General features: G+C 61.5%; 56 protein-coding genes and 2 tRNA genes (2 of these 58 cut by a window edge). 24 read left to right on the top strand and 34 right to left on the bottom strand.

The window, feature by feature from the left end:
• The 10 genes from speB to ACR0J1_RS17850 all read right to left on the bottom strand — a co-directional run.
• Window positions 1–578, bottom strand: partial view of an agmatinase gene (gene speB / locus ACR0J1_RS17895; RefSeq protein ID WP_480734053.1) — the 5' portion only. Its footprint begins 265 nt before the window's first position; 578 of the gene's 843 nt are visible here — the first part of the coding sequence; its start codon is at window positions 576–578; the stop codon falls past the left edge of the window.
• Entirely contained in the window at window positions 575–1,744 is a 1,170-nt protein-coding gene (gene nspC / locus ACR0J1_RS17890) for a carboxynorspermidine decarboxylase (protein WP_480734052.1), read from the bottom strand. The genes speB and nspC overlap by 4 nt, the downstream gene beginning before the upstream one ends.
• An 84-nt stretch (window positions 1,745–1,828) precedes the next feature.
• Window positions 1,829–3,040, bottom strand: coding sequence for a saccharopine dehydrogenase family protein (locus tag ACR0J1_RS17885; protein WP_480734051.1), 1,212 nt, complete (start codon window positions 3,038–3,040; stop codon window positions 1,829–1,831).
• A gap of 14 nt (window positions 3,041–3,054) precedes the next feature.
• Window positions 3,055–4,944, bottom strand: coding sequence for a biosynthetic arginine decarboxylase (speA, locus tag ACR0J1_RS17880; RefSeq protein ID WP_480734050.1), 1,890 nt, complete (start codon window positions 4,942–4,944; stop codon window positions 3,055–3,057).
• A gap of 102 nt (window positions 4,945–5,046) precedes the next feature.
• Window positions 5,047–6,129: a DUF1513 domain-containing protein gene (locus ACR0J1_RS17875; RefSeq protein ID WP_480734049.1), complete on the bottom strand. Its 1,083-nt coding sequence runs from the start codon at window positions 6,127–6,129 to the stop codon at window positions 5,047–5,049.
• 3 nt (window positions 6,130–6,132) lie between these two features.
• Window positions 6,133–7,143, bottom strand: coding sequence for an imelysin family protein (locus tag ACR0J1_RS17870; protein WP_480734048.1), 1,011 nt, complete (start codon window positions 7,141–7,143; stop codon window positions 6,133–6,135).
• Entirely contained in the window at window positions 7,143–8,633 is a 1,491-nt protein-coding gene (locus ACR0J1_RS17865; protein WP_480734059.1) for a di-heme oxidoreductase family protein, read from the bottom strand. The genes ACR0J1_RS17870 and ACR0J1_RS17865 overlap by 1 nt, the downstream gene beginning before the upstream one ends.
• Before the next feature lie 13 nt (window positions 8,634–8,646).
• Window positions 8,647–9,132: a bacterioferritin gene (bfr, locus tag ACR0J1_RS17860; protein WP_008756985.1), complete on the bottom strand. Its 486-nt coding sequence runs from the start codon at window positions 9,130–9,132 to the stop codon at window positions 8,647–8,649.
• Window positions 9,080–9,373 carry a (2Fe-2S)-binding protein gene (locus ACR0J1_RS17855; protein ID WP_480734047.1) on the bottom strand — a complete coding sequence of 98 codons (294 nt, stop codon included), beginning with the start codon at window positions 9,371–9,373 and terminating at the stop codon, window positions 9,080–9,082. Before ACR0J1_RS17855 ends, bfr begins: the two co-directional genes overlap by 53 nt.
• Before the next feature lie 153 nt (window positions 9,374–9,526).
• Window positions 9,527–10,795, bottom strand: coding sequence for an imelysin family protein (locus ACR0J1_RS17850; protein WP_480734046.1), 1,269 nt, complete (start codon window positions 10,793–10,795; stop codon window positions 9,527–9,529).
• 230 nt (window positions 10,796–11,025) lie between these two features.
• Between ACR0J1_RS17850 and ACR0J1_RS17845 the strand changes: the two genes are divergently transcribed.
• A complete protein-coding gene (locus ACR0J1_RS17845) occupies window positions 11,026–11,559 on the top strand; it encodes a ZrgA family zinc uptake protein (RefSeq protein ID WP_480734045.1) in 534 nt (177 codons plus the stop codon).
• A gap of 16 nt (window positions 11,560–11,575) precedes the next feature.
• Here ACR0J1_RS17845 and ACR0J1_RS17840 read toward each other — a convergent pair whose 3' ends face one another.
• Together ACR0J1_RS17840 and ACR0J1_RS17835 are read right to left on the bottom strand one after the other, a co-directional pair.
• Window positions 11,576–12,880, bottom strand: a complete 1,305-nt coding sequence (locus tag ACR0J1_RS17840) for a GH1 family beta-glucosidase (RefSeq protein WP_480734044.1) — start codon at window positions 12,878–12,880, stop codon at window positions 11,576–11,578.
• A 1-nt stretch (window position 12,881) separates the two neighbouring features.
• Window positions 12,882–13,913, bottom strand: a complete 1,032-nt coding sequence (locus tag ACR0J1_RS17835; RefSeq protein WP_480734043.1) for a LacI family DNA-binding transcriptional regulator — start codon at window positions 13,911–13,913, stop codon at window positions 12,882–12,884.
• Window positions 13,914–14,131: 218 nt separating this feature from the next.
• On the opposite strand from ACR0J1_RS17835, the gene ACR0J1_RS17830 reads away from it, so the two are divergent.
• From ACR0J1_RS17830 to ACR0J1_RS17810, 5 genes are all read left to right on the top strand, one after another.
• Window positions 14,132–15,400, top strand: coding sequence for an ABC transporter substrate-binding protein (locus ACR0J1_RS17830; protein ID WP_480734042.1), 1,269 nt, complete (start codon window positions 14,132–14,134; stop codon window positions 15,398–15,400).
• 66 nt (window positions 15,401–15,466) lie between these two features.
• Entirely contained in the window at window positions 15,467–16,474 is a 1,008-nt protein-coding gene (locus tag ACR0J1_RS17825; RefSeq protein ID WP_480532834.1) for a carbohydrate ABC transporter permease, read from the top strand.
• Between the two features lie 9 nt (window positions 16,475–16,483).
• Window positions 16,484–17,632 carry a carbohydrate ABC transporter permease gene (locus ACR0J1_RS17820; RefSeq protein ID WP_480734041.1) on the top strand — a complete coding sequence of 383 codons (1,149 nt, stop codon included), beginning with the start codon at window positions 16,484–16,486 and terminating at the stop codon, window positions 17,630–17,632.
• 9 nt (window positions 17,633–17,641) lie between these two features.
• Window positions 17,642–19,291, top strand: coding sequence for an alpha-amylase family glycosyl hydrolase (locus ACR0J1_RS17815; protein ID WP_480734040.1), 1,650 nt, complete (start codon window positions 17,642–17,644; stop codon window positions 19,289–19,291).
• 3 nt (window positions 19,292–19,294) lie between these two features.
• The gene (locus ACR0J1_RS17810) at window positions 19,295–20,377 is read left to right on the top strand and encodes an ABC transporter ATP-binding protein (protein ID WP_480734039.1); all 1,083 of its coding nucleotides are present in this window, start codon (window positions 19,295–19,297) and stop codon (window positions 20,375–20,377) included.
• Here the strand turns inward: ACR0J1_RS17810 and ACR0J1_RS17805 are convergent.
• From ACR0J1_RS17805 to ACR0J1_RS17780, 6 genes are all read right to left on the bottom strand, one after another.
• A complete protein-coding gene (locus ACR0J1_RS17805; protein ID WP_480734038.1) occupies window positions 20,374–21,495 on the bottom strand; it encodes an aminotransferase in 1,122 nt (373 codons plus the stop codon). The genes ACR0J1_RS17810 and ACR0J1_RS17805 overlap by 4 nt on opposite strands.
• Window positions 21,496–21,563: 68 nt before the next feature.
• Window positions 21,564–22,841, bottom strand: coding sequence for an aspartate aminotransferase family protein (locus ACR0J1_RS17800; RefSeq protein WP_480734037.1), 1,278 nt, complete (start codon window positions 22,839–22,841; stop codon window positions 21,564–21,566).
• Window positions 22,842–22,844: 3 nt separating this feature from the next.
• On the bottom strand, window positions 22,845–23,948 hold the full coding sequence (locus ACR0J1_RS17795; protein ID WP_480734036.1) for a mandelate racemase/muconate lactonizing enzyme family protein: 1,104 nt from the start codon (window positions 23,946–23,948) through the stop codon (window positions 22,845–22,847).
• Between the two features lie 109 nt (window positions 23,949–24,057).
• The gene (locus ACR0J1_RS17790; RefSeq protein WP_480734035.1) at window positions 24,058–25,170 is read right to left on the bottom strand and encodes a mandelate racemase/muconate lactonizing enzyme family protein; all 1,113 of its coding nucleotides are present in this window, start codon (window positions 25,168–25,170) and stop codon (window positions 24,058–24,060) included.
• Window positions 25,167–26,249: an alcohol dehydrogenase family protein gene (locus ACR0J1_RS17785; RefSeq protein ID WP_480734034.1), complete on the bottom strand. Its 1,083-nt coding sequence runs from the start codon at window positions 26,247–26,249 to the stop codon at window positions 25,167–25,169. The genes ACR0J1_RS17790 and ACR0J1_RS17785 overlap by 4 nt, the downstream gene beginning before the upstream one ends.
• A complete protein-coding gene (locus ACR0J1_RS17780; protein WP_480734033.1) occupies window positions 26,246–28,705 on the bottom strand; it encodes an FAD-dependent oxidoreductase in 2,460 nt (819 codons plus the stop codon). Before ACR0J1_RS17780 ends, ACR0J1_RS17785 begins: the two co-directional genes overlap by 4 nt.
• A gap of 65 nt (window positions 28,706–28,770) precedes the next feature.
• On the opposite strand from ACR0J1_RS17780, the gene ACR0J1_RS17775 reads away from it, so the two are divergent.
• The 4 genes from ACR0J1_RS17775 to ACR0J1_RS17760 all read left to right on the top strand — a co-directional run bounded on the left by ACR0J1_RS17775 (window position 28,771) and on the right by ACR0J1_RS17760 (window position 31,694).
• Window positions 28,771–29,658, top strand: coding sequence for a MurR/RpiR family transcriptional regulator (locus tag ACR0J1_RS17775; protein ID WP_480734032.1), 888 nt, complete (start codon window positions 28,771–28,773; stop codon window positions 29,656–29,658).
• On the top strand, window positions 29,655–30,755 hold the full coding sequence (locus ACR0J1_RS17770) for an aromatic ring-hydroxylating oxygenase subunit alpha (protein ID WP_480734031.1): 1,101 nt from the start codon (window positions 29,655–29,657) through the stop codon (window positions 30,753–30,755). The genes ACR0J1_RS17775 and ACR0J1_RS17770 overlap by 4 nt, the downstream gene beginning before the upstream one ends.
• Window positions 30,752–31,141 (top strand): carboxymuconolactone decarboxylase family protein, encoded by a 390-nt coding sequence (locus ACR0J1_RS17765; protein ID WP_480734030.1) that lies wholly within the window; start codon window positions 30,752–30,754, stop codon window positions 31,139–31,141. The genes ACR0J1_RS17770 and ACR0J1_RS17765 overlap by 4 nt, the downstream gene beginning before the upstream one ends.
• Before the next feature lie 85 nt (window positions 31,142–31,226).
• Window positions 31,227–31,694 carry a hypothetical protein gene (locus ACR0J1_RS17760; RefSeq protein ID WP_480734029.1) on the top strand — a complete coding sequence of 156 codons (468 nt, stop codon included), beginning with the start codon at window positions 31,227–31,229 and terminating at the stop codon, window positions 31,692–31,694.
• Between the two features lie 190 nt (window positions 31,695–31,884).
• On the opposite strand, the gene ACR0J1_RS17755 is transcribed toward ACR0J1_RS17760, so the two are convergent.
• From ACR0J1_RS17755 to pyk, 6 genes are all read right to left on the bottom strand, one after another.
• A complete protein-coding gene (locus ACR0J1_RS17755) occupies window positions 31,885–32,826 on the bottom strand; it encodes a hypothetical protein (protein ID WP_480734027.1) in 942 nt (313 codons plus the stop codon).
• Window positions 32,827–33,120: 294 nt separating this feature from the next.
• Window positions 33,121–33,486, bottom strand: coding sequence for a 50S ribosomal protein L20 (rplT, locus tag ACR0J1_RS17750; protein WP_170658380.1), 366 nt, complete (start codon window positions 33,484–33,486; stop codon window positions 33,121–33,123).
• Window positions 33,487–33,500: 14 nt separating this feature from the next.
• On the bottom strand, window positions 33,501–33,701 hold the full coding sequence (gene rpmI, locus ACR0J1_RS17745; RefSeq protein ID WP_010443552.1) for a 50S ribosomal protein L35: 201 nt from the start codon (window positions 33,699–33,701) through the stop codon (window positions 33,501–33,503).
• Between the two features lie 181 nt (window positions 33,702–33,882).
• Window positions 33,883–35,433: an alanine/glycine:cation symporter family protein gene (locus ACR0J1_RS17740; protein ID WP_480532804.1), complete on the bottom strand. Its 1,551-nt coding sequence runs from the start codon at window positions 35,431–35,433 to the stop codon at window positions 33,883–33,885.
• Window positions 35,434–35,447: 14 nt separating this feature from the next.
• On the bottom strand, window positions 35,448–35,885 hold the full coding sequence (locus tag ACR0J1_RS17735; RefSeq protein WP_480734026.1) for a universal stress protein: 438 nt from the start codon (window positions 35,883–35,885) through the stop codon (window positions 35,448–35,450).
• A gap of 246 nt (window positions 35,886–36,131) precedes the next feature.
• Window positions 36,132–37,577 (bottom strand): pyruvate kinase, encoded by a 1,446-nt coding sequence (gene pyk / locus ACR0J1_RS17730; protein WP_480734025.1) that lies wholly within the window; start codon window positions 37,575–37,577, stop codon window positions 36,132–36,134.
• 117 nt (window positions 37,578–37,694) lie between these two features.
• Here pyk and ACR0J1_RS17725 point away from each other — a divergent pair, with 117 nt between their 5' ends.
• The 4 genes from ACR0J1_RS17725 to ACR0J1_RS17710 all read left to right on the top strand — a co-directional run bounded on the left by ACR0J1_RS17725 (window position 37,695) and on the right by ACR0J1_RS17710 (window position 40,396).
• Window positions 37,695–38,432, top strand: a complete 738-nt coding sequence (locus ACR0J1_RS17725) for an N-formylglutamate amidohydrolase (protein ID WP_480734024.1) — start codon at window positions 37,695–37,697, stop codon at window positions 38,430–38,432.
• 87 nt (window positions 38,433–38,519) lie between these two features.
• Window positions 38,520–38,759, top strand: coding sequence for a DUF6868 family protein (locus ACR0J1_RS17720; protein WP_480734023.1), 240 nt, complete (start codon window positions 38,520–38,522; stop codon window positions 38,757–38,759).
• A gap of 112 nt (window positions 38,760–38,871) precedes the next feature.
• A complete protein-coding gene (locus tag ACR0J1_RS17715; protein ID WP_480532796.1) occupies window positions 38,872–39,186 on the top strand; it encodes a DUF1244 domain-containing protein in 315 nt (104 codons plus the stop codon).
• A 91-nt stretch (window positions 39,187–39,277) separates the two neighbouring features.
• A complete protein-coding gene (locus ACR0J1_RS17710) occupies window positions 39,278–40,396 on the top strand; it encodes an ATP-binding protein (RefSeq protein ID WP_480734022.1) in 1,119 nt (372 codons plus the stop codon).
• Here the strand turns inward: ACR0J1_RS17710 and ACR0J1_RS17705 are convergent.
• The 3 genes from ACR0J1_RS17705 to dgcN all read right to left on the bottom strand — a co-directional run bounded on the left by ACR0J1_RS17705 (window position 40,393) and on the right by dgcN (window position 43,319).
• The gene (locus ACR0J1_RS17705) at window positions 40,393–41,253 is read right to left on the bottom strand and encodes a D-amino-acid transaminase (protein WP_480734021.1); all 861 of its coding nucleotides are present in this window, start codon (window positions 41,251–41,253) and stop codon (window positions 40,393–40,395) included. The genes ACR0J1_RS17710 and ACR0J1_RS17705 overlap by 4 nt on opposite strands.
• Before the next feature lie 10 nt (window positions 41,254–41,263).
• Window positions 41,264–42,229, bottom strand: coding sequence for an N-acetyl-D-Glu racemase DgcA (dgcA, locus tag ACR0J1_RS17700; protein ID WP_480734020.1), 966 nt, complete (start codon window positions 42,227–42,229; stop codon window positions 41,264–41,266).
• Window positions 42,230–42,317: 88 nt separating this feature from the next.
• The gene (gene dgcN, locus ACR0J1_RS17695) at window positions 42,318–43,319 is read right to left on the bottom strand and encodes an N-acetyltransferase DgcN (RefSeq protein WP_480734019.1); all 1,002 of its coding nucleotides are present in this window, start codon (window positions 43,317–43,319) and stop codon (window positions 42,318–42,320) included.
• A 294-nt stretch (window positions 43,320–43,613) separates the two neighbouring features.
• Here dgcN and ACR0J1_RS17690 point away from each other — a divergent pair, with 294 nt between their 5' ends.
• Window positions 43,614–44,576: an L-malyl-CoA/beta-methylmalyl-CoA lyase gene (locus ACR0J1_RS17690; protein ID WP_480734018.1), complete on the top strand. Its 963-nt coding sequence runs from the start codon at window positions 43,614–43,616 to the stop codon at window positions 44,574–44,576.
• A gap of 49 nt (window positions 44,577–44,625) precedes the next feature.
• Here the strand turns inward: ACR0J1_RS17690 and ACR0J1_RS17685 are convergent, their stop codons facing one another.
• Both ACR0J1_RS17685 and ACR0J1_RS17680 read right to left on the bottom strand, forming a co-directional pair.
• Window positions 44,626–45,204, bottom strand: a complete 579-nt coding sequence (locus ACR0J1_RS17685; protein WP_480734017.1) for a PA14 domain-containing protein — start codon at window positions 45,202–45,204, stop codon at window positions 44,626–44,628.
• Between the two features lie 109 nt (window positions 45,205–45,313).
• Entirely contained in the window at window positions 45,314–45,766 is a 453-nt protein-coding gene (locus ACR0J1_RS17680; RefSeq protein WP_480734016.1) for an Lrp/AsnC family transcriptional regulator, read from the bottom strand.
• A 72-nt stretch (window positions 45,767–45,838) separates the two neighbouring features.
• Here ACR0J1_RS17680 and ACR0J1_RS17675 point away from each other — a divergent pair, with 72 nt between their 5' ends.
• Window positions 45,839–46,432 (top strand): LysE family translocator, encoded by a 594-nt coding sequence (locus ACR0J1_RS17675; protein ID WP_480734015.1) that lies wholly within the window; start codon window positions 45,839–45,841, stop codon window positions 46,430–46,432.
• A 1-nt stretch (window position 46,433) separates the two neighbouring features.
• On the opposite strand, the gene ACR0J1_RS17670 is transcribed toward ACR0J1_RS17675, so the two are convergent.
• A complete protein-coding gene (locus ACR0J1_RS17670) occupies window positions 46,434–47,267 on the bottom strand; it encodes an AraC family transcriptional regulator (RefSeq protein ID WP_480734014.1) in 834 nt (277 codons plus the stop codon).
• A 123-nt stretch (window positions 47,268–47,390) separates the two neighbouring features.
• On the opposite strand from ACR0J1_RS17670, the gene ACR0J1_RS17665 reads away from it, so the two are divergent.
• The gene (locus ACR0J1_RS17665) at window positions 47,391–48,353 is read left to right on the top strand and encodes an acetyl-CoA carboxylase carboxyltransferase subunit alpha (protein WP_480734013.1); all 963 of its coding nucleotides are present in this window, start codon (window positions 47,391–47,393) and stop codon (window positions 48,351–48,353) included.
• Between the two features lie 4 nt (window positions 48,354–48,357).
• On the opposite strand, the gene ACR0J1_RS17660 is transcribed toward ACR0J1_RS17665, so the two are convergent.
• The 3 genes from ACR0J1_RS17660 to ACR0J1_RS17650 form a co-directional block, all read right to left on the bottom strand.
• Complete coding sequence (locus tag ACR0J1_RS17660; protein WP_480734012.1) at window positions 48,358–49,488, bottom strand: lytic murein transglycosylase; 1,131 nt, start codon at window positions 49,486–49,488, stop codon at window positions 48,358–48,360.
• A 112-nt stretch (window positions 49,489–49,600) separates the two neighbouring features.
• On the bottom strand, window positions 49,601–50,248 hold the full coding sequence (locus ACR0J1_RS17655) for a GntR family transcriptional regulator (RefSeq protein WP_480734011.1): 648 nt from the start codon (window positions 50,246–50,248) through the stop codon (window positions 49,601–49,603).
• Between the two features lie 30 nt (window positions 50,249–50,278).
• Window positions 50,279–50,971 (bottom strand): M48 family metallopeptidase, encoded by a 693-nt coding sequence (locus tag ACR0J1_RS17650; RefSeq protein WP_480734010.1) that lies wholly within the window; start codon window positions 50,969–50,971, stop codon window positions 50,279–50,281.
• Window positions 50,972–51,071: 100 nt separating this feature from the next.
• Here ACR0J1_RS17650 and ACR0J1_RS17645 point away from each other — a divergent pair, with 100 nt between their 5' ends.
• On the top strand, window positions 51,072–51,398 hold the full coding sequence (locus tag ACR0J1_RS17645) for a TIGR02300 family protein (RefSeq protein ID WP_480734009.1): 327 nt from the start codon (window positions 51,072–51,074) through the stop codon (window positions 51,396–51,398).
• 138 nt (window positions 51,399–51,536) lie between these two features.
• Window positions 51,537–51,612: transfer RNA gene (locus ACR0J1_RS17640), tRNA-Ala, on the top strand.
• A gap of 368 nt (window positions 51,613–51,980) precedes the next feature.
• Here ACR0J1_RS17640 and ACR0J1_RS17635 read toward each other — a convergent pair.
• A tRNA-Thr gene (locus ACR0J1_RS17635) sits at window positions 51,981–52,055 on the bottom strand.
• An 83-nt stretch (window positions 52,056–52,138) separates the two neighbouring features.
• Between ACR0J1_RS17635 and ACR0J1_RS17630 the strand changes: the two genes are divergently transcribed.
• The 5 genes in view from ACR0J1_RS17630 to hisD are tightly spaced (at most 60 nt apart) and all read left to right on the top strand, a layout consistent with a single transcriptional unit that may run on beyond the window.
• Window positions 52,139–52,288: a hypothetical protein gene (locus ACR0J1_RS17630; RefSeq protein WP_480734008.1), complete on the top strand. Its 150-nt coding sequence runs from the start codon at window positions 52,139–52,141 to the stop codon at window positions 52,286–52,288.
• Between the two features lie 6 nt (window positions 52,289–52,294).
• A complete protein-coding gene (gene murA / locus ACR0J1_RS17625; protein ID WP_480734007.1) occupies window positions 52,295–53,563 on the top strand; it encodes a UDP-N-acetylglucosamine 1-carboxyvinyltransferase in 1,269 nt (422 codons plus the stop codon).
• A complete protein-coding gene (locus tag ACR0J1_RS17620) occupies window positions 53,560–54,036 on the top strand; it encodes a DUF2948 family protein (RefSeq protein WP_480734005.1) in 477 nt (158 codons plus the stop codon). Before murA ends, ACR0J1_RS17620 begins: the two co-directional genes overlap by 4 nt.
• A complete protein-coding gene (locus tag ACR0J1_RS17615) occupies window positions 54,033–54,554 on the top strand; it encodes a GNAT family N-acetyltransferase (protein ID WP_480734004.1) in 522 nt (173 codons plus the stop codon). Before ACR0J1_RS17620 ends, ACR0J1_RS17615 begins: the two co-directional genes overlap by 4 nt.
• Window positions 54,555–54,614: 60 nt before the next feature.
• A protein-coding gene (gene hisD, locus ACR0J1_RS17610) for a histidinol dehydrogenase (protein WP_480734002.1) crosses the window boundary here: on the top strand, window positions 54,615–55,061 show its beginning. Its footprint extends 855 nt past the window's final position; only the first 447 of its 1,302 coding nucleotides appear in the window; the start codon lies at window positions 54,615–54,617; its stop codon lies off the right edge, out of view.

The following is a 55,061-nucleotide window of genomic DNA, read 5'->3' as shown; positions in this document are numbered from 1 at the left end:
AGGCCACCGGTGACCAGTTCCTCGGCATCCACGTGGAAGACATGGTTTTTCAGGCGGCTTTGGGCCTCTTCGGTGGAAAAGGCGCGGACCCCGAACTGGGCCAGACGGATGCCTTCCTCGGCCAGCAGATGCATGACCGAGGCGTGAGAGTGTTTCTCGCCCTGATAGGCGTTGCGCAGATCGGCATGGGCATCGATCTGAACAATGCCCAGCGGCTGGTTCAGCGCGCGGGCCACGCCCGTCACGGCGCCGTAGCTCAGCGAGTGTTCACCGCCCAGCGTTACCGGCACCTTGCCTGCGCGGATTGCGTCCTCGGTGCGTTGGGCCAGCCGTTCCATCATCTCGGGCAGTGGGCCGTCGCACGCCAGCGGGGCTTCGGTGAATATCCCCTCGGCGCAGGGTTCTGCATGGCCGGTGATACGTTCCAACTCGTTACTGGCTTCGATGATGGCACCGGGACCTTTGGCCGTGCCCGAACCATAAGAAACGGTGCGTTCCAGCGGCACCGGGATAACGCGGAAGCGGGCGGATTCGCTGCGTTCCGCGGCGCTGAGTTCGCTGTCGAGGAAGATGCTCATGAGAGTCTTTCTTTGAAGTCGTCGTAGCCGAATTGCCGGATGATTTTCAGGTCGTCCGTTTCGCTGTTCCAAAGGGCGATGGTGGGTAGGGGCACGCCGTTGAATGTGTTGGTTTTGACCATCGAATAATGCGCTTGGTCGAGGAAGGCAAAGCGCTGGCCGATTTCCAGCGGGTTGTCCCACGTGTAGTCGCCGATCACGTCGCCCGCGAGGCATGAGGGGCCACCCAGACGGTAGGTATGGCCCGCCTCTGCCTCGTCCATCAGGGCGGGGCGATAGGGGGCTTCGATCACGTCGGGCATGTGGCATGTGGCCGAGATATCGGTGATCGCCAGATCCATGCCATTGGTCGGCAGGTCGAGGATTTCTCCGACCAGAATGCCCGCATCCAGGGCGACGGCCTCGCCGGGTTCGAGGTAGATATCGATGTCATGTGCGGCGCGGATGGCTTTGATGAAACCCACCAGCCCGTCGCGGTCATAGTCGTCTCGGGTGATGTGATGGCCGCCGCCGAAGTTCAGCCATCTGAGTTGGCGGAGGTAGGGTTTGAGCTTTGGTTCGACTGCAACCCATGTGCGTTGCAGCGGTTCGAACCCCTGTTCGCAGAGCGTGTGCATATGCAGGCCGTCTACGCCGGTCAGGGTTTCGGCGGTCAGTTGACTAACCGGTGTCCCAAGGCGCGAGCAGGGGGCGCAGGGATCGTATTTTGGTATCTCCCCTTCGGAATGTTCGGGGTTGATGCGCAGGCCGACCTGAACATTTGCAGCCTTTGCCTTGGCAAGAAACCGGTTCTTTTGCGCCGGGGAGTTGAAAATGATGTGGTCGGACAGTGACAGGATTTCGTCGATATCGGCGTTCTTGTAACCCGCGCAGAAGGTCGCGACCTCGCCGCCGTATTCCTCGCGGCCCAGACGGGCCTCGTAGATGCCGCTGGCGCAGGTGCCGCCGAGATGCTGACGCACCAGCGGGGCCAGCGAGAACATTGAAAACGCCTTGAGTGCGCTGAGGACGTGGGCGCCGGACCGCGTGCCGATATCGGAGAGGATTGTCAGGTTTCGTTCGATCGCTTTTTTGTCGATCACGAAGCAGGGGGTGGGAACGCGGGCAAGGTCGAACTTGCGGAAAGCTCCGGCGTCGCCCGCTTGGGTGGTCATCATGTCGGACATAACCGGCGTCTCCGATTGTGGAGAGGCCGGGGGGCCAGCCCCCCGGACCCCCCGGGATATTTTTGGCCAGATGAAGTTCTGGATCTAGAATTCTACGGGGCCGTCGAGTTCGTGGACCTGCCATGGCAGGCCGTGATTGTTCAGCATGTCCATGAAATCATCCGGGTCGAGCTGTTCCATGTTCCACACGCCGGGCTGGGTCCAGTTGCCTTTCAGAACCTGCGCCGCACCGATCATTGCGGGTACACCCGTCGTGTAGCTGACGGCCTGGCTGCCGACCTCGGCGTAGCATTCCTCGTGGTCGCAGATGTTGTAGATGTAGTAGGTTTTCTCGCCCGAGCCGTCTTTGGCCTGACCCGTGGCGATGTCGCCGATGCAGGCTTTGCCCTTGGTTTCCGCGCCCAGATCACCGGGATCGGGCAGCAGGGTTTTCAGGAACTGGATCGGGATGATTTCCTTGCCGTCATGCATCACCGGGTCGATGCGGGTCATGCCGACGTTTTCCAGCACCTTGGCGTGAGTGATGTAGGCGTCGCCGAAGGTCATCCAGAAGCGGGCGCGCTCGATCTCGGGGAAGTGGGTGCTAAGCGACTCCAGTTCCTCGTGATACATCAAGTACATATTCTTTGGCCCGATGGCGGGGAAGTCGAACTCGACCTTGTGGGTCATGGCCGGGCTATGCTGCCATGCGCCGTTTTCCCAGTGGCGCACTTCAGCCAGCACTTCGCGCAGGTTGATCTCGGGATTGAAGTTGGTTGCGAATTCTTGATCGTTGCTGCCGCCATTGGCGTCCAGCACATCGATCTGGCGGATCGTGTCCAGTTTGTGTTTCTTAAGCCATGTGGCGAAGACTGAGGTAACACCCGGATCAAAACCCGAGCCGAGGATGGCGGTCAGACCCGCTTCTTTGAACCGTTCCTGATAGGCCCATTGCCAGTGGTATTCGAACTTGGCCTCATCCTCGGGTTCATAGTTCGCGGTGTCGAGGTAGTGGATACCTGCCTCAAGGCAAGCGTCCATCAACACCAGATCCTGATAGGGCAGGGCGAGGTTTACGAGGATTTCGGCACCGGTTTCGCGGATCAGCTTGACCGTGTCTTCGACCTTGTAGGCGTCCAGTTCAGCGGTTTTGATCTCGACCCCGACGCGATCCTTGACGGCTGCCGCGATGGCATCACATTTCGATTTCGTGCGGCTGGCCAGAGTGATCTCGGTAAAAATATCCGAGTTCATCGCCATCTTGTGCACGGCTGCGTGGGATACGCCGCCCGCGCCGACAACCAGTGTTTTGCCCATGGTCTGTCTCCTTCTTATTCGTAATAGGTGTAGCCGTTGATCGAGTCGCGATAAGCGCTCATCAGGGTTTTGCGGTCCTTGGCTTGCAGAGTACCGGTCGAAATCGCCTCGTCCACCATCTTGCGGAACGCGGCGACGCAGTCGGCGGGGTCGAACTCGACGTAAGACAGGACCTGACTGATCGTGTCGCCCTCTTGTTCATCCAGCAGGTCAAAGCCGCCATCGGCGCGCAGGTCGATGGTGACGACGTTGGTGTCGCCAAAGAGGTTGTGCAGATCGCCCAGCGTTTCCTGATAGGCACCGACGAAGAAGACGCCCATGAAATACTCGCCCTCATCGGGAAGGGAATGCACCGGCAGGCTGGGCGAGACACCATCGGTCAGGATGAACCGGTCGATCTTGCCGTCGCTGTCGCAGGTGATGTCGGACAGGACCGCGCGGCGGTCGGGCAGGTCGTTCAGGCCCTGCAGGGGCACGATCGGGTGTAGCTGGTCGATAGCCCAGACATCGGGCAGCGACTGGAACAGCGAGAAATTGCAGTGGTAGATGTCGGCCACCTTCTCAAGCTGTTCGTCCAGATCGGTGCCCAGATCATCGCGCGCCGCCAGCGCCTTGAGGCGGGCCACCAGCGACAGGTAGATGCGCTCGCCGCGAGCCATCTGGCGCAGGTCGACATAGCCGCGGCGGAACAGGGCGCGCAGTTCGTTGCGATAGAAGGTGGCGTCGTTCCAGCATTCCTGCAGCCGGTCGCTGGACAGGTAACCATGGACCGCCGCAAGGTCCGCGATCATGTGGTGATCGTCGGGTTCGACCTCGGGGCCGCTGGGCGCGTCATAGAGCGTGCTTTCCAGCACATTGAACACCAGCATCGAGGACGTCGCCACCACCGCGCGCCCGCTTTCGGTGACCAGCGTCGGATGCGTAATTTCGGCCTCGTCCATCGCATAGGCCACGGTTTCCACCACGTTGGCGCAATACTCGTCGACCGTGTAGTTGATCGAGTTCTCGGCGGCCCTCTTTTCGCCGGTATAGTCGACGCCCATGCCGCCCCCGAGGTCCAGATGGGTCAGCGGGACACCTTCGCGCGTGAGTTCGGTGTAATACCGGCAGGCCTCGCCCACGGCGCGGCGCACATCGTTGACGTCCTGCACCTGAGACCCCAGATGCGAATGCTGCAGCTTGAGGCAATGCAGCAGGCCCGCATCGCGCAGCTTGTCCACGGCGGCGACCAGTTGATCGGTGTTCATGCCAAAGGCCGACCGGTCGCCCGAGCTTTCCTCCCACTTGCCGCTGATCTGATTGGTCAGTTTGACTCGCACACCCAGCAGCGGTTCGATGCCCAGTTCCTCATAGACCCGGATCACCGTGTCGGCCTCTTTCGGGCTTTCCAGCACGATCACGGTGTTGAACCCGATTTTGCGGCTGAGCGTGGCCAGCTGGATGAACTCGGTATCCTTGACGCCGTTGCAGACGATCAGCGCCTCGCGGGCCAGACGATGGGCCAACGCGATGACCAGTTCCGGTTTCGATCCGGCCTCGAGCCCATAGTTGTATTTCTTGCCGCACTGGACAATGCGTTCGATCACCTGCGCCTGCTGGTTCACCTTGATCGGGAACACGCCGCGATAGCTGCCCTGATAACCGGTGCGCGCAATCGCTTCGGCAAAGCATTCGTTCAGCTTGGCAATCTCGCTTTCAAGATAAGAGCTGATGCGCAGCAGCATCGGCGCCTTGATGCCGCGTTCGTCCAGATCGCTGAGGATGCCCGGCAGGCTGATCGCGGCGGTATCGGGGGCCATCGGGTTGCACAGGCCGATCTCACCCTGCTCAGTCACCTCGATGAGGCCTTTGCCCCATTTCTCAACCCCGTAGATGGAATGCGGTGCGTCGGGCGTCTGTTTCAATCAAGTCAGTCCTTAACTCAAGGGGTGCCGGTTTCGCGCCCGCCAATACGGCAGCAGTTCGATTCGTCCAAGTGTAAACTATGTGACGGCGATTTCCGAGGTTCACCCGAAAGAACGGATAGGGATCAGGTGGTTGTCCCACTGGCAATCGGGGCGTGCCGTGATCGACGGCGCATCGCGCAGGGTTCCAAACGCGCCGGTGCCGGTTGAAAACACCAGACCTTCGGGTCCGGTTCCCAGACCGCACACATCCTGCAGCGCATAAGCTCCGGTCAGTGCGCCGCTGGCCACATCGAACCGATGCAGGGCGTTGCCGCGCGGGCAGGTGATGGCGACCGTCTGGCCGTCGGCGGAAAAGGCGATACTACCGGCATAACCCTGTAGGGTGCTCTGTTCGGTCTCTGGCGCGGACAGCAGGCGCGGGGCAGTGCCCTGCCGATGCAGGCCCAGCAGCGGGGGGTGTTGCGTCAGACCGCCCTGCCATTGCATCGCAAAGCCCACCAGCCCATCGCTGCGGACCGCCAAATGGCGGATCGAATTCTTATGCAGTGCGCGCGGCAGTTCCACCTGTTCCTGCACCACGCCCGACAGATCGGCATAGGTCAGGTTCGGCTGCATCACCGGCAGGTTCAGCTTGGTGCGGCCCGTGTCCGGGTGGGTTTCGATGCCGCCATTGGCGATGACCAGCGTTTGGCCATCCGGCATCAGCCGCATGTCATGAGGGCCGACCCCGCCCGAAGGGAACTCGTCCAGCCGGGCAAAGCTGTCGGCATCCCAGACGCCGATCACGCCCTGGGCGGCGTCATAGTTATTCTCGGTGGTCAGGAACCTGCGGCCGTCGCGCGTATAGGTGCCGTGGCCATAGAAATGGCGGCCTGCCGGGGCGTCGAGCCGCTTGATCACAGCGCCCGAGCTACAGTCGATCACAAGGGCAAACCGGCCCGGGCGGCGGGCGAAGGCGACGGCCTGCGCCCGGTGCGGGTGGGCGGCGGCGGCGTGGCCCCGCGCGGGCAGGGGCAGAGAGAACAGGATCGCCCCCTGCCCATCCAGGCCGGCCAGCCGATACGATCCATCGGGAAACAGCCCCGCCGCCAGAAAGTCGGGCGTACCGACTGAGGCCCAGCCGCGGACCGGCGCAAGACTGGTGGCGGCCAGACCGGCCAAAAAGCGGCGGCGCGAGGTCATGGTCTAATCCCCGTCCAGCGAGTTGAAACCGGCGCTGATGCCCAGCGTCGGGCCAAGCTGGGTCGCTGTGATCGCGCGGATGTCGTCGATGGACTGCTGCAGGGCCTCGACCCGGAAACGACCCTGCGGATCGGCGACCCCGGCAAAGGCCGGATCCTCCAGCGCCTGCGCCCGGTCGATGGCCCGGGCAAATGACGCGTCCAGATCGGCGGCAATCTCGGGGTGATCAATGGCCAGCCGCGCCGCGAGATCGCGCAGGGCAATCAGCGACAGTTCTACATGGCGCAGGGATCGGTCGGATCGGCGCGCCTCGGCCCGGGTCGGGCGGGGGCGGTCGTAGCTGCCCAGCGGACGGCCAAGCCGCGTGTCGCTGGTGAATTGCAGGCCGGTGGTCAGCGCCTTGAACAGCTCTTGCATCGCCTCAGCCCCCGACCGATAGGGGCTGTTGCCGCCCGGCTGTGTCAGGGCGGGGGCATAGCTCTGCCAGTCGGTGCGGATCGCGGCGGCGTTGCGGTTGATATCGGTTGTGATGGCGCGGGTCAGCGCACAGCGATAGGCGTCGCTGCCCTGTTCGGCCATCGCAGGATCATAGAGCATCCGTTCCAGCGCAAAGAACCCGCGCCCCGCGATCGAGGTTTCGGCAAAGGCGTCGGGGTTTTCGACTGCCGCATCCTCGGCGGTGATCAGACCCGACAGCGCCTTGGGCGTGAACCCCTTGGTGTCGGGCCAGAAGGCCAGTGCAAAGGCGCGGTCCCCGACCTCGGTCGGGCCAAAGCGCAGGTGGCTGGCGGAGATCCAGTCGTCGAAAGCGGCGTTATAGGCAGCGCGCAGATCAGCAGAATCTGCCGTGCAATCGGCCTGCGCCGTGGCTGACAGGACCCCGGTCGCCCCGGCCAGATCGGCAAAGCGCGGCAGGACGTGGTTTTCGGTCACATCCATCAGGATCGGCGCGCGGTCCTGCGCGGCCGCTGACAAAGGCAGCATCAGGGCGGTCACAAAAGCAAGGGTGCGCATCACAGGCTCTCCAGAAAGCGGATCAGGGCGTTGCGGTCGGCTTTGGGCATCGAGACTACCGTATCACGGGCCGCCTCTGCCTCGCCACCGTGCCACAGGATCGCCTCCAGCAGCGACCGTGCGCGCCCGTCATGCAGGAACTGGGTGTGGCCCGACACGCGTTCGGTCAGACCCACGCCCCACAGTGGCGGCGTGCGCCATTCGCGGCCCGTCGCGCGCGCCTCGGGGCGGTTGTCGGCCAAGCCTTCGCCCATATCGTGCAGCAGCAGGTCAGTATAGGGCCAAATCAGCTGAAAACTCTGTTCGGGCCGGTCGGGCATCCGGTGAGTGACATAGGCGGGTGTATGGCACGAGACGCAACCGGTGGTGTGAAACACCTCTTTGCCGCGCAGCACCTGCGGGTCATCGGTATTGCGTCGCGCAGGCACTCCCAGATTGCGGCTGTAGAAAGCCACAAGGTCCATGCCGGTCTGGTCGATCTCGAACTCGCGCACATCCCCGTCGCCATGCGGGGCATCGGTGCAATTGACCTGCGCCGCCGTGCAATCACCATGGGGGGCGGGGAACAGTGGGCTTGAGATGCCGATATCCCCGGCAAAAGCCCCGGCGGATTGCTCCATCACAGTGGGCATTCCGGCTTTGTGACCGAAGCGGCCCATCATGGGCTGATCGAACTCGGTCGACCAGACGATATTGGGCCGGCCCGAGATGCCATCGCCGTCTGCGTCATCGGGATCGGCCTTGGCCAGAAGATCCTCGACGGGAATCGACTCAAGCAAGCCCAGGCCGATCATCTGCGGCGCAACGCGCGGGCTGAGCATCGCATCGGGGTGCAGCGGGCCGTAACCCAGATCGGCGGCCTCATAGGTGGGGTGGCGCAATGATGCGGTCTCGCCCTCGGACAACTCCACCGGGATCTCTTCATAGGTGATGTCCAGCCGGTATTCCGCCGGATGGCCCGCCAGCGCGAAGTCCTGCATCTGGCCGCCATAATTCGGCTCGGGCAAGGTGGCGAGATAGTCCTCGATCCCCGCGGGCGCATCCTCGGGCGTTCCGGGGATCGAGATGCGCAGGAACATCGACACCGCGTTGTCATCGGCCCCGTTCGGCGTATGGCCGCGCCCGTCCTTGATGTGGCAGCGCTGACACGAGCGCGCATTGTAAAGCGGCCCCAGCCCGTCCGAGGCCAGCGTCGACGATGGCGATGACACCCAGATTTTCTTGAACAGCCCGTTGCCGACCCGGAAATCCAGTTCTTGTTCAAAGCTCAGATTGCCCGAGGGCTGCGAGAACGCATCCGCGTCGGTGCGCACCCGCACGGTGGCAGCCCCGGCGGACAGGTCCTCGAACCGCTGCGGCGCGCTGAAATCGTCAGGCGCAGCGGTCACGGCCTGAATGCGAGCCTGTTCGTCGGCGGTTCTGGGCAGGAAGTTCAGATGGCTGTCCCGCAGGTCAGCGGGCAGGGCGGGGGTGGCCGCAAGCACGGCCACCGGCAAAAGAAGGCTACTCGCCCTCATCCATTGTTGACGCGTTGAGTTGCGCATAGTTGGCTTCGCCAATCCTTTCGTGCAGGTCGAGCTGCGTTTCCAAGAAGTCGATATGGCCCTCTTCATCGGCCATCAATTCTTCGAACAGCGCCATCGAGACATAGTCGCCGACGCTCTGACAATGTTCGCGGGCTTCCTTGTAAAGTGCCCGTGCATCGATCTCGGCGGCAAGGTCGCATTCCAGCGTTTCCTTGGGCGTCTGCCCGATCCGCAGCGGGTCCAGCTTTTGCAGATTGGGATGGCCTTCCAGGAACAGAATCCGTTCGATCAGCTTGTCCGCGTGCTGCATCTCTTCGATGCTTTCCTCGCGGCTTTTCTTGGCCATACCGCTCAGGCCCCAATCGTCCTGCAGGCGGTAATGCAGCCAATACTGGCTGACCGCCGTCAGCTCATGCCGCAGGGATTTGTTGAGGTATTCTATGACCTTGGGATCGCCCTTCATGTACACTCTCCTGTCTGGCCCCGGCGCGAAGTGCGCGGAGCTGCAATGGGACTTCCAGATTATCGCTCGCGCGCATCGTGTCTAGGAAAAGCGGCATACAGCCACCGCAATCGGCCGATTTCCCAAGGGCATGGTAGATCTTGCCGGGCGTGATAATGGCCTGCGAATCCGACGCGCGCATCCAGTCGATCGCGGCGCGAATGTCGTGGTCCGAGATGTTGGTACAGTGGCAGACAATCATGGCGGCTCGAGTCCGTTTGGCTATTTCCTAGTTAATTAGTGGGTTATTATTTCCGGGTCCAGTCACAAGTCTCTGATGTGCATCAATACAGGCTGACCGTATTGTCGCAGACAGCAAAGGACCGGACATTGGATGCCCGGCCCCCTGATTGTGTTACTGGAAGACCGCGTTGGGGTTATCCAGGCTGTCGGACCCTTCAAAGTCGATTTGGTCCAGCTCCAGCGTGGTCACGATACGCTCGATGGTCTTGGTCTGATCGACCAGACCGTTCACGCCGCCCATGATCAGCGCCTCGCCGCCTGCATTGCCCGCTTCCAGCATCTGGTCATAGGCAAACCCGGCCTCGGCGGTGGACTTGATGCGACCCAGCGCCAGCATGGTATTGGCCAGCTTGGCTTTCATCTCGGTGTCCAGCGCCGGATCGGTGGCGGTGACCAGATCGGACAGCGACGCGCCCGAGACCGGAGTGCCGTCGATGCGAGTGTAGCTGCCCAGATAGACGTTCTGGATGCCCAGCCCATCATAGTAATGGCTGTTATGGGTGTTGTCGGCAAAGCAATCATGCTCTTCCTCGGGGTCGTTCAGCATCAGGCCAAGACGCATGCGTTCACCGGCCTGTTCGCCATAAGACAGCGAGCCCATGCCGGTCAGGATGGCGCTGACGCCAGCGGCTTCGTCCGCTGCCAGAGCGGCGCGGGCGTCGCCCCCTTCGGCCCATTGGGCGGTCATCCATTCCAGATCGCTGATCAGCAGGTCGGTCGCGGCGCTCAGATATTGCGCGCGGCGGTCGCAATTGCCACCGGTGCAGCCGTCACCCTGAACGTAGTCAGTGTAGGGGCGGTTGCCCGCACCTGCGCCATGACCGTTCAGGTCCTGGCCCCACAGCAGGAATTCGATGGCGTGATAGCCGGTGGCGACGTTCGCCTCGATCCCGTCCGCCTCATGCAGGGTGTCCGATAGCAGTTCGGGCGTGATCTGGCTGGCGTCGATGGTTTCACCCGACAGATCAAAGCTGGGGTTGGCGATGACGTTCAGCACCGCGAACTCGTTCTCATCGCTGGGGCCGCCATAGGCGGCGTCGACATAGTCGATCAGGCCTTCATCCAGAGGCCATGCGTTCACCTTGCCTTCCCAATCATCGACGATGGCGTTGCCAAAGCGATAGACCTCGGTCTGCTGATAGGGCACGCGGGCGGCGATCCACGCGGCGCGGGCGGCGTTCAGCGTGGCGTCCGACGGATCGGCGATCAGCGCGTTCACGGCGGTCTGCAGCGCTTTGGCGGCGATCAGGCTGTCGTCATATTTGGCCTCGGCGATGTTGGCATAGGTGCTCAGAACGTCCGATTTGGACGGGGCATCGGCGACGGCGGCGCTGGCGATGCACAGGGCCAGCGCGCTGGTTGCGGCGAACAATCTGGTCATTTCAGTTACTCTTTCCTGCTGTAACGGAGTATTTGGTCACCGCTGCAGCGCGATGACGGACAGGGCGTTTTCTGAGAGAATTAGTCAACAAAGTCAACCTGAGTTTTTTTATCAGACAATTTGCCTCACCACTGACCCGCTATAAATGGGGGGGATCGAAGGGCGTTCTGGTGGTTGCAGGGGGTTGTAAATTAACTAAAATGATCAATGTATTTTAGATGGTGATTGTAATGAAATACGCGGCAATTCCACTGTTTCTTCTGCCGGTCGCGTTGATGGCTCAGGGTGCACATTCATCTGGTGCCCATGCGCATGGGGTCGGGCATTTGGGTGTTACGCTGTCCGACGGCGCGGTTGCGCTGGTGCTTGAGGTACCCGGCCACGATATCGTGGGCTTTGAACATCCGGCCGAGAACGAACAGGATCGTGCCCGTGTTGCGGATGCGATCTCGGACCTGTCCGAGCCGCTGACCCTGTTCGAACTGCCGCCCGAGGCGGGCTGCATCACCGCATCGGCCAATGTGGCGCTGGTCGGCGACGCCTTCGGTCAGGATGAGGCGGCAGAGAGCGGCGGTACCGCGCATAATGAATTTCACGCCGATTACCTGCTTCAGTGCGAGGATATCGCGGCGATGAATATGATCCGGTTCACTTATTTCGACCGCTTCACGAAAGCGCGGAGGCTGAGCGTTCAGCTGACCTCACCCACCGGTACGCAGGACGTGGTGGTCCAGCGTGAAACGCCCCTGCTGACCTTGCCGTAAGGCGCGCGGCCTGATCTTACGTCAACGCCTTTTGCATCGCGTAATACGAGGCCTTGGGCCGCCGCTCCAGCGTTTCGAAATCCACATCGACCAGTCCGAACCGCTTTTCATACCCCAGCGCCCATTCGTAATTGTCCAGCAGGGACCAGACGAAATACCCCTTGACCGGCACGTCATGATCCAGCGCCACCCGTACCTCGGCCAGATGCTGATCCAAATAGTCGATCCGGTCAGAGTCCTGCTGACGCTCGGGGCTCGCCATCCCGTTCTCGGTGACATAGATCGGCAGATCGCCGGTGTGATCGCGCGCGGTGCGGATCAGAAAGCGGGACAGGGCGGCGGGATCGATCTCCCAGCCCATCTGGGTCTTGGGCAGCGGGCCGGGCATCTCTTGCAGCGATGGCCAGGGCGTGTCGGCGGGGGCGATCAGCTTGCGGGTATAGTAGTTCAGGCCGCACCAGTCGACCGGGGCACCGATCGTGTCGAAATCGTCCTGCCAGCCCTTGGGGAGATGCGGCGCGAGTCCTTCCAGAACGTTCTCCGGATAGGCCTTGTTGAAGACCCCGCCCAGAAAGAAGCGGTTGTAGATCCCGTCATAAAGCGCCGCCGCAGCCTGCGCCCCGGCACTGTCATCCGCCGGTTCGGCCCATTCCAGATTGAACACCGCACCCAGATTGGACATGCCCAGCCCGCGCATGGTTTCGATGGCGCGGCCGTGGGCCAGCAGCACGTGATGCATCGCGCGGGCGGTGGCGCGGATGTCGCGCAGACCGGGGGCGTGGTGGCCGTCGAAATGGCTCAGCCAGCTGACGCACCACGGTTCATTGATCGGCGCGACGCTGTGCATCCGGTCGCCGATCCGCCCCATGATGACCTGTGTGAAATCCGCAAACCACCCGGCGATATCGCGATTACGCCAGCCGCCCAGATCGGCCAGCGGCGAGGGTAATTCCCAGTGATAGAGCGTGGCACAAGGTTTGATGCCACGTTCCAGCAGCGCATCTGCAAGGCGGTCATAATAATCCAACCCCGCTTGGTTCACCGCCCCGCGCCCTTCGGGCAGCACGCGGGCCCAGCTGGTGGAGAATCGGTAACAGTCGAAACCGGCATCGCGGATCAGGTCGAAATCGCCGGGAAACCGGGTGTAGTGATCGCAAGCCACATCGCCGTTCTCGGCCCTGACCACATTGCCCGGCGTGGCGGCGAAATTATCCCAATGGGTTGTCCCCGCACCACCCTGCGCGTGGCCTTCGATCTGATAGGCCGAAGTTGCGACACCAAACTGGAAATCTTGCGGAAAATCTGCGCGTTTATGTTTCATATCAAGCCCTTTGCGGCGCCGGCCCGGTCGAGCTGCCAACAACCAGCTCAGCCTCCAGCAGGCATGTTTTCGGGGGGTCATCTGGCGCGTTGATCCGTGCGATCAGCATTTCCGCCGCCAGCTCTCCGGCATGTCGAACGGATGAGCGTGTTGCGGTGAAGATCGGCACATCCTGCCCGTTACGCATATAGGACAGCTCATCATCATGGGCGATGACCGAGATATCGCGGCCCATCCTCAGCCCGTTCTCTTCAAGCGCACGCCGGACGCCAACCGCCGAGATGATCGACGAGGCCAGAATGGCCGTCGGCGGATCGGCCAGTTTCAGCATGTCGCAGGCGGTCTGATGGCCGTAGATCTCGGTCATCTCGGCGCTGCGCAGCAAGTCCGGGTCGGGCGTGATCCCGGCCTCGGCAAGGGCGGCCACATAGCCGTTCCGGCGGCGCTGGGCGAAATCCATGTCCTCCAGCCCGTTGATCAGCGCGATCCGGCGATGCCCCAGATCAAGCAGGAACCGCGTTGCCCGCTCAAACGAGCGCTGATTGTTCACGTCGATCCAGTCATAGGGTTCTTCGGCCCCGGTCGACCGGCCATGCACGATGAACGGCACCCCCATGCGTGACAGCACAGCAATCCGCGGTTCATGCACCTTGGGGCCCTGCAGCACAACGCCGTCCACGACGCCCCGGTTGAACAGGCTGCGATACGACGCTTCGACCGAGGTGTCCGGCGCGTGGGTGAACATCATGTCATAGTTGTTCGCCGCATAGGTCCGCGCGGCGCCGGCGACGAAATCGCCGAAGATCGGGTTCACCATTTCATGCTGCGATGAGGTTGGAATCACGTGCCCGATTACCATCGACCGCCCCGTCGCCAGCCCCTTGGCGCGGCTGTTGGGGCGGTATCCATGCTTGTCCGCCGCCGCCCGCACCCGGATGCGGGTATCCTCGTTCACCTCGGGGTAACCGTTCAACGCGCGGCTGACGGTTGTCTGCGAAAGACCGAGAATTTCCGAGAGTTTCTTAAGGTTCATGGCATTCAAAGCGCCTTCAAATCTGGCCCTGCATTGTTGTGTTGTGAATTTCCCTCTGCGTCAACCTGTTTTGCGTTTGAAGCTGGAATGGCCGGATATATGGGTCTTGGATAACGAAATATTGACAGAGAGCAAATGTTAGCGGATAAACTCGGGCATTCAAAGCGCTTTGAAAATCGAATCTCGAATGCGCTGAACACAGTTGGGAGGAAGTATTCATGAAACACTCGCTTTACGCAGGCGCGGCCACGTTCGCCCTGATGGCGGGCGCGGCCCAGGCCGACAAAGTGACCGTGTTCGGGCCCTGGCTGGGGCCGGATCAGGAGAATGTCGAAAAGGTTCTGGATGGATTTGCCGCCGCGACGGGTCATGAATATGCCTATGTCGGCTCGGACAGTTTTGAACAGCAGATCAGAATCGATGCCGAGGCCGGATCGGCCCCGAACGTGGCCGTCTTCCCGCAGCCCGGTCTGGCGGCGGATATGGCCAAGTCGGGCTTTCTGACCCCGCTGGGTGACGGCACCGCCGATTGGATTCGGGACAACTATGCTGCCGGCCAGTCCTGGGTCGATCTTGGAACTTACGCCGGATCGGATGGGCAGGATCATCTGTACGGCTTCTTCTACAAGGTCGATGTGAAATCGCTGGTCTGGTACGTGCCCGAGAATTTCGAGGATGCGGGCTATGATGTGCCGACCACGATGGAGGAGCTCAAGGCGCTGACCGACCAGATCGTCGCCGACGGAGAGACGCCGTGGTGCATCGGTCTGGGGTCCGGCGGCGCGACCGGCTGGCCCGCGACCGACTGGGTCGAGGACATGATGCTACGCACCCAATCGCCCGAGGATTACGACGCCTGGGTCGCCAACGAAATGAAGTTCAACGACCCCAAAGTGATCGAAGCCATCGAAGAATTCGGAGCTTTCGCCCGCAATGACGACTATGTTGCTGGCGGCGCGGGCGCGGTGGCGACCACTGATTTCCGCGACAGCCCCAAGGGCATGTTCAGCTCACCTCCGCAATGCTATCTGCATCGTCAGGCCTCGTTCATTCCGGCCTTCTTCCCCGAAGGCACCATTGTGGGTGAGGATGCCGACTTCTTCTACTTCCCAGCCTATGAAAGCAAGGATCTGGGCAGCCCGGTTCTGGGTGCCGGGACACTCTGGGCGATCACCAATGACAGCCCCGCGGCGCATGATCTGATTGCCTATCTGCAAACGCCCGAAGCGCATGAGATCTGGATGCAGCTGACCGGCTTCCTGACCCCGCATAAAGGCGTCGACACGTCGCTGTTCTCGGACCCGACGCTGGCGAAGATGAACGACATCCTGCTGGGCGCGACCACATTCCGGTTTGACGGGTCCGACCTGATGCCGGGCGGTGTGGGTGCGGGCACCTTCTGGACCGGCATGGTCGATTACGCCGGCGGCAAGCCCGCGCAAGAGGTGGCCGACGAAATCCAATCCTCCTGGGATGCGCTGGACTAAGCGCGTCTGACAGCGGGCGGTCCGCGCGACGGGCCGCCCAATCCCCCTTTGGCAACGGAGAGCGTCATGCATCCGGCACTTCAGGGCCTGCTGACCATCGCCATCGGCGTGTCGGGCTGTGTGGGCTATTTCTACCTGTCGAACCAGTTTCTGGACAAGATTCTATTCCCGGCGCGCGGGCCGAATGCAGGTCGCAATATCAACCGTGCCAACATGATCCGGCCCTGGCTGTTTCTGTTTCCCGCGCTGCTGGCGCTGGGTCTCTATCTTGCCTATCCGGTGGTCGAGACGCTGCGCCTGTCGCTGACAGATCGCATCCCCGGCGGCGGTTACGAATGGGTCGGGCTGGACAATTATCGCCAGATGGCCGCCGAGCCGAAATTCTGGGAGGCCATGCGCAACAACATGCTGTGGCTGATCGTGGTTCCGGCGATGTCGACCGCGTTCGGGCTGCTGGTGGCGCAGCTGACCGACCGTATCCGCTGGGGCAACGTGGCCAAGGCGCTGATCTTCATGCCGATGGCGATCTCGTTCGTAGGGGCCTCGGTGATCTGGAAGCTGGTCTATGACACACGGCCCGCGGAACAGGATCAGATCGGCATCCTGAACGCGCTTTATATCTTCTTTGGCGGAACCGAGCCGCAGACATGGCTGACGATCCCGTTCTGGAACAGCTTTTTCCTGATGATCGTTCTGGTCTGGATTCAGACCGGCTTTGCCATGGTCATCCTGTCCGCCGCGCTGCGCGGCATCCCCGAGGAAACCATCGAGGCCGCCATTCTGGACGGTGCCAACCCGTTCCAGATTTTCTTCAAGATCAAGGTGCCGCAGATCAAGACCACGATTCTGGTGGTGTGGACGACGATCACCATCACCGTGCTCAAGGTCTTCGACATAGTCTTCGCCATGACCAACGGGCAATGGGAAACGCAGGTTCTGGCCAATTATATGTTCGACAAGCTGTTCCGCGCCAATGACTGGGGCGTGGGGTCGGCCTCGGCCATGGTGATCATGCTGCTGGTGACGCCGATCCTTGTCTGGAACGTGCGCAATGCGCGCAAGGAAATGGAATAGGGGGTCGGCATGAACGATATTGCAGGAACCAAACCGGCCCTCAGATGGGTGGTCCATGCCTCGGTCCTGTTTCTGGTGGTTCTGTGGGTGTTTCCGACGCTGGGTCTGCTGATCTCGTCCTTCCGGACGGCGGATCAGATCGCGACCAGCGGCTGGTGGCGCTCGCTGTTCCCGTCCGAGCAGAACCTGACCCTGCGCAGCGCCGCGCCCGAGACGCAGGTGCTGCAGAACGGGCTTTATGTGATCGAGGGCAATCTGTTTGATGCAGGTGTCACGGCGAAGATTTCGAAATGGGGCGTCAGTTCCCGCGCGGTCGATGCGTTCACACCGGGCGAAACCGCCGAGCTGCGCCGGGGTGGCACGATCACCGTCGATGCCGATGGCAATTACCGGATGGAAAACCCCGAGGAATTCTCGGGCAGCCGGGGCGCGCGTGTCTTTGTGACGGCCGAGTTGCCGCCCGAATTCACGCTCGACAACTATCATAAGGTGCTCTTGGCCGAAGACAGCACCGACAGCATGGGCAAGGCCTTTTTCAACACGCTCACTGTGACGATCCCGGCAACGATCATCCCGATCCTTGTCGCCGCCTTTGCGGCCTATGCGCTGGCATGGATGGATTTCCCGGGCCGCGCCCTGCTGATTGCAGCGGTGGTCGGTTTGCTGGTTGTTCCCTTGCAACTGGCGCTGATCCCGCTGCTGAAACTTCACCTGAATATCGGTATTCCTAAAGGTTATCTGGGCGTCTGGCTGGCGCATACCGGGTTCGGGATGCCGCTGGCGATCTACCTTTTGCGCAACTACATGGCCGGGCTGCCCCGCGATCTGATCGAAAATGCCCGGGTCGATGGCGCGACCGAGTTCCAGATTTTCACCAAGCTGATCCTGCCGCTCAGCTTCCCGGCGCTCGCCTCGTTCGCAATCTTCCAGTTCCTGTGGACGTGGAACGATCTGCTGGTTGCCAAGGTGTTCCTGATCGATGCCACCGGCCAGACCACGGTGATGACCAACCGTATTGTCGAGCTGTTGGGCACCCGTGGCGGCAACTGGGAAATCCTTGCCACGGCGGCGTTTGTCTCGATCGCGGTGCCGCTGGTGGTCTTCTTTGCAATGCAAAAATATCTGGTCCGTGGCCTGCTGGCCGGGTCCGTAAAATAAGGGCGTGTTATGAACGTGCAAACCACAGCATTCAAAACAACCGAAACAAAGTCCGACTGGTGGCGCGGCGGCGTGATCTATCAGATCTATCCGCGCAGCTTTCAGGACAGCAATGGCGACGGGATCGGAGACCTCAGGGGCATCACCCAGCGGCTGGGCTACATCGCCTCGCTGGGCGTCGATGCGATCTGGATTTCGCCATTCTTCAAGTCTCCGATGAAGGATTTCGGATACGATGTCAGCGATTACCGCGATGTCGATCCGATGTTCGGCACCATGGCGGATTTCAAGGAATTGCTGGATCAGGCCCATGCGCATGGGCTGAAGGTGATGATCGACCTCGTGCTGTCGCACACCTCGGACCAGCACCCGTGGTTCAGCGAAAGCCGCGCCGACCGCGAGAATGCGAAATCCGATTGGTATGTCTGGGCTGATCCCAAACCCGACGGGACGCCGCCGAACAACTGGCTGTCGATCTTTGGCGGCTCGGCCTGGCAGTGGGATGCGCGGCGGCTGCAGTATTACCTGCACAACTTCCTGACCTCGCAGCCGGACCTGAACTTCCATTGTCCCGAGGTGCAGGATGCGCTGCTGGATGTGGCCCGGTTCTGGCTGGATCTGGGGGTCGACGGGTTCCGTCTGGACACGATCAACTTCTATTTCCACGACGCGCAGCTGCGCGACAATCCCGGCCTGCCGATGGATCAGCGCAATGCCTCGATCGCGCCAATGGTGAACCCCTATAACCATCAGGATCACCTCTATTCCAAAAGCCAGCCCGAGAATATTGCCTTCCTCGAACGCCTTCGCGCCCTGACCGACGAATACGAGGGCCGCGCCTGTCTGGGTGAGGTCGGCGATGCGCAGCGCGGGCTTGAGATCATGGGCGAATACACCACCGGCGATAAGCGGATGCATATGTGTTACGCGTTCGAATTCCTCGAAAAGCGCGCCCTGACTGCGGCCTACGCCAAGCAGGTCTTTGATCAGCTTGAGGATAAGGCGGGCGACGCATGGCCCTGCTGGGCGTTCTCGAACCATGACGTGCAGCGCCATGCCTCGCGCTGGGGTCTGGACGATGCGTCGATCCGGCAGCACGCGGTTCTGATGATGTGCCTGCGCGGGTCCGCTTGCCTCTATCAGGGTGAAGAACTGGGCCTGCCCGAGGCCGACGTGGCGTTCGAGGATCTGCAGGACCCTTATGGCATTGAATTCTGGCCCGAGTTCAAGGGCCGCGACGGATGCCGCACGCCGATGGTCTGGGCCGCGCAGGACGAACAATCCGGGTTCAGCACAGGCCGCCCGTGGTTGCCGGTCAGCTCGCCTCAGGCCGAGCGGGCGGTGGATCGGCTGGAACAGGACCCGGCGTCGATGCTGCACCACTACCGTCGCGCCATCGCGCTGCGTCATGCGCATTCGGCGCTGATGTCCGGGGCGCAGTCGGGGATGGCGCAGTCCGGATCGGTGCTGACTTTCACCCGCGAGGATGCAGCGCAACAGGTGTTCTGCGCCTTCAATCTGGGATCAGACCCCGCCGAGGTGACCCTGCCCGGCGGTGACTGGCACGTGATCGGGGAGGAGTTGGGCGGCGTTCAGGGCGCAGATACGGTAACGCTGGACGCCGCTCAATTCTGTCTGCTGGCCCGGGAAAAGAGGTAAACCATGTCGGAACTCAAGCTCACGGATGTGGCCAAATCTTATGGCCCGGTCGATGTCCTGAAACATATCGACCTCGAGATCGAGCAGGGCGAACTGATCGTGTTCGTCGGTCCCTCGGGCTGCGGCAAATCCACCTTGCTGCGGATGATCGCGGGCCTTGAAAAGATCACCGGCGGCACGCTCGAGATCGAGGGGCTGGTGGTCAACGATGTGCCGCCCGCGCAGCGGGGCATCGCGATGGTGTTCCAGTCTTACGCGCTTTATCCGCATATGACGGTGCGCGAAAACATGGCCTTCGCGCTCAAGATCGCCAAGATGCCAAGCGCCGAGGTTGACGCGGCCGTGGAACGTGCCGCCCAGATCCTGCAGCTTGAACCGCTGCTGGATCGCCTGCCCAAGGCGCTGTCGGGCGGACAGCGTCAGCGGGTCGCCATTGGCCGCGCCATCGTGCGCGACCCCAAGGTCTATCTGTTCGACGAGCCGCTCTCGAACCTTGATGCCGCCCTGCGCGTGGCCACCCGGATCGAAATCGCGCGCCTGAAAGAGGCAATGCCCGACAGCACGATGATCTATGTCACCCATGATCAGGTCGAGGCGATGACACTGGCCAGCCGCATCGTCGTTCTGGCCAACAAGGGCATCGCGCAGGTCGGCACGCCACTGGAACTGTATGAAACCCCCGACAATGAATTCGTGGCCCAGTTCATCGGCTCGCCTGCCATGAACCTGCTGCCGGGCACCATCACCGCGACCGGAGACACCACCACCGTCACGCTCGAGGGCGGAGGCGTAGCGGTCTCGTCAATCCCCACCGAGGCCGCGGATGAAGGCAAGACCGTCAATATCGGTGTCCGGCCCGAGGATCTGGTGCTGACCGACGATGCCCCGATCTATGCCGGCGTGGTGGATTTCACCGAAGCACTGGGCGAGGTCACACTGCTGTATTTCGCAGCGCCCGAAGGCCGAGAGGCGGTGATCGCCAAGCTGCCGGGCATTCAGCGCAATCTGCGGGGACAAAGCGTCTCGGTCACGGCCGCACCCGACAAGGTGCATCTGTTCCACAACGGTCAGTCGATGCGGCGCTAGCCCAGTTTTGCCAGAAAGCCCGAGACCTTCCCAAGGCCCTCGCGGATGATCGACGGTGTGTTGGCATAGCCGATCCGCACGTATCCTTCGAGGCCAAGCGCCGAGCCCGGTGTGAACATCACCCCGGTCTCTTGCAGCAGTTTCACGCAGAATTCGCGCGACGGCATGTCGAAATCATAGTGCAACAGCGCCGTTGTGCCCGCGCTGGGTCTGATCCAGCTGATGCGCGGTTCGCCGTTGACCCAGTCTTCCAGTATCGCAAGGTTGCCGCGTGTGATCGCCTGACTGCGGGCCAGTACCTTGTCGCGGTTTTCCAGTGCAAGGGCGGCAAAATGGTCGTTGATCATGCCGACCGAGATCGTGTCATAGTCGCGGTGAACCGACACCGCCTCGATCAGATCAGGTGGCCCGGCGATCCAGCCCAGCCGCAGCCCCGCCAACGAGAACGCCTTGGACATGCCCGCCGTCGAAATCCCTTTCTCATAAAGATCCGCCACCGCCTCGGTCATCCCCGAACCGTCCTGCCCGGTGCCGCGATACACCTCGTCGCACAGCAGCCAGGCCCCGGCGGCGCGGGCGATCTCGGCGATCTCAAGCAGGAAGGCCCGGTCCATCACCGCGCCCGTCGGGTTGTTGGGGTTGTTGATGGCAATCAGCCGGGTTTCGGGCGTCGCGGCAGCGCGCAGCTCGTCCAGATCGGGCAGATAGCCGTTTTCAGCGCGCAGATGGACCTGCGACACCTCGGCCCCGATGCTGGCCGGGATCGAGTAATGCTGTTGATAGGTCGGCACCACCGCCACCACCTTGTCGCCGCGTTCAACCAGCGTCTTGTGGACCAGCATATTGGCCCCGATCGTGCCATGGGTGACGATGATATTCTCGCGCTTTTGCTGGTCATACAGCCCACAGATCGCATCGCGCAGCCGGTCCGACCCCCGGATCGCGCCATAGGTCATCTTCATCCCCAGCAACTCGGACAGATCATCCGAGTTCCGACCCGCCAGTTGCAGCAACTCGGCAATGCTCAGGCTCTCGACGCAAGTTTCGGCCAGGTTATAGGCGCAGCGGGTTTCCCACTCGTCCATCCAGATTTCGACGCCAAAGGGTTCGATCTTCATTGCGCTATCCTGTCTGACCAAGCCACCGCGCATGGTTCCCATGACGCGCGGACAAGGTCAACCGCGCCCTAGCCCGACTGGATCGCCGCAACCGCCGCATGCACTGCCGCGTGCGTCAGCTCCAGATCGGCCTGCGTCACCGCCATCGACGGGTAGAGCTTGCCGGGGGCCTTGAACACGCCCCTCTCGCGCAGCGCTGCGTTATAGCGGGCATTCCGGCTGGGATCGTCATGGGCGGCGCTGCGATAGTCGCGGCAGGGCTGGCCGGTGAAATAGATGTCGAACAGGGTTTCATCGCCGCAAATCCGGTGCGCGATTCCGGCTTCGGTCAAGGCATCGGACTGCATCGCCTGCAGCTTGCGCCCGATATCACGCAGGTGATCATAGGCCCCGTCACGGGCCAGAACCTCCATCGTTTTCAAGCCCGCTGCGGCGGCAACCGGGTTGCCCGACAGGGTGCCGAGCTGCATCAGCCAGCCATCCGCGCCGACCTTGTCCTTGTCGAAATGCTGCATGATCTCGGCACTCGCCCCTAGGGCGGCCAGCGGAAACCCTCCGCCGATGATCTTGCCCAAGGTGCAGATATCAGGCGTCACGCCGTATCTCTCTTGCGCGCCGCCATAGGCGAGGCGGAACCCGGTGACAATCTCGTCAAAGATCAGCAAAACGCTGTGTTTGTCGCACAGATCGCGCAGCCCCTGTAGATAGCCGGGCTCGGGCGGAACGATCCGTTGCAGGGGCTCGACGATGATCGCGGCCACGTCGTCATGTTCCGCCAGCAGCGCCGCCACCGCTTCAAGGTCATTGAACGGCGCGATCAGCATCTGATCAGCCACGCCCTGCGGGATACCGGCACTGTCGGGCACGGCTTGCGGGAAGTTCACCCGTTTCGCGGGGGCAAGGCTCATCTGTGCCTCGGCGCTCATGCCGTGATAGCCGCCTTCAAATTTCAGGATCTTGTCCTTGCCCGTATAGGCGCGCGCCAGTCGTATCGCGTACATATCCGCCTCACCGCCCGAGGCGACAAAGCGCACCTGTTCACAGCACGGCACGGCGTTGACGATGGCCTCGGCCAGTTCGACACCTTTGGAGTTATTGGCAAAGAAGGTCATGCCGAGGGGCAGCTGTTCCAGTACTGCCTCCATCACCTCGGGGTGACCATGGCCCAGTAGCATCGGGCCAGAGCCGATCAGATAGTCAACATACTCGTTGCCATCCTCGTCCCAGACGCGGCTGCCTTCACCGCGCGCGATCAGGATACCGGGGTCGAAATTGCCGAAGCCTCCGGCGGGCAGAACCGCTTGCGCGCGGGCGATCCATTCGGATTGAGTGTGAGTTTTGAGCATTTGTTAAGCCATTTCCAAAATCGGTGTTCCAAGAAGGTCCGGGTCGGGCGTCACGCCCAGCCCCGGGCCATCGGGCGGCGCGATCCGACCATCCGCGCGCACCGGAGCATCCGGGCAGAGGCGCGGTGAGACGTAAGAGGACAGATCACAGGTGTTCATCAGTGAACCATGCGGCGTTGAGGCGGCAAAATGCAATGCGGCGGCGGTCACGATATCGGAACCCCAAGTGCATTCGGCACAAATCTCGGCCCCCAGATGAATGGTTAGGTCGCGTGCGCGTCGCATCGCCGACAGGCCACTGAATTTCGACAGCTTCAACGCAACCGCGTCCATGCAGCCCAGCTCCGAGGCGCGCAGCAGCGAGGCCAGATCATGCGCGTTCTCGTCGATTTTCATTGGCAGGCCAGTGGCTTGACGCACGGCGGCGCAGTCTTCCAGCGTTTTGCAGGGTTGTTCCAGCATGACGTCCAGATGTGCCACCGCGCGCCCGGTGCGGGTGGCCTGCAAGCGTGAGGCCCCGCAGTTCCAGTCGCCATAGACCAGAGGGCCGGGGCCCACGGCTTCTCGGACCTTGATCAGTCGTTCGGCATCGGCCTGCCAGTCGCCTTCAACGCCCAGCTTGACCTGAAATTGTCGGATACCGGTTTGATGGGCGGCCTGCGCAATCCGCACCATCTCATCTGGTGCGACGCAGGTGATGGAATGGTAAAGCGGCATGTCCTTGCGCGTCCGCCCTCCCAAAAGGGCGTAAACCGGCTGCCCCGTGGCTTTCCCGAACAGGTCCCACAAAGCGATATCGACGATCGACTTGGCGTGGGCATGACCTTGCAGGAAGCCATCCAGTTTGCGCATCGGCGCATCGACGCCAAATGGAGACATGCCGAGGATTTCAGGGGCCATCTCGGCAATTGCGCTGGGCACACCCTTTGCGAAGGCGGGCAGGTAGTGCGGGATCGGACAGACCTCGCCCCAGCCTTTCAGGCCAGTATCGGTCTCCAGACACAGCACATGAGTTTCAACCGTGGCGCAGGTCTTGCCATCGGCCATGTAGTAAGTTTCGTGGCTGGACAGGTCGATGGACCAGAGAGAGAGTTTTGTGATCTTCATATTAACCACCCGTGGGGTTTGGCTGCTGCGGGGTCAGAGGGGCCAGCCCCTCTCTTGGCCTTTGGCCAATTCACTCCCCGGGATATTTTTGGCCAGATGAAGGGGTGGATCATGGCCGGGCCTCGTAGGTTGCGGTAGGTGGGCCGAGGCTTGCTAGGTCGGGGGTGACGCCCATGCCGGGGGTGTCGGGCGCATGTAGTTTGCCGCCCCGCGCCATCGCGCCGCCGATCCCGGTTGAGCGGGTGTTATAATTCATTAGGTCTGTGGTGTTCTGCAGGTATTCGGACGGGGTTGAAGCGGCGAAATGGGCGACGGTGGCGGTGGCGATTTCACCGCCCCAAGTGTCCTCGGCGACCACGGGGATGCGGTTTTCGATCAGGTAATCGCGTACCCGCCGTGCTTTGCTGAGCCCTCCGAGGTTCGAGATTTTCAGGCAGCAGATCTCGGCCCCGCGATCCGCTACGATGCGCTGGGCCATGTGCATTCCGGTCAGGCATTCGTCCAGCTTCATGGGCTGATCCGCGACGCGGCGGATCTGTTGGCATTCCTCGTAGGTTCGGCAGGGCTGTTCGAGGATGAAGTCCAGATCGTTTGTCGCCCGCGCCACTCGGATTGCATTGTCGACGCGCCAGCCTTGATTGGCATCCGCCATCGCCGTTTCCCTGGCCTTCAGCAGGGGTACGGTTGCGCGTATCCGGTCGATATCGGTGGCCCAATCGCCGCCGACCTTGATCTGGAACTGGCGATAGCCCTGATCGCGATAGGCATTCATCTCGGCGATGGTTTCATCCGTGGTCTTCTGCGGAGCGACGCGGTACATCGGCGCGCCGTCAGTCAGCTTGCCCCCCAGCAGCATCCAAACAGGCTGAGTGCAGGCCTGCCCGAGGATGTCCCAGCAGGCCGCATCAAACGGAGCCTTGGCGTAGCCGTGGCCTTGCACCAGATGATCCATCAGCTGCTCGATCCGTCCGACCTGTCGCGGGTCTTCGCCCAGCAGGTCGGGGGCGATCAGTTTTGCCAGCGCTGGAACGCCCTGAGAGTGGGCAATCATGTAGTTTTCACCGCAGGGCGTGAACTCACCACAGCCCTGCAGCCCTGCATCGGTGTCGATGACCACGACCGAGGCCGTCGCCGTTTCGATCGTATTCCCCGCGCCCCAGACATATGCGCCGCCCACATAGGGCAACGCGGTCTGGTATATGCGGATGCGGGTGATTTTCATGGGATGACCACGATATTGCCGGTGTGTCTCTTGGCGATGAACGCAGATTGCGCCTGATGCAGATCGCGCAGCGAATAGGTTGCGGCGAGGGCGGGTTTGATCTCGCCCGCCTCGATGTATTGCACGAGGTTCTGCATGACCTCTGGGTCTATCACCGTCGAGCCGGTGAAGGTCAGGTCGCGCAGGTAGAAGGTGCGCAGGTCAAATTCGACCATCGGCCCGGCGATTGCGCCCGAGCAGGCATAGCGCCCGCCGCGTTCGAGGATGTCTATGAGCCTCGGCCAGTATGGCCCGCCCACCACATCCGTGAGGACCGTGATCTTTTCGTCGCCCAACGCGGCGCGCAGGTCATCCGGTGCGCGGGGCAGGATGCGGTCGGGGCCGAGCTTGGCAACGTCGGCGTGTTTGGCCTCGGACGCCATGGCGATCACCCGTGCGCCGCGGCGTTTGGCCAGTTGCACCAATGCGCCGCCTACGCCGCCGGATGCGCCGGGCACCAGAACCGTGTCGGTTTCCGTAACATTTGCGCGGGTCAGCATGCCCTCGGCTGTCGAATATGAGCAGGAAAATGTTGCCAGTTCCGCATCTGACAGAGGGGATTGGATCGCAATGGCGTTCCGCGCGGGGATGGTCGTGTATTGTGCAAACCCGCCATCCCGTTCTGATCCGAAATACCCGGTCTTGTCCTTGTTTGCTGGTTCCGCCGGATCGCGCAGCCAGCAATCGGTGATCACACGCTCGCCGACGCGGTGGGGATCGACGCCCTCGCCAACGGCGACGATCTGGCCGCAGACATCCGCGCCCTGAATACGTGGAAAGACCAGAGGCGCGCCGCCCCATGTTGGGTCGTCCTCGCCGACCTCCTCAAACGCGCCGCCAGATGTGGCATCGCTGACGGTTTTCGAATACCAACCGGATCGCGTGTTCACGTCGGTATTGTTCAGTCCGCAGGCCCCAACCTGGATCAGCGCTTCGCCCGAGGCGGGCGTGGGGCAGGGCCAGTCCTCGTGCCAGACCATCTGATCCAGATCGCCGTGACCCATCGTGACCATGGCTTGCATTGTGGCTGGCTGTGTCATTGCGCGGCTTCCAGCGCAGCGTCAGCACGCGGCAGCAGGCTTTGCGGGTCATATGCAGGTTCGGATAAGACTCGCGCGGCGCGAGGGGTGCCGTGGATGACGACCTGAAGTTCAGTGCCTGCTGCGGCGGCTTCGGGTTTGATGTAAGCGAACGCGAGGATTTTACCGACCGTATGCCCATAGGCCACGGATGCAGTCGAGCCAACGACGCGCCCGTCCAAGAGCACGGCTTCGCCGCCATGTCCGTCGATCTCTCCGTCCGGTTCGATTTCGAGATAAGCGCACATCCAGGGCAAGTCGGTGTTCAGGGTTTTGTCCTTGCCCATATAGTCTTTGTCGGTTCTGGCAAAGCGTAGCACGTCCGCTTCCGCCAGTGTCACTTCGTTGGTCAGTTCGCCTGCGCCTTTGAAGCCCTTCTCCATCCGCATGACATTCATCGCGAAGCTGCCATAGTCAGCGATCCCATGTGCCTCACCTGAGGTCCAGAGCGCGTTATAGACGTCCAGACAGGCTTCGTTGGGCATGTGCAGTTCCCAGCCAAGCTCGCCAGCATAGGACATGCGGAAGGCCCAGACATCGTGGCCTGCAATCTTGATCTGCTGCGCCGACAGCCAGCGGAATCCGTCATTGCTGAGGTCAGCGTCGGTGCAAGCGCCCAAAACGTCACGCGCACGGGGCCCGTTCAGCGAAAGAGCTGACCATTCCGCGGATCGGGTGACGATATCGACAGAATTTTCGTCGAAAATTCTTGCCTCGCGCAGATGATCCAGCAAGCGCTGTTCGAAGAATGCTGCACAGACGAGGTAATAGCGGTCCTGCGCCATGCGAACGATCGTGGTCTCCAGCTCGATCCGTCCCCGGCGGTTCAGCATATGGGTCAGGGTAATCGAGCCCTCCTTTTGCGGCATCCGGTTCGCCGTCAGGCGGTCCAGCAAGGCATAGGCGTCAGGGCCTGAAACTTCGACCTTGGTGAAGGCTGTGACGTCCATGATGCCGACCCGTTCGCGTACAGCTTTGACCTCTTGCGCGACCATGTCGTCGGCTGGCGTTCGTCGGAAGGAATAATGGTCTTGTTGCGCCACGCCATCTCGGGCGAACCAGCGGGGGCGTTCATAGCCATAGACCTCTTCATGCACAGCGCCTTTCGATTTCAGTGCCTCATGCAGCGGCGATGGCTTGATCGGGCGACCCGCCAAACGGTTGAAATGTGGGAAGGGGATTTCATGGCGCAGGCAATAGTCTTCCTCTGCCTTGATGACCTGCCAGTCCTTGGTGGCGTAGCTGCCGAAGCGGCGCGGATCATATTCGCGCATCGAGATATCGGCGGCCCCATGCACCATCCAGCGCGCCAGTTCGCGGGTCAGACCCGGCCCCCAACCGATCCCGATCTGTGTGCCGCAGCAGCACCAGTAATTCCGCACGCCCGGAGCCGGTCCGATCAGCGGGTTGCCGTCCGGCGGATGGCTGATTGCACCGTGCACTTCGCGCTGAATGCCCAGTTCCGCAAAGATCGGCATCCGGTTCAGGCTTTCCTCAAGCCACGGCATCACCCGATCATAATCCGCATCGAACAGCCAGTTCTCGTAGTCCCACGGGCAATGATCGTGCCAGACCGAGTTCGGGTTTTCTTTCTCGTAAATCCCGATCAAGCCACGCTTTTGTTCCATACGGATATAGCCCGAGACCTTCTTGTCATCGCGGATCACCGGCAGTTCCTGTTGCAGCGCTTCGAACTCGGGCACGGGTTCGGTCACGAAGTAGTGGTGCGTCATCGACGTCATCGGCAATTGCAGGCCCGACCATTCGCCCATCTGCCGCGCATAGGTGCCACCCGCGTTGACCACATGCTCGCAGGTGATCGTGCCCTTGGGCGTCTCAACAACCCATTCGCCAGTCTCGGCCTGCGTGATGTTGGTCGCCTGACACTGACGGATGATCCGAACGCCTTTCTGACGCGCACCCGCGGCCATCGCCATGGTCACATTGGTCGGGTCTACGTGGCCGTCGTCGGGCGTGTGCAGCGCGCCCAACACGCCATCCAGATTGTAGAACGGATGCAACTCGGCCACCCGATCCGGGCCGACAAGGTCTATGTTGAAGCCCAGCGAACGGCCAACCGACAGCGTATGGCGCAACCAGTCCATCTCATCCTCGGTATAGGCCAGCCGGAACGAGCCGCAGCCATGCCATGTCACGGCCTGCCCGGTCTCGGCCTCTAACGCGCCGGAATAGAGCCCGATATTGTAATCGACGCATTTTCCCAGACCAAAGCTAGAGGTCGAATGCGTGATCTGCCCCGCCGCATGCCAAGTGCTGCCGCTGGTCAGTTCGGCCTTTTCCAGCAGCACGGTCTCTGCACCCCAGCCTTCGTGCCCAAGGTGGTAGGCAAGGCCTACACCCATCACTCCGCCACCCACAATAACCACGCGCGCGTGGGTCGGGAAATCAGATGCCATCGGATCACTCCTCTGAGTCGATTTTGTCTCGACAGCGTAAGCAAACAAAAGTACCATCGTCAATCATGAATGGGACAAATGTATCAAATGCGATTCTTGAACGGTTGGCGGACGAACTGTCCGAGCTGACGCCCGAGGCGCGCAAAGCCGCGACTTATGTGCTGGAAAACCCGCGCGACGTGGGGGTTTCGACCGTGCGTGAGATCGCCGAGGCGGCAAATGTGAAGCCCAACACCATCGTCCGCATGGCGCGGCAGGTGGGGTTCGAAGGCTACGAGGATTTCCGCGTGCCCTTCCGCGAGGCGATCCGGCGCGGGCAGGCCGATTTTCCAGACCGCGCCCGCTGGCTGCAGGACATTCGCAAGTCTGGCAACATGGGCGGGCTGTATGCCGATATGGTTCAGGACGCCCTGCGCAATGTCGAGGAGACCTTTGCCAATATCTCGTCCGAGCAGTTGAAAGCAGCGGCCGAAGACATCTGGGATTCGCGCAATGTGTTTGTGCTGGGCGTGGGTGTGAACAATTCGAACGCGCGAAACTTTGTTTATCTGGCCTCGACGGGGATGGTGCAGTTTCACGCCATCCCGCGCCCCGGCTCAAACCCGATCGACGATCTGGCCTGGGCGGACAAGCGCGACGTTCTGATTGCCATGACCTGTAAACCTTATCGCAACGAAGTGGTCGAGGCGGTGCAAGTCGCGCGCGAGCAGGGGTTGAAGGTCGTGGGTCTGTCCGACAGCCCGGCCAGCCCGATCCTGCGCGCGGCTGACCATGGCTTTGTCATCTCGGCAGACACGCCGCAATTCTTCCCGTCCTCGGTCAGCACGGTTGCCTTGCTGGAAACGCTGCTGTCATTCGTGATCGCCGTTGCCAGCGATGAGATCGTTGAACGGGTCGAAACCTTTCACAAACGCCGCCATCAGCTTGGCCTTTACCACGCGGAGGACTCGTGACAGCACCCATCCAATCCCTTGCAGCCCGGTACTATACTGACCCAGCCATCTTTCGCCTGGAAACAGATGGCCTGCTGGCGCGCACATGGCAGTTCGGCTGCCACGCCTCGGAACTGACCGAACCGGGCGCTTACGTCGCGTTTGAAGTCGCCGGACAGGACCTGTTCGCTATCAGGGGCCGCGATGACAAAATCCGCGTGTTCTACAATGTCTGCCAACACCGCGCGCACCAGTTGGTCGAAGGAACCGGAACGACGCGGGTCGTGGTTTGCCCTTACCACGCCTGGACCTATGAGCTGACCGGAGAGCTGCGCGCCGGTCCAAATCTCAAGGCGGTTGAAGGGTTCGAGAAATCAAGCGTGTGCCTGAACGAAGTCCGCGCCGAAGAGTTTCTGGGATTTGTCTTCGTCAACCTCGACCCTGACGCCGCGCCGATGGACGCGTGGTTTCCAAACGCCCGTGCCGAGCTTGAGGAATGGGTGCCCAACTGGGCCGATCTGAAACCGCTGGAATGGGTCGAGATACCGGAGCTTTGCAACTGGAAGGTCTCGGTCGAGAATTATTCGGAATGCTACCACTGCTCGCTCAACCACCCGACCTTTGCGAACGGAGTGGTCCGGCCCGAAACCTATGACATCCAACCTCAGGGCATGTGCCTTCGTCATACGACGGAATGCCAGAGCCTTGAAAATATGACCTACGACATTCAGTCGGGGTTCAAGCATTTCGATGAATATTCCAGCTGGTTCCTGTGGCCGATGTTCTCGTTTCAGGTCTATCCGGGGAATGTTCTGAATACTTATCACTGGCGCGCCGTGGATGCCGATCACGTGGTGGTCTGGCGAGGCTGGTATTCGGTGGGCGGCGTGGATGATCAAAAGATACGGCAACTCGCGGCGCAGGATCGCGCGACCACGGTGGAAGAGGATATCCGGCTGGTCGAATCCGTACAGCGTGGCCTGCATTCGCGCGGCTATCGCCCCGGCCCGCTGGTGATTGACCCGAAGGGCGGGGTGAATTCGGAACACCCCGTCATGCATCTGCAGAAATGGATGCGCGAAGCCGTCGATGGACAACTGCAAAGGACCGGATCATGAGCACATTTGATGAAGACCTGTTCCTGAAAGGTCTTGAGCAGCGCAAGGCGACGCTGGGCGCAGAATACGTCGAAAAGAACCTGGCCGCCGCCGATGATTTCACTCGGCCCTTTCAAGAGGCGATGACCGCCTGGTGCTGGGGCTTCGGTTGGGGAGACGACGTGATCGACGCCAAGACGCGGTCCATGATGAACCTGTCGATGATCGGCGCGCTGGGCAAGATGCACGAATGGGAAATCCATTGCCGCGGCGCGATCAACAACGGCGTCACCGCGCCGGAAATCCGCGCCATCGTCCACGTGATCGGCATCTATTGCGGCGTCCCGCAGGCGCTGGAATGTTTTCGCGTGGCGCGCAAGGTGCTGGAAGAGGCACCCGAAGCCTGAAGGGCAGGGGAAACCACACGCTTGCCTAATCTGAACGGGCCGTTAGCCTGAGACCACCCCCTTCGCGTCAAAGGAGACCCGCGCCATGTTCCGCCACCTCGCCCGTGCCCTAACCCTTGCTCTGGCCCTGACCGTCGCCCCCGCCGCCTATGCCGATGACGGTGGCGGTTTCCCGCAGATTGTCGGCACCTGGCACGGCACCTATCTGGTGGCCTTCGCCAAATCTAACCCCAACCACGAAAAGGGCCTGCTGAAAACCGAGATGGAGCTTGAGATCACCAAGCTCGACGGCAACCTGATCACCGCCACGAACCGCTGGCGGCGGATCGGCGACACCGACTGGATCGTAGAAGAGGCTATGGGCACCTTCGCACTCGACGACCCCACCCGCTTTGTTCTGGCCGAGGCCGGCATTTCCGGCGATGACGTATCCTCGGGCATCTTCAACGGCGTGTATTTGGATGACGTCCTGATGATCACCTATGCCGGGCCAGGCACTGGCGTGGCCTTTGCGGCGCAGCTGGTGAAGAAGGAGGGCAAGGAGCAGCAGTAGCTAAATCGCCGCTGCGACTGTCGCCATCTGAACCCTTTGCTTTCTATTGGAATACTCAAGCTGAGGCCTGCAATGTCGGTATTGCAGACTTTGCTGCCGTTCGCCCGAAGGAGATGAACGACCGCTCTTGGAGGTTACACAGTTTAGGGTTATTCAACGATCCCATCCAGTGGATCGGAATGCAAACACCCTATTGCAATTTCGGAAGCGGTTGGCGCCGCGCTGCGTCCACAGCCTGATCTAGAAAGCGAATGTAGTTCGCCATGGAGCCGAGGTGCTCCTCCATCGGGGGGCCGCACTTCCATAATTCGGTGAACGCGCCTTTGGTGAAGACGCTGCAATCCCAACCACGTAAAGAAAACTGGATCAGCTCTGCGAAATGGAGCGTATTTAAGCCTTCATCCTCAGCGAAGCTGACAGTTTGCACGTCGCACCTGTCATTACAGAACAGCACGACATATCGACCCTGAAACATACGGGATTTTGACAAGTAAACACGGCGCTGGTTCTCAAGTGAGCTGTGGTCAATAATATCGAAATCTTGCGAAGCAGGACGCAAGAACGCGCGCAGTGAGGCATAGGTGGGTTTGGGGTCACCCTTCCGAAACCGCGCCGGGCCCAAAATCTCAGGAAAGACGTTATTGCGGCTAGGTTCTTCAGCGCTAAACTGCCCTCCGTAGACAATAATATAATCTTCCCATCTGGCAGAGGGCATGGTGGGTTCTGCACATCGGACAAAATAGGGGCTCGCGCGACGATCCAAGGCTGCCCCACGGAGCACCTTACCGTCCAAGTATTCGGTTTCATCATAGCTATCTGTCGTCAACCGACAGGTGTCCCCCGCAGACGGCTGGGAATAGTAGATTAAGTTTAGGGTTTCTTGTCCGATAGTTTTGACGACATATCCTTCGGGAATGTCATCGCAGTCGTATTGCGCGCAGAAGTTCGCCCATTCCTCGGCTTTCGTGCGGAATTCCTCGGCACGCTCAGCCTCGATCCTCTCACTATGAGTCGGAGCGGTGGTCACCAAATATGCAAAATAGCCAACCCAAACCACGGTGATCAGAAATGCCATGGCGATTAATGCGGCAATCGCATTAAGGAGATAGCGAAAAAAACGTTTCAGAAGCATAGAGTTTCGGCTCAGATCCAAATCGTTGACAGCTTGCGTCAGTATTCAGGCGAAACTTTGACCCATTTCCAAGTCACGGGGATTACTATTGGAGCGTGGCAAACATGGCTTTCTAAAGACCTTCGAACCAAAGCAGTCGGTGTGAGCTTTGGCAATTAGGATAATTAAAGCCGACATTGGTACCATGCGCAGCATCGGTCGAAGTGGGCTCCAAAGCGGACCTAATTATCCCCCCAAACGAAAAAAGCCGCCCCAAACGGGACGGCCTTTCATTCACTGTCTCTTTTCAGAGGATCAGGCGGTCAGAGCGGCCTGAGCTTTGGCGACGATCGCGCCGAACGCTTCCGGTTCGTGCACGGCCAGATCAGCCAGAACTTTGCGGTCCACTTCGATACCGGCCAGGTTCAGGCCGTTGATGAAGCGGGAATAGGTAAGAGCCTCGTCATGGCTGCGCACAGCCGCGTTGATGCGCTGGATCCACAGGGCGCGGAAGTTGCGCTTGCGGTTCTTGCGGTCGCGGGTTGCGTACTGGTTGGCCTTGTCGACGGCCTGGGTGGCAACTTTGAAGTTGCTTTTGCGACGACCATAATAGCCTTTTGCGGCCTTGATGATCTTCTTGTGACGGGCGTGAGTTACGGTTCCACCTTTAACGCGGGACATATCGGTATCTCCTCTTAGCGGTCGTAGGGCATGTAGCCCTTGACGATCTTGGCGTCGGGGGCGGACAGGGTGGTGTTGCCACGGGCGTCGCGGATGAACTTCTTGGTCCGCTTGATCATGCCGTGACGCTTGCCGGCCTGGCCAGCAAGGACCTTACCGGTCGCAGTCACCTTAAAGCGCTTCTTGGCGCTCGACTTTGTCTTCATCTTAGGCATTTCCGTCTCCTTTTCCGGGTTCGGTTTCAGACGCGACTCGGCATGCCATCTCGGCCGGTCACGCAACAGATGCGCCGTTTACGCAAGTTCGATCATACTGGCAAGGGGGGTTCGACCAGAATCTGCGGAATCCGCACAGGTCAGGCACCGGGGCAGCACAGGGCCGCCCCGGTGAATTGGTTTAGTGCTCGAATTTGCGGATCTCGCCGCTCTTCAGCCGCTCGGCGTAGGAGGCCAGCTCCTGCCGCACCACTTTCATCAGGAAGTAGAGCGCGAAGACGTTTACAACCGCCATCGCAAAGATCGCCGCGTCCGAGAAATCGATGACCGGGCCAAGATTGGCCGCCGCACCGATGACGACGAAGACGCAGAAGATGATCTTGAACACCAGTTCCTTGGTGTGGCCCTCGCCGAACAGGTAGGTCCAGGCCTTGAGGCCGTAATAGGACCAGCTGATCATGGTCGAGAAGGCGAACAGCACCACCGCAATCGCCAGCACATAGGGGAACCAGCTAAAGGCGCTTGCGAAGGCGGCCGAGGTCAGGCTGACGCCCGAGTTACCGTCAACGGTTGCAATCGCGTTACCCGCTTCGTTCAGCATGTAGTTGCCGGTGTCCGGGTCGATGATCAGCTGCTGGGTGATGATGATCACCAGCGCGGTCATTGTACAGATCACGACCGTATCAATGAACGGCTCAAGCAGCGAGACAAAGCCCTCGGTGATCGGCTCCTTGGTCCGTACCGCCGAGTGTGCAATCGCCGCAGAACCCACGCCCGCTTCGTTCGAGAACGCCGCACGACGGAAGCCCTGGATCAGCGCCCCGACCATGCCACCAGCAACGCCGAGGCCGGTGAAGGCCCCTGCGAAGATTTGACCAAAGGCCCAACCGATCTGGTCTGCGTGCATAATGATGATGACCAACGCGGCCAGCACATACATCACACCCATGAACGGAACGACTTTTTCGGTCACGCTGGCAATCGATTTCAGGCCGCCCACGATTACTGCGAAGACGATGCCCGCAAAGACAAGGCCCGTGATCCAGCCCGGATAATCTCCGACGATGCCCGCGATCTGCTGGTGCGCCTGATTGGCCTGGAACATATTGCCCCCGCCCAACGCGCCAAGGATACAGAAGATCGAGAACAGAACAGCCAGAATCTTACCGCCCGGCAAGCCCAACTCGTTGAACCCTTTGGACATATAATACATCGGGCCACCCGAAACGGTGCCGTCTTCGTATTCGTTGCGGTACTTCACGCCCAGCGTACATTCGGTGAATTTCGACGCCATACCCAGCAGGCCCGCGACGATCATCCAGAACGTAGCACCCGGTCCGCCGATACCGACGGCCACCGCCACACCCGCGATGTTACCAAGGCCAACCGTGCCCGACAGCGCCGTGGCCAGCGCCTGAAAGTGGCTGACCTCACCCGCGTCGTTGGGGTCGGAATAGTCGCCTTTCACAAGGCTGATTGCATGGCTGAAGAACCGCAGCTGTACGAAGGCGAAATACAGCGTGAACACGGTGGCCGCGATCACCAGCCAGCCCACGATCCACGGGAATCCGGTTCCCGGGAAAGGGGCAAAGATAAAGCTGACGAAGGGGCCGGTGAAATCGGCAAAGGCCTGATTGATCTTTTCGTCCAGACCCGGCGCCTCTTGCGCAAGGGCAGGGCCAGCGGCAAAGGCCGCAGCGGCGACAGCGCCGAATTGTTTGAGCATTCTCATTCTTGTCCCTCCCCTCAGTTCACGACCGTGACCGGCACATCGGCATGCATGACCAGATTCTGGGTCGAGCTGCCGAACAGGCGTTTCTTGAACCCGTCCGCCGAGGCCCGGCCCACGACGATCTGCGACCCGCCGTTTTCAACGGTGATCTTGTTCAGCGTTTCCGCCACATCGCCGTGACGCACGATGCCATGCGCCTCGAACCCGGCGGTTTTCAGCGCCTCGACCGCGGGCGCGATGATACGCGACGTGGCCAGTTCAACCTCTTCTTCGCGCCGCTTGTGACGCAGGGCGTTTTCTTCAGGGGTCTGGAAAGTAAAAGGGGACCATTCGATGACGTAAACCACCAGCAGCTCGCATGTTCCGATCCGCCCGGCCATGTCTTTGGCAAAGGCGATCGCGCGCTCTCCGGTTTCTGTCCCGTCCAGTCCTATGACAATTTTCGTTGTCATCTCGTTCCTCCGTTATTGTTGATTTGGCCGGGGCCCTCGCCCCCGGCGGGGCAGCCGGAACCTGGAACTTGTTTGAGTGGACTGCCCCAGGGTCAAGTATCCCGGAAAAACACGGAAAAACAGAGAGGTAATTGCAATATACAACCTGTATTCATGTAAGTATTTGTAAGTAAATACTATTATTCGCACAAAATATGGGCGAATAGGTGAGTCTCACAGTGAAATATAATTCTGAGCCCCCGGGGGTCAGCCCGGATCGGTGTTGTAGATCAGCCGCTCGTCACAAGGTGCGATACGCAGAATATTGGTGGTGCCGGGCACGTTGAAGGGCACACCGGCGGTGACAACGATCTGATCCGCCTCGGAGGCGAACCCTCCGGCCCGCGCAGCCCGTGCGGCGCTGACCACGGCGCCCTTGAACCGTTCAAGTTCGGGCGTCATCACGCAATGGCAGCCCCAGCTCAGGCACAGGCGGCGTGCGGTGCCGGTGGCGGGGGTCATGGCGATGATCGGCACGCCGGGGCGTTCGCGCGCTGTCAGCAGGGCCGTGGTGCCGCTTTGGGTGAAGCAGCAGATCGCCTTGATGTCGGTTTTTTCCGCAATCTCACGCGCAGCGGCAACGATGCCGTCTGCAATTGTGGTCCCCTTCGCCGTCCGCGAGGCGGCGATAATCTGATCATAGGTCGGATCGGCCTCGACCTCGATGGCGACCTTGTTCATGGTCTGCACCGCCTCAACCGGATACGACCCGGCGGCGGATTCCGCGCTGAGCATGATGGCATCCGTGCCTTCATAGATCGCGGTCGCCACATCCGAGACCTCGGCGCGCGTGGGCATCGGGCTTTCGATCATGCTCTCCAGCATCTGGGTCGCCACGATAACGGGCTTCGCCGCGCCCCGGCATTTGCGCACCAGACGTTTCTGGATCGGCGGCACCGCCGAGACGGGCAGTTCGACCCCAAGATCGCCCCGCGCGACCATGATCCCGTCCGACGCATCAAGGATGTCGTCAAACGCCTCAACCGCCGCAGGCTTTTCGATCTTGGACAGGATCGAGGCGCGACCATCGGCCAGCGCACGCGCCTCGAACACGTCCTTGGCCCGCTGCACAAAGCTGAGCGCCAGCCAGTCCACGCCCAACTGGCAGACAAATTCCAGATCGTCGCGATCCTTGTCGGACAGCGCCGCCAGCGGCAAAACCACATCAGGCACGTTGACGCCCTTGCGGTTGGAAATCGTACCCCCGACCTCAACGGTGCAATTGGCGAAATCCTGACCGCAATCCTGCACGATCAGGCGGATTTTGCCGTCATTGACCAGCAGCCGCGCGCCCACTTCCAGTGCGGCAAAAATCTCGGGGTGCGGCAGGCAGACACGGCCCGCATCCCCCGGCGCGGGATCGAGGTCCAGCCGGAAGGCCGCGCCTTCCGTCAGCTCTTCGGCATCATTGGCAAACACACCGACCCGCAGCTTGGGGCCCTGCAGGTCCGCCAGAATCGCAATCGGCCTGTCCAGATCCTTTTCCACCTGCCGGATGATGCGGTGCCGTTCGCGGATCTCGTCATGGCTGCCATGGCTCATGTTCAGTCGGAACACATCCGCCCCGGCCTCGTGCAGGGCGCGGATCATGTCATAGTCATTGGACGCCGGTCCCAGCGTCGCGACGATTTTCACATTTCTCAGGCGTCGCATCGGGTCGGCTCTCCTCAAACGTCTCATGTTACCGCAAACAGTCCTTGGCCTGCTTATTGCGCAATTCCCTTTCCGAGGCAACTGTCCTACACCTGCATCAAACAAGATGACAGGCTCATGACATACTCTCCGTTTTTCGTGCACGGCGCGGATCGCCCGTCGCGCTGGCTGATTACCTGCGATCACGCAACCAACATGGTGCCGCCCGACATCAACGGCGGTGATCTGGGTTTGCCGCGCGAGGATATGGAGCGTCACATCGCCTATGACGTCGGCGCCTATGAGGTCTCGAAACATCTGGGCGAGCTTCTGAACGCACCCGTGATTGCGGCCAATTTCTCGCGTCTGGTGATTGATCCGAACCGGGGTGAGGATGATCCGACGCTGGTGATGAAGCTCTATGATGGGTCGATCATACCCGGCAACCGCCATGCGGACGCGGCCGAGCGCGAACGCCGCCTGCAGATGTGCTATCGCCCCTATCACGAGGCGCTGGCGGAACTGGCGGCATTGCCCCATGCGGTCATCATCTCGATGCACTCTTTCACGCGCCAATTGCGGGGCCGCGAGCCGCGTCCTTGGCATATCGGCGTGCTGCATACCCCGGACGAACGGTTCTCGCGCCCGCTCATCAACCGGCTGGAGGCTGAGGGCGATCTCTGCGTCGGCGTCAATGAACCTTATACGGGCGTCCTGCCCGGCGATGCGATCGACAAGCACTGTACCACGTTCGGGCGGCCCAATGCGCTGATCGAACTGCGTAACGATCTGATCGCGGATCATGACGGGCAACGGCACTGGGCCGAGCGTCTGGCGACGGTTTTGCAGAACGCACTGATTGACAGCGCTCTGTGACGCGGGGTTTCATCTGTCGATTTCCCTCTCTCACGATATTGTGAGGGTTTGCGTCAACACCCATATATCCGATGAAAGGAGGCGACCATGACACAGGAATTCCTGGCAACCGTATTCGGTTGGATGACGGTCCTCAATGTCGCCGTTCTACTGTTCAGCACTTTGATGATTATTGCGCTGCAGGACTGGATCGCTGGCCTACATAGCCGGATGTTCCAGATGGAACGAGCCGATGTGAAACAAGCCTATTTCAGGTATCTCGCCAACTACAAGATACTGACGCTCATATTCTGCGTGATGCCATGGCTGGCCTTGAAGTTGGCTTGAGCTTTGGTTTTGGTGCTCCAAAAGACCTTCGCGCCCCTTCTGTTCGTTGTAACGGGAGCGACGGATTGCTAAGTCTGGCCTTGGACGCAAGAACATCATCCGGAGCCCGACAATGGACAAGCAAACTGAAATCGAACTGCAGGCTGCCGCGTTCCGCCGGTTGCAAAAGCATCTGATGGAAGACCGCACCGATGTGCAGAATATCGACATGATGAATCTGGCCGGGTTCTGCCGTAACTGCCTGTCGCGCTGGTATCAGGAAGCGGCCAATGAAAAGGGCATCGAGATGGGCAAGGATGAGGCGCGTCAGATTTTCTATGGCATGACCATGGATGAATGGAAGGCGAACTATCAGACCGACGCCAGCGCCGAGAAACAGGCCGCCTTCAAAGTCGCCTTCGAAGAGAATGTTGGGAAAGAGGGCTGAGCCTCAGCTAGTCCTTGACCGTTTCGGAAAGTATTCTAAAGTATTCCCAATAAGAATACTTCACCCCAGCCCCGGGTAACACAGGATACCGATGAGCCAAGACCATCACATTCCGCGTCCCGATGAGGCCGCCCTCATCGCGGGTCTGCTCAACCCCGACCCGCTGGTGGGGGAAAGTGCCGGGCTGTTTCTGGCCGCCCCGCGCCGCACCGGCAAAAGCACCTTTCTGCGCCGCGATCTGACCCCGCTGCTCGAGGATCAGGGCCGGTTCGTGATCTATGTCGACCTCTGGGCCGATCGCAGCAGTGATCCCGGCGCGCTGATCACCGCCCGACTGGCCCGCGCGCTGCAGGAGTGCGACTCGCTGATTGCAAAGCTGCGCCGCAGGGTGCCGTTTTCATCCATCGGCGCGCTGGGCTTTAGCGTGAACCTCAAGGCCGCCGGCGCGTGGGAGGGCACGATCCCAGACGCGCTGATGCTGCTGTGCGAGGCGACTGGCAAGGATGTGGTCCTGATCGTCGACGAGGCGCAGCAAAGCCTGGCGACCGAGGCAGGCCGGAACGCGATGTACGCGCTGAAGGCGGCGCGGGATGCGGTCAATCAGGCGGGGCTCGAGACGCGACTCTATCTGGTCATGACTGGCTCGCATCGCGATAAGCTGGCGGCGCTGATCCACAACCAGCAGGCCCCTTTCTTCGGCGCGCGCGTGCGTGATTTCCCGAAGCTGGGGCAAAGCTATACCGCCGCCCTGACCGAACGGATCAATGCACGGCTGGCTAAGGATGCCAAGGTCTCGGCAGGCACCATGGATGCGGTGTTCGAAGATCTGGGCCGCCGCCCCGAAATCCTGAACGACTGCCTGCGCGATCTCATTCTGGAAACCACCCCCGGCGATCAGGCCCTGCGCGCCATCGCCGACCGCAAGAAGGTACAAATGCGCGAGGCGCTTCTGGCCGAGATCAGCACCCTGACCGACCTGCAACAGGCCATCCTGCGCAAGATGGCTGTGGATGGCATCGACTTTACCCCGTTTACCGACGACACCCGGCAGGCGTTGGCCGGTGACCGCAAACCTTACAGCAAGGGCGGCATCCAAAAGGCGCTGGACGTGCTGCGCGACAAGGGGCTGGTCTGGCGGCCCAGCTTCGGCAGCTATGTGCTGGAAAATGCCGACCTCGCGCAGGCGCTGCGCGAAGAGGCGCGGGGTTAGACTGCCGCTTTCAGGCTCTCTTCCAGATAAATCTCGCGCAGGCGCTTGGCGATGGGGCCGGGCGTACCTGCGCCCAGCGTCTCGCCATCAATCTCGACCACCGGCATCACAAAGGTCGAGGCCGAGGTGACAAAAGCCTCATCCGCCTCTTTCGCCTCATCAATCGTGAACAGCCGTTCCTCGACCACCATCTGCGCCTCTGCTGCCATCCGCAGCACGGCCTTGCGGGTGATGCCGTGCAGAATCTCATTCGACAGCGGGCGCGTGACGATCTTGCCGTCCTTGACGAAATAAGCGTTGTTCGAGGTGCCCTCGGTCACATACCCATCCTCGATCATCCACGCATCATCTGCGCCCGCTTTCTTGGCCATCATCTTGCCCAGCGACGGATACAGCAGCTGCGTCGTTTTGATATCGCGGCGACCCCAACGGATATCGTCGATCGAGATCACGCTGATCCCCTTCTGCGCTGCCGGGCTGTCGGCCAGCCCCGGCTTGTTCTGCGTAAACAGCACCAGCGTTGGCTTGACGTCATCTGCCGGAAAGACGAAATCCCGGTCGCCATCGCTGCCGCGTGTGACCTGCAGGTAAATCAGGCCTTCGTCGATCCCGTTCAGTTCGACCAGCTTGCGGTGAATCCCCAGCAGCGCATCCTTGCTGCAGGGCGCGGCCATATCCAGGGCGTCCAACGAGCGTTTCAGGCGCACCGCATGGCCGTCAAAGTCGATCAGCTTGCCGCCCAGCACGCTGGTCACCTCATAAACGGCATCTGCCATCAGAAAGCCGCGGTCGAAAATCGAAACGGTTGCCTCGGTTTCGGGCAGGTAGTCGCCATTCACATAAACGGTGCGGGTCATGTTTGTCTCCTCAACCCCAGAGCTCCACCTCAGGCGGATGCACCCCGGCGTCATCAAAAATCAGCGGTGTAGTGCGGTCTTCGGCCAGAAGAAGCGGCCCGTCAAGGTCCGTTACCATCGCCCCCTGCGCCAACAGCGTCGCCGGAGCCATCGCCAGAGAGCTTCCGACCATGCACCCAACCATCACCCGATACCCCTCGGCCAGCGCGGCGCGGCGCAACTCCAGCGCTTCGGTCAGGCCGCCGGTCTTGTCCAGCTTGATGTTGACCACATCGTATTTGCCCTTCAACGCGGGCAGGCTGGCCCGGTCATGACAGGATTCGTCCGCACAGACGGGCACAGGCCGCTCCATCCCGATCAGGGCGTCATCATCCCCGGCAGGCAGCGGCTGTTCGACCAGCGCAACCCCCAATCGCACCAGATGCGGGGCCAGATCGGCATAAACCTCGGCGCTCCAGCCTTCATTGGCGTCCACGATGATCCGGGCATTGGGGGCCCCTGCGCGCACGGCTTCAAGCCGCGGCATGTCATCGGGCGTACCCAGCTTGATCTTCAGCAGAGGCCGATGCGCGTTCTGCGCTGCCTGCACCTGCATCGCCTCGGGCGTGTCCAACGACAGGGTATAGGCAGTAATCTCTGGCCCCGGCACCGGCAGCCCGGCCAGATTCCACACCCGCTTGCCTGCACGCTTCGCCTCAAGATCCCACAGCGCACAATCCACCGCATTGCGCGCGGCACCAGCGGGCAGCAGATCCATCAGCGATTGGCGCGAAAACGCCGCGGGCAGACCTGCAATCTCGGCCTCAACCGAGGCTAACGTCTCGTCATAGCGCGCATAAGGCACACATTCGCCCCATCCCTGATGCGCCCCGTCGGTGATCTGTACGGTCAGCACTTGCGCCTCGGTCCGGGACCCGCGCGAGATGGTGAACACCTGCGCCAGCCGAAACACATCACGAGAGACTTCAACCTGCACGCGCCCGCTCCTTCATCTTTTCCCAAATACTCCCGCCGGAGGCAGAGATTTTTCGACGAAAAATCTTCCCCCGCGCAGACCGTTCAAATCATATCGCAGCCAGAGCGTCGACCAGCTTGCCCGAGCCAAAGCGGAACGGGTCAGTTGCAGGCAGACCCATATCGGCCTCGATCTGCGCAAGATAGGCCACGGCGTCTTCTTCGCTCATATGCTGGGTATTCACCGACACGCCCGCCACCTGACAATCCGGATTGGCGACACGCGCCAATGTCAGTGCCATGTCACGCAACGCCTCCAGCGAGGGCGGCTGATAGCCGGGCAACCCACGCATATGCGAGCGTGTGGGCTCATGTGACAGGATCAACGCATCCGGCTGCCCACCATGGATCAGCGCCATGGTCACGCCCGAATAAGAGACGTGGAACAGCGATCCCTGACCCTCGATCAGGTCCCAGTGATCGTCGTCGTTGTCCGGGGTCAGCCATTCGACCGAGCCTGCCATGAAATCGGCAACGACGGCATCCAGCGGTACGCCGTCGCCTGTGATCAGGATGCCGGTCTGACCGGTGGCCCGGAAGGTGGATTTCATGCCGCGCTTGCGCATCTCGGCATCCATCGCCATCGCCGTATACATCTTACCGACCGAGCAATCCGTCCCCACCGCAAGACACCGCTTACCGGTCCGTTTGACACCATTCGCAATCGGATAATCGACCTCTGGCACCCGCACGTCATGCAGCTTGCGCCCTGTGGCCTCGGCTACGGCGACCAGATCGGGTTCATCGCGCAGCAGGTTGTGCAGGCCCGAAGCCAGATCAAAGCCCTCTTCCAGCGCCATCACCAGAACCTTCTTCCACTCCTGGCTGATCACACCGCCCCGGTTGGCCACGCCAATGACCAAGGTCTTGGCCCCGGCTTCGCGCGCTTCGACAAGGTCCATGTCTTTCAGGCCAAGATCGGCCTTGCAGCCGTCCATGCGGTACTGACCCACGGCATTCTCGGGCCGCCAGTCCCTGATGCCCACCGCAACCTTTGCAGCCAGCTGGTCAGGCGCATCCCCCAAAAACAACAGGTATGGTGTCTCGATCATCGCGCAGCACTCCTTCGCTTCCGCTCCAAGCTAGAGAACCGATTTGACGAGCGTTTCTCGAATTCTCTCCGCAATACCTGCAGCGACGCAAAAATATTGCGCGCACGGCGGAAAAAGGAGGATTTTGTTCGAGGTTTTTAAACTGATCAAACTTCAAGCAGCATCTATGGCTCTCCAACTGCCTGTGCTGCACGCGCATTGCCGCATCTGCACAATCCCGCTTGCGTGCCTGCGCGCAATTTAATATCCCATCACCATGAGAAGGCGCAATTTCATTACTCACGCGAGGTCCAGATGAGTTTCCGTATCCAACCTGCCGCCCCGGCACGGCCCAACCGCTGTCAGTTGTTCGGCCCCGGCTCGAACCCGAAACTGTTTCCCAAGATGGCTGCCTCTGCGGCGGATGTGATCAATCTCGACCTCGAGGATTCGGTGGCCCCCACGGACAAGGACGCCGCCCGGGCCCATGTGATCGAAGCGATCAATACCGTCGACTGGGGCAACAAGTATCTCTCGGTGCGGATCAACGGCCTGGATTCGCCCTTCTGGTACCGCGACGTGGTGGATGTGCTGGAACAGGCGGGAGACCGGCTGGATCAGATCATGATCCCCAAGGTCGGGTGCGCGGCGGATGTCTATGCGGTCGACGCGCTGGTCACCGCGATCGAACAGGCCAAGGACCGGACCAAGCCGGTCTCGTTTGAGGTCATCATCGAATCCGCCGCCGGTATCGCCCATGTGGAAGAGATCGCCGCCGCATCCCCCCGGCTGCAGGCCATGAGCCTCGGGGCCGCAGATTTCGCGGCGTCGATGGGGATGCAGACAACAGGCATCGGCGGCACGCAGGAAAACTACTACATGCTGCGCGACGGGCAGAAACACTGGTCCGACCCGTGGCACTGGGCGCAGGCCGCCATCGTTGCTGCCTGCCGCACCCATGGCGTGCTGCCGGTGGACGGGCCGTTCGGCGATTTCTCGGATGATGAGGGTTATATCGCGCAGGCCCGACGCTCGGCGACGCTGGGCATGGTCGGCAAATGGGCGATCCATCCCAAACAGATCGCGCTGGCCAATCAGGTCTTCACCCCCTCGGACGAGGCGGTGTCCGAGGCACGCGAAATCCTCGCCGCGATGGAGCAAGCCAAGGCCAATGGCGAAGGCGCAACGGTTTACAAGGGCCGTCTTGTCGACATCGCCTCGATCAAACAGGCCGAGGTGATCGTGGCACAGTCAGAACTGATCGCAGCCGGAGGCTGAAAATAAAGCGGCGCCCGTAAGGGCGCCTCCTTTGGATCAGATCACCAGATCAGCGACCGAACACATCGTTTGGGGTCCAGGTGAAACGCTCACCCTTCTTGCCCGATTTCATCATCAGGCAAGACGTCCCATATTTCTGAAAATACTTGATTTTCAGCGCATACCAGCCGGCTTGCGGAACCTCGACCTCGGTACGCTGATTGGCCTCGCAGCCCTGACGCCCATTCACATAGCCAATCTGCTGGCCACCAACCCAGGCATCGATCCCGTCATTCGACCATGTCTCAAGCTCATATACGCCCGGAGAGTCGAACCTGATATAGCCGGTGATTTCGGCGGCGACGTTGAAGGCTTCGGTAAAGGTCAGGACCTGATCGCCTTCATTTGTGTCGCGATAGTCGAGCCCGCGCAGTGGCTGACCGGGTTTTGCTTTCTTCAGCAACTGTTCGACCTTGCCGAGGTTCTGAATTTTCCGCGGCGGGTCGCCTTCCCACGCGTATTTTACATTCAGCCCCGCCTTTGCGCTTGGCTGCGGGTTGGCGGGTTGCAGTTTCAGCGGAGCCGCAAGGGCGGTGCTGGCAATCATCGCCAGCGCGGCCGCAAACGCTCCGGTCTGTAGAATTTTCATGGTCATCTCCCCAAGTTTGTGCAGGTTTCCCCGGCTGGTGACCTCGTTACGACGACACTAGGCCGTGAAATCTGCCCCCGCAAGATGGTTGGCCTTCACAATCCGGCGCTCAGGCGCGCATGTCCTTGGGCGACCCCATCACCACGTAAGACGTGATTGAGGTCACATGGGGCAGGGTGCCCAGCACCTCGGTATGAAAGGTCTTATAGCTGGGCAGGTCGGCACATTCGACGCGCAACAGATACTCGATCGTGCCAGTGATGTTGTGGCATTCCACCACCTCGGGGGCCTGTTGCAGCGCCTTTTCGAACCCTTCCTGTGCGGCCTTGGTGTGTTCCCCCAACCCCACGCCGATATAAGCCACAAACCCCACGCCCAGCGCCGCCGGGTTCAGCACCGCCCGATAGCCCGAGATCACGCCCGCCCGTTCCAGCTCCTGCACCCGGCGCAGGCAGGCGGACGGAGACAGGCCGATCCGTTCGGCCAGATCCAGATTGCTGATCCGTCCATCGCGAGACAGCTCGCGCAATATCTGGCGGTTTATGGCGTCAATCTTGGTCATCTGTTGCTGAAAATCGGATATCCTGCACAAAAACGCAATTTCATTTTCGGGATTCAGCGGGATAGTCCGCCTATGACCTACGATATCCTGCTGGCCCTGATCACCTTTGCCTTTGTCTCATCGATCACGCCGGGGCCGAACAACCTGATGCTGATGGCCTCGGGGGCGAATTTCGGATTTCGCCGGACGGTGCCGCATATGCTGGGGATCGGGCTGGGCTTTACCTTCATGGTGCTGCTGGTGGGGGCCGGGCTGGTGCAGGTCTTCAACCGGTTCCCGGTCAGCTATACTCTACTCAAGATCGCATCGGTCCTGTATCTGCTGTATCTGGCATGGAAGATCGCCCATGCCGCGCCCGCGCGCAAAGGCGATACGACGGGCAAACCCATGACCTTCCTGCAGGCGGCGGCGTTTCAATGGGTCAACCCCAAGGCCTGGGCCATGGCGCTGACCGCGACCACGGCCTATATGCCGGGCCATACGATGACCGCCATTCTCACCGTCGCGCTGATCTTTGGCGCGATCAATCTGCCCTCGGTCAGCGTCTGGACGGCTCTGGGTCAGCAGATGGCGCGGGTCCTGACAAACCCGCGCCGGTTGCTGGTGTTCAACTGGACGATGGCGGGGCTGCTGGTGGCCTCGCTCTATCCGGTGCTGTGGCCCTGAACTACTTCAGTGGCAGGCAGATTTCGGTCAGCAGATCCTCGGGCGCGGTGTCGCGCGGATCGTTGAGGTAGATCTCATAACACGGCTGATCCGCCGGTTCCTCGCCCGATGCGGGCAGCCAGTTGCCAAAAAGGCTGTGATAGGCTGCCTCAAGCCCCGAATACGGCCCCTTATAGGTCAGTACCGCGATTTTGCCGCCCGGGATGGTCAGGTCCTCCATGCCATCGGGTGTGGCCTCGCCCCGGTACTCGGCCCCGGCATAGCTGCGCAGCTGGTCTGCGGGTACGTCGTCGGGGCTGTCGAAATACAGGCCAATCACCGGCCCGACCTCAGGCCACAATTTGCGGGATTCGCACAAGGCTCCGAACGCCTCGAAGCTTTTGCCGATTTCGGCATAGGGGCCGGTATGCGGCAGGGCGACGACGCGGCGGGTGGGTTCTGTTCGTGTGGTGACGGGATGCATGGGATATCCTCCGGTTTTGAACTGTGGATTGGCGGGCAGAAACTGACCCGCGCTGCGAAAGGCGGCGGGGCTTTTGCCATACGCCTCGGCAAAGGCCCGCGCGAAGGAATTCAGGTTGGGATAACCGACATCGGTGGCGATGGTCGCAACCGGCCTGTCCGACTGCACCAGCCAGCACGCTGCCCGGTGCAGCCTCATCCGGCGCACCGTCTGCGCGCAGGTCTCGCCTGTCAGGGCGCGAAACACCCGATGCCAGTGAAACCGCGACAGGGCGGCCACGTCGGCCAACGTGTCCAGAGACAGATCGCCAGCGGGGTGATCATAGATATAGGCCAGCACGCGCAACACGCGATCTTCATAGCTGGTGGCCATCGGCATCCCTTCCGTCTTCCTTACCCCTCTCAGGGTGCATATCTCCCATCCACAAATCTTGCTGAGTTGCATCCCGGGCGACCTTTGGTCATATAGCAGGGAACTTCTGCGTTGAGAGGCGTCATGACCCAGTATCTGGATTTCGAAAAACCGCTGGCCGAGATCGAAGGCAAAGCCGAAGAGCTGCGCGCGCTGGCCCGTGCCAATGAAGAGATGGACGTGGCCGAAGAGGCCGCCGCGCTGGACGCCAAGGCCGCCAAGCTGCTGGATGAGCTTTATGCCGATCTGACCCCCTGGCGGAAATGTCAGGTGGCGCGCCATCCCGAACGCCCCCATTGCAACGATTATGTCGACGCGCTGTTCACCGAGTTTACGCCTCTGGCCGGGGACCGGAACTTTGCCGATGATCTGGCGGTGATCGGCGGTCTGGCGCGGTTCAACGACCAGCCGGTGATGGTGATCGGCCACGAAAAGGGTTCGGACACCAAATCGCGGATCGAACGCAACTTCGGCATGGCCCGCCCCGAAGGCTATCGCAAGGCCGTGCGCCTGATGGAGATGGCGGGCCGCTTTGGCCTGCCGGTGATCACCCTGATCGACACGGCAGGGGCCTATCCCGGCAAAGGTGCCGAGGAACGCGGCCAGTCCGAAGCCATCGCGCGGTCAACCGAGATGTGCCTGAAAATCGGCGTGCCTCTGGTGTCGGTCATCATCGGCGAAGGCGGCTCGGGCGGTGCGGTTGCATTTGCGACGGCCAACCGTGTCGCGATGCTGGAGCATTCGGTCTATTCGGTGATTTCGCCCGAGGGCTGCGCCTCGATCCTGTGGAAGGATTCCGAGAAGATGCGTGAAGCCGCCGAGGCGCTGCGCCTGACCGCGCAGGACCTGTACAAGCTGGGTGTTTGCGATCGCATCATCACCGAGCCCAAAGGCGGCGCCCATCGTGACCGCCCCGCAACCGTCGAGTCGGTGCGCGCAGCCATCGCCGCCATGCTGAAAGAGCTGGACGGCAAGGATGCGGCGGCCCTGATCAAGGACCGCCGTCAGAAATTCCTCGATATCGGTTCCAAGGGTTTGGCGGCCTAAGCCGTCAGCCGCCCAGACGCCGCAGCAAGTCAACCGATGGCGTGCCGGTCACGGCCATGCCATTGGCGCGTTGATAGCCGCTGATCGCGGCCTCGGACTTCTTGCCAATCACCCCGTCCGCGCCCTGCGTGTCATACCCGGCGGCGGTCAGGCGGCGCTGCAACTCCTTGCGGTCTTCCAGCGTCAGCCCGTTTTCATCCGGCCCGAACGAGGCCTGAAACGGCGCGCCCCCGGCAATCCGGTCAGACAGGTGTCCCACGCCAATCGCATAGCTGTCCGAGTTGTTGTACCGCTTGATGACCTGAAAATTGCGGAACACAGCAATGCGCGGCCCGGGCGTCTGCGGCTGTAGAACAGCCACCGGCGTGCCGCTGACGGTGCCGGCTTCACCACCCCAAGGCTGCCCGCGCACCCAACCCGCGCGGGCCAGATAGGCGGCTGTTGAGGCCAGCGAATCCGCCGGATCCTCGGACCAGATATCGCGCCGCCCGTCGCCGGTGAAATCCACCGCATAGGCCAGATACGAGGTCGGGATGAACTGCGTATGCCCCATCGCCCCGGCCCAGCTGCCGGTCATGTTGGCGGGGCTCGTGTCGCCCTCCTGAATGATCTTCAGCGCCGCCACCAGTTGCTTTTCAAAAAAAGCCCCGCGCCGCCCATCATAGGCCAGCGTCGATGTGGCCGAGATCACCGGCACATCCCCACGCCGCGCGCCGTACCGGCTTTCCAGCCCCCAGACGGCAACCACGACCTCTTTGTCGACGCCATACTGCGCCTCGATCTGCGACAGGGTGCCCGCATGGCGCACCATCATCTGCTTGCCGGTGCTGATCCGCTCATCCGAGGCGGCAATGGCCAGATAATCCTCGAGCGAGCGTTTGAATTCGACCTGATTGCGGTCGCGTTCAATGATCTCGGGCAGATAGCCTGCGCCCTGAAAGGCGCGGTTAAGCGTGGGCTGCGAAATACCCTGAGACGCGGCGCGGCCCTTGAAGCTGGCAACCCACGCGTCCCAACCTGCGTTGGGCACGGGGCGCATCCGCGATGCAGGCGCGCTGGCCGGAGTGCCGCCGCCGGAACAGGCGGCCAGAAGGCTTGCCCCAAGCCCGGCGGAAAAGGTTCGACGATTGATCATGACTGAAATCTGCTCTTGTTGTGATTTGCCTGCAGGATAGCCCAGCCCGACCGCTCAGACCAGAAGCGCCGCGTCTGAAATCATCAGATCATAGGGTTGGGCGATAAGCCGCTCAGGTCACCAGCAGACGTAACCCCTGCGTCACATCTGACCGCACCGCCAGCCGCAAACCGGGTTCGTCCCCGGCCTTGAGCGCGGCGATGATGTGACGGTGGTGATGCGGCGGCTCGGTGCGCCTCAGCCGCCCGTAAAGCGCCCGCATCGTTGGCCCCAGTTGCAGCCACACGGTTTCCGCCATGGCCAGCATCGCCGGAGCTTGCGCGCGCAGGTACAGGGTGCGGTGAAATTCCAGATTGGCGCGGATATAGCCCACCGCATCGCGTTTGGTGACCATCTCGGCGACGCTCATATTGATGCTCTGCAACCGGTCGATCAGCGCGATATGCGCGCGCGGCAGGGCGCGGCTGGCCAGTTCGACCTCAAGCAGCGCCCGCAGCGCCGCCAGTTCCTCAATCCGGTCGCGGCTCAGTTCGGGCGTCGACACCCGCCCGGAGGTGGACAAAGACAATGCACCCTCAGCCGCCAGTCGCCGCACCGTTTCGCGCGCAGGCGTCATCGAGACGCTGAATTCCTTGCCGATCCCACGCAGGGTCAGCGCCTGACCGGGCGCGATCTCGCCATGCATGATGCGCGAGCGCAGCGCGCGATAGACGCGATCATGGGTGGCGGTGTGCGAGTCGGCAGTGCGTGGGGTCAGCATGGGTTTATGTGATCACAAATCCCGCGCAGGTCAACCGCTGGCCTCGAACCGGTAGCGGTGCAGATGGATGCCGTTGTCCCGCAGCCAGCGACGCGGCGTCTTATAGGGGCCATAGATTCGCTCGACCTGCGCCCAGAAGGCGGGGGAGTGGTTCATTTCGGCCAGATGCGCCACTTCATGGGCGGCCACATAATGCAGCACGTCAGGCGGTGCCAGGATCAGCCGCCAGGAAAACATCAGCCCCCCCGCCGAACTGCACGACCCCCAGCGCGAGCGGGTATCGCGCAGGGTCAGGGTGCTGTAGGGGCGGCCCAGAATGGCGGCATAATCATCGCAGGCCCCGGTCAGCCGATCCCGGGCCAGTTCTTTCAGGAAACGGGAAAGGCGACGGGCCTCGGCCCCTTCGGGCACGGCGATTTCATCGGCCCTCAACTCGACCCGACGCCCCGGGGCAGGAACGATTCGCCGGTCAATGCCCTCAACAGGAATGGATTGCCCGAACTGGACGGGGGCCGCTTCGGGCCGCTCCTGCAGATGTCCCCTGATCCAGTCTTCTTTCTGCTGCGCAAAACTCAGCGCTTCGGCCTCGGCGACGCCGGTCGGGTAGGTCAGCGTAACCCGCCCGTCCAGTTGGGAAATCCGCAAACTGATCCGCCGCGCGCGCGCCGATTTGCGCAATGTCAGCGGCACCGGAGGCCGCCCCGGCAATGCGTGTCGCCCCATGGGCCGATCTCCTTCGCGCAAAGGCTTTGACAGTGCCTGCCGCATGTGGCAGGTGACCTGAATCATTGTTGAGATTCACCTGATATCAAGGGGATTTGATATGCCCAAGGAAGAATGGGGCGTAAAGCGTGTCTGCCCGACCACCGGCAAACGCTTTTACGACCTGAACAAGGACCCGATCGTCAGCCCCTACACGGGTGAGGTCGTGGAACTGGAAACCGGCAAAAGCCGGATGATCGCTGCTGATGCGGAAGATGCGGCCTCGGTCAAAGCGCGCGAGGCGTCCTCGAACGAGGATATCGTGCTGGAAGATGACGACAACGTCGATGTCGAGCTGGACGATGATCTGCTGGACGACGATGACGACGACGGCGACAACGTCTCGCTGGACGACATCAAGGATATGTCGTCGGAAGACGAAAACTGACCGGACCAGAGGCGGCCCGTGCCGCCTCGTTTCCTGCCCGGGTCGGCGGCAAACTTTTTCGCTGTTTCCGCTTTTTGGGCTTGAACTCACCTGCGGCGTCTCATAAACGTCCGTCCACCGCCGCGGCGGTACCTGCATGGGGCCTTAGCTCAGTTGGGAGAGCGCTTGCATGGCATGCAAGAGGTCAGGGGTTCGACTCCCCTAGGCTCCACCAAAATCCCTGACATTTCGATCAGACTGACCGCACCGAAGTGGTGTGGTGCAAGCCGCAGCTTCCCACGTATCTGGCACCTTTCAGAGCTGACCTCCGCGAGTTCCGTCAAGCACCTCTGGTCATCTGCTGCCCGGACCCGGCTGCATGGTGGCGCGAACAGCGGGTCGAATCGTCCGGGATCTGCAGAACGTGGCGGGAACAAGCTGCACGGATTTTGCACGGATTTTCCGTGCAGTTTCGCGCACTTCACCGCATCTTAATGCGGTTCCCAAAATACGGCGAACGCCAATTCTCGGAAAACCGGAAACCGGAGAACGTCAAAAGCCCTTGTTCTTCAAGGGTTTTTAGCATGTATTTTCGGGAAATCATGGTGCTGCTGGAGAGAATTGAACTCTCGACCTCTCCCTTACCAAGGGAGTGCTCTACCTCTGAGCTACAGCAGCATCGTGGGCGGGTGATTAGACTCAAACGAAACGCGGCGCAAGGGTGTCTGGACGGTTTTTTACGTCTCCTGTAGAGAAAGACAATGGCAGAGAAAAATTCACCCAAAAAACACGGCAAATCCAGCGAGACGCGCGAAGACCGCCTCAAGGCGGCGCTCAAGGCGAACATGGCGCGGCGCAAGGCGCAGGCCAAGGCGCGGGCGACGGGCAAGGCCGGCAAAGACGAGGGATAAGAGCAGATGGATTCGATTCTGGTGACGGGTAACGGCCCGCTGAACGGGCAGATTCCGATCGCGGGGGCCAAGAATGCGTGCCTCACGCTGATGCCTGCAACGCTGCTCAGCGAAGAACCGCTGACGCTGACCAATGCGCCGCGTCTGAGCGACATCAAGACCATGACCGCCCTGTTGCAATCGCTGGGGGCGGAAGTGTCTGCGCTGCAGGACGGGCAGGTGATCGCGATGTCCAGCCATAACCTGACCAGCCACGTCGCCGACTACGATATCGTGCGCAAGATGCGCGCCTCGAACCTTGTGCTGGGCCCTCTGCTGGCGCGGTTCGGGCAGGCGGTTGTCTCGCTGCCCGGCGGCTGTGCCATTGGCGCGCGGCCCATGGATTTGCATGTCGAAGGGCTAGAAGCGCTTGGGGCTGAGATCGAGCTGAAAGACGGCTATCTGCACGCCAACGCCCCCGGTGGCCTGAAAGGCGCGGTGCATGAGATGCGTTTTGCATCCGTGGGCGCGACCGAGAACATCGTCATGGCCGCCACGCTCGCCAAGGGAACGACCGTGCTGAAGAACGCGGCGCGTGAGCCCGAGATCGTCGATCTGGTCGAATGCCTGCGCAAGATGGGCGCGCAGATTTCCGGCGAGGGGACTTCGACCATCGAAATTCAAGGCGTCGACCGCCTGCATGGCGCAACCCATCAGGTCGTGACCGACCGGATCGAGCTGGGCACCTATATGCTGGCCCCCGCGATCTGCGGTGGCGAGGTCGAATTGCTGGGTGGTCGGATGCGACTGGTTGAATCCTTCGCGGCCAAGCTGGATGCGGCGGGGATCAGCGTCACGGAAACCGAGAAGGGCCTGAAAGTCGCCCGCAAGAATGGCCGCGTAACGGCGGTCGATGTGGTCACCGAACCTTTCCCCGGCTTCCCGACCGATCTGCAGGCGCAGATGATGGCGCTGATGTGTACTGCCGAAGGTGTGTCCGTTCTTGAAGAGCGTATTTTCGAGAATCGCTTTATGCACGCCCCTGAACTGGTCCGCATGGGCGCTGAAATCGAGGTGCATGGCGGCACCGCCACCGTGACCGGGGTCGAACGCCTGAAAGGCGCGCCGGTGATGGCGACAGACCTGCGGGCCTCGGTCTCGCTGATCCTGGCCGGGTTGGCGGCGGAAGGGGAAACGGTGGTCAGCCGGGTCTATCATCTGGACCGCGGATATGAGCATGTGGTGCGCAAGCTGGAAGGCGTGGGCGCAAGGATTGAACGGATCAAGGGCGAATGACAGACGCAAGTTTTCACGACGGGCGCGAGGCGCCGCTGAACCTCGGGGCCGAGGATGCCGATGACCTGCAGGTGATCGCGACGCTCACGCAGGACGCGATCTTCCCGGTGACCGAGATGACATGGCAACCGGCCCAGCGCCGCTTTGCCCTGCTGCTGAACCGTTTCCGGTGGGAGGACCGCGACGCCGCCACCAAACGCGGCCGCGCGTTCGAGCGGGTGCAGGCGGTGCTGATGTTCGGCTCGGTCCTGTCGGTCGCCAGTCAGGGCATCGACCGCAGCGACAAGGACATGATCCTGTCGCTGTTGTCGGTCGATTTTGAACCGGCCGAGGATGGCGCGGGCCAGATCCTGTTGACACTGGCCGGCGACGGCGCGATCCGTCTGACGGTCGAGGCGGTGGACGCCACGCTCAAGGACGTCACCCGACCCTATATCGCCCCCTCGGGCCACGCCCCGCATCACCCCGAGTGAACAACAAACGCGGCATTTCGCAGGCGTTTCCGGCACCGCCCGGCGGCGTCGACCTGCGCCGGGCGACCGTGTTCGATGTCTTTGGCATGAGCCGCGTGCTGACCCGTTCGATCCGCGATCTTTGTCAGGCCGATCATTTGGATGATCCCGAAAAGCTCGGTCAGTGGACCGCCAACAAGGACCCGGCCAGCATCCGCAGCTGGATCGACGGCGGAGCGGAGCTGTGGGTGGCAACCCGGGCCGACGAGGTCGCAGCGGTCGGCGGATTGCGCGCTGGCGGAGAGATCACCCTGCTCTATGTCGATCCCGATCACACCGGGCGCGGGCTTGGTTCTGCGCTGTTGACCCGGATCGAAGATGCCCTGCGCGCGCAGGGCTGCAGGCAGGCACATCTGGACGCCACAAAAACCGCGCATGACTTCTATCTTGCGCGGGGGTGGCATGATCACGGCGACCCCGCAGACTGGCATGGCATCCCCCAATTCCCGATGCGCAAATCGCTGCACCCCTCGGGCTGAGGGTTGAGGAGACCCCGCGCGGGCGATAAGACCCGATGAAACGCCTCTCGGAGTACCACCATGCCCGTTTTCCTCGACACCACCGCGCCCGATTTCGAGCCCACGTTTCAGGCGCTGCTATCGGCCAAGCGCGAGGACAGCCCCGATGTGGATGCGGTGGTGGCGCAGATCATCGACGACGTGCGCACCCGCGGCGACGCGGCAGTGATGGAACTGACCGCGAAATTCGACCGGCTGGAGCTGACGCCCGAAACCATGGCCTTCAGCGCCGATGAGATCACTGAGGCGGTCGCGCAGGTGACGCCCGAGGACCGCGCCGCGCTGGAACTGGCCGCAGATCGTATCCGTGCCTATCACACGCGCCAGATGCCCGAGGATCAGGAATGGACCGATGCGGCGGGCGCAACGCTCGGCTGGCGCTGGTCGGCGGTTTCGGCGGCGGGTTTGTATGTGCCGGGTGGTCTGGCCTCCTACCCGTCCTCGGTGCTGATGAACGCGATCCCGGCC

The sequence above is a fragment of the Ruegeria sp. CJ3 genome (assembly GCF_056536725.1).
This window is presented reverse-complemented; position numbering and strand designations above follow the sequence as displayed.

Excerpts from the sequence above, each read along its gene's own strand:
- ACR0J1_RS17885 (WP_480734051.1), bottom strand. The coding sequence starts at position 3,040 with ATGGGCAAAACACTGGTTGTCGGCGCGGGCGGCGTATCCCACGCAGCC.
- ACR0J1_RS17655 (WP_480734011.1), bottom strand. The coding sequence starts at position 50,248 with ATGCTGACCCCACGCACTGCCGACTCGCACACCGCCACCCATGATCGC.
- ACR0J1_RS17720 (WP_480734023.1), top strand. The coding sequence starts at position 38,520 with ATGACACAGGAATTCCTGGCAACCGTATTCGGTTGGATGACGGTCCTC.
- dgcN (WP_480734019.1), bottom strand. The coding sequence starts at position 43,319 with ATGATCGAGACACCATACCTGTTGTTTTTGGGGGATGCGCCTGACCAG.
- ACR0J1_RS17660 (WP_480734012.1), bottom strand. The coding sequence starts at position 49,488 with ATGATCAATCGTCGAACCTTTTCCGCCGGGCTTGGGGCAAGCCTTCTG.
- ACR0J1_RS17705 (WP_480734021.1), bottom strand. The coding sequence starts at position 41,253 with ATGACCCGCACCGTTTATGTGAATGGCGACTACCTGCCCGAAACCGAG.
- ACR0J1_RS17765 (WP_480734030.1), top strand. The coding sequence starts at position 30,752 with ATGAGCACATTTGATGAAGACCTGTTCCTGAAAGGTCTTGAGCAGCGC.
- ACR0J1_RS17685 (WP_480734017.1), bottom strand. The coding sequence starts at position 45,204 with ATGAAAATTCTACAGACCGGAGCGTTTGCGGCCGCGCTGGCGATGATT.
- ACR0J1_RS17650 (WP_480734010.1), bottom strand. The coding sequence starts at position 50,971 with ATGGGGCGACACGCATTGCCGGGGCGGCCTCCGGTGCCGCTGACATTG.
- ACR0J1_RS17835 (WP_480734043.1), bottom strand. The coding sequence starts at position 13,913 with ATGAACCTTAAGAAACTCTCGGAAATTCTCGGTCTTTCGCAGACAACC.
- ACR0J1_RS17715 (WP_480532796.1), top strand. The coding sequence starts at position 38,872 with ATGGACAAGCAAACTGAAATCGAACTGCAGGCTGCCGCGTTCCGCCGG.
- ACR0J1_RS17795 (WP_480734036.1), bottom strand. The coding sequence starts at position 23,948 with ATGAAGATCACAAAACTCTCTCTCTGGTCCATCGACCTGTCCAGCCAC.
- ACR0J1_RS17800 (WP_480734037.1), bottom strand. The coding sequence starts at position 22,841 with ATGCTCAAAACTCACACTCAATCCGAATGGATCGCCCGCGCGCAAGCG.
- ACR0J1_RS17840 (WP_480734044.1), bottom strand. The coding sequence starts at position 12,880 with ATGAAACATAAACGCGCAGATTTTCCGCAAGATTTCCAGTTTGGTGTC.
- ACR0J1_RS17755 (WP_480734027.1), bottom strand. The coding sequence starts at position 32,826 with ATGCTTCTGAAACGTTTTTTTCGCTATCTCCTTAATGCGATTGCCGCA.
- ACR0J1_RS17845 (WP_480734045.1), top strand. The coding sequence starts at position 11,026 with ATGAAATACGCGGCAATTCCACTGTTTCTTCTGCCGGTCGCGTTGATG.
- ACR0J1_RS17630 (WP_480734008.1), top strand. The coding sequence starts at position 52,139 with ATGGCAGAGAAAAATTCACCCAAAAAACACGGCAAATCCAGCGAGACG.
- ACR0J1_RS17670 (WP_480734014.1), bottom strand. The coding sequence starts at position 47,267 with ATGGCCACCAGCTATGAAGATCGCGTGTTGCGCGTGCTGGCCTATATC.
- ACR0J1_RS17760 (WP_480734029.1), top strand. The coding sequence starts at position 31,227 with ATGTTCCGCCACCTCGCCCGTGCCCTAACCCTTGCTCTGGCCCTGACC.
- pyk (WP_480734025.1), bottom strand. The coding sequence starts at position 37,577 with ATGCGACGCCTGAGAAATGTGAAAATCGTCGCGACGCTGGGACCGGCG.
- ACR0J1_RS17805 (WP_480734038.1), bottom strand. The coding sequence starts at position 21,495 with ATGAAGATCGAACCCTTTGGCGTCGAAATCTGGATGGACGAGTGGGAA.
- ACR0J1_RS17825 (WP_480532834.1), top strand. The coding sequence starts at position 15,467 with ATGCATCCGGCACTTCAGGGCCTGCTGACCATCGCCATCGGCGTGTCG.
- ACR0J1_RS17735 (WP_480734026.1), bottom strand. The coding sequence starts at position 35,885 with ATGACAACGAAAATTGTCATAGGACTGGACGGGACAGAAACCGGAGAG.
- ACR0J1_RS17875 (WP_480734049.1), bottom strand. The coding sequence starts at position 6,129 with ATGACCTCGCGCCGCCGCTTTTTGGCCGGTCTGGCCGCCACCAGTCTT.
- rplT (WP_170658380.1), bottom strand. The coding sequence starts at position 33,486 with ATGTCCCGCGTTAAAGGTGGAACCGTAACTCACGCCCGTCACAAGAAG.
- ACR0J1_RS17690 (WP_480734018.1), top strand. The coding sequence starts at position 43,614 with ATGAGTTTCCGTATCCAACCTGCCGCCCCGGCACGGCCCAACCGCTGT.
- bfr (WP_008756985.1), bottom strand. The coding sequence starts at position 9,132 with ATGAAGGGCGATCCCAAGGTCATAGAATACCTCAACAAATCCCTGCGG.
- ACR0J1_RS17855 (WP_480734047.1), bottom strand. The coding sequence starts at position 9,373 with ATGATTGTCTGCCACTGTACCAACATCTCGGACCACGACATTCGCGCC.
- ACR0J1_RS17820 (WP_480734041.1), top strand. The coding sequence starts at position 16,484 with ATGAACGATATTGCAGGAACCAAACCGGCCCTCAGATGGGTGGTCCAT.
- ACR0J1_RS17620 (WP_480734005.1), top strand. The coding sequence starts at position 53,560 with ATGACAGACGCAAGTTTTCACGACGGGCGCGAGGCGCCGCTGAACCTC.
- murA (WP_480734007.1), top strand. The coding sequence starts at position 52,295 with ATGGATTCGATTCTGGTGACGGGTAACGGCCCGCTGAACGGGCAGATT.
- ACR0J1_RS17680 (WP_480734016.1), bottom strand. The coding sequence starts at position 45,766 with ATGACCAAGATTGACGCCATAAACCGCCAGATATTGCGCGAGCTGTCT.
- ACR0J1_RS17775 (WP_480734032.1), top strand. The coding sequence starts at position 28,771 with ATGAATGGGACAAATGTATCAAATGCGATTCTTGAACGGTTGGCGGAC.
- ACR0J1_RS17830 (WP_480734042.1), top strand. The coding sequence starts at position 14,132 with ATGAAACACTCGCTTTACGCAGGCGCGGCCACGTTCGCCCTGATGGCG.
- ACR0J1_RS17785 (WP_480734034.1), bottom strand. The coding sequence starts at position 26,249 with ATGACACAGCCAGCCACAATGCAAGCCATGGTCACGATGGGTCACGGC.
- ACR0J1_RS17675 (WP_480734015.1), top strand. The coding sequence starts at position 45,839 with ATGACCTACGATATCCTGCTGGCCCTGATCACCTTTGCCTTTGTCTCA.
- ACR0J1_RS17810 (WP_480734039.1), top strand. The coding sequence starts at position 19,295 with ATGTCGGAACTCAAGCTCACGGATGTGGCCAAATCTTATGGCCCGGTC.
- nspC (WP_480734052.1), bottom strand. The coding sequence starts at position 1,744 with ATGTCCGACATGATGACCACCCAAGCGGGCGACGCCGGAGCTTTCCGC.
- ACR0J1_RS17645 (WP_480734009.1), top strand. The coding sequence starts at position 51,072 with ATGCCCAAGGAAGAATGGGGCGTAAAGCGTGTCTGCCCGACCACCGGC.
- ACR0J1_RS17740 (WP_480532804.1), bottom strand. The coding sequence starts at position 35,433 with ATGAGAATGCTCAAACAATTCGGCGCTGTCGCCGCTGCGGCCTTTGCC.
- rpmI (WP_010443552.1), bottom strand. The coding sequence starts at position 33,701 with ATGCCTAAGATGAAGACAAAGTCGAGCGCCAAGAAGCGCTTTAAGGTG.
- ACR0J1_RS17815 (WP_480734040.1), top strand. The coding sequence starts at position 17,642 with ATGAACGTGCAAACCACAGCATTCAAAACAACCGAAACAAAGTCCGAC.
- ACR0J1_RS17850 (WP_480734046.1), bottom strand. The coding sequence starts at position 10,795 with ATGACCAGATTGTTCGCCGCAACCAGCGCGCTGGCCCTGTGCATCGCC.
- ACR0J1_RS17790 (WP_480734035.1), bottom strand. The coding sequence starts at position 25,170 with ATGAAAATCACCCGCATCCGCATATACCAGACCGCGTTGCCCTATGTG.
- ACR0J1_RS17870 (WP_480734048.1), bottom strand. The coding sequence starts at position 7,143 with ATGCGCACCCTTGCTTTTGTGACCGCCCTGATGCTGCCTTTGTCAGCG.
- ACR0J1_RS17725 (WP_480734024.1), top strand. The coding sequence starts at position 37,695 with ATGACATACTCTCCGTTTTTCGTGCACGGCGCGGATCGCCCGTCGCGC.
- ACR0J1_RS17780 (WP_480734033.1), bottom strand. The coding sequence starts at position 28,705 with ATGGCATCTGATTTCCCGACCCACGCGCGCGTGGTTATTGTGGGTGGC.
- ACR0J1_RS17710 (WP_480734022.1), top strand. The coding sequence starts at position 39,278 with ATGAGCCAAGACCATCACATTCCGCGTCCCGATGAGGCCGCCCTCATC.
- ACR0J1_RS17665 (WP_480734013.1), top strand. The coding sequence starts at position 47,391 with ATGACCCAGTATCTGGATTTCGAAAAACCGCTGGCCGAGATCGAAGGC.